A 57120-nucleotide genomic window follows, 5' to 3' on the forward strand; every position below is an offset into this window, starting at 1 on the left:
GGGTAATAGCGCACGCCGTGGCGTTCGAAGGCATCGGCCCAGGCGTGGTCGAAGACATATTCGCCGCGCGAGTGCGACTTGAGATAAAGCGGCATGGCGCCGGCGAAGACGCCGTTGCGTTTCAGAATGAGGTGATGCGCCCGCCAGCCGGTGCGCTTGACCGCGCAATGCGTGTCCTGCAACGCCGACAGGAAGCCGTGACTGACGAAGGGATTCGCGCCCGCGAGGCGGTTCCACTCCTCGGGCGAAATGTCCTCTAGCGTGTCGACTACCTGGATTTCGACTTCGCGATTCAACGGAAGACCTCGAATGATGAGTTTTGCCCTTGCGGGCATGAAGGGCTATTCTCGCGCAAGTTTTAATTCGTCGTTTAGTCGGGCGTGGCCGCTCTCGAAGGTTGCGCCGATTCGGCGATAATCCCGGCCATGCCCTGGTTCCTCTATCTCATCGAATGCGCCGATGGCAGCCTGTACACGGGCATCGCCACGGATGTAGAAGCGCGCTTCGTCGCGCATGCCGCTGGCAAGGGCGCGCGCTATACCCGCGCGCGCAAGCCGCTGCGCGTCGTGGCGTCGTTCGAACTGCAGGGAAGATCGGAGGCGTTGCGCGCCGAATATTGGGTGAAGCAGCTCACCGCGCGGCAAAAGCGCGCGTTGATCGCGGGCGAGCGCACGCTCGATTCCGTGCTGCCGCCGCCCGCTGTCGCCGTCGTGGATGACAACCTGGACGAAGCCCACGACGCGCCCGCAAATTGAAACGGCCGCGCATCGAGCGCGGCCGTGCGGACCACTCGCATCGCGTCTACGCAACGCGACGCGCGAAAGCCAGGCTTACTTCTTGAAGTTAGCCGCGCCTTCCGAGATTTCCTTGTGCGCGGCTTCGATGCCGTCCCAGCCTTCGACCTTCACCCACTTGCCCTTCTCCAGCGCCTTGTATTGTTCGAAGAAATGCTTGATCTGGTCTTTGAGGTACTCGGGCACGTCGTCGATCGACTTGAGATTTGCCGTCATCGGGCAGATCTTGTCGTGTGCAACGGCGATCAGCTTCGCATCGACGCCGGATTCGTCGGTCATCTTCAGCATGCCGAGCGCGCGCGAGCGGACCACCGAGCCTGCGAGCAGCGGGAACGGCGTGATGACCAGCACGTCGACCGGGTCGCCGTCGCCCGACAGCGTCTGCGGGATGAAGCCGTAATTCGCCGGATAGCGCATGCCGGTGCCGATGAAGCGGTCGACGACGAGCAGGCCCATGTCCTTGTCCGCTTCGTATTTCACCGGATCGCTCTGCGCGGGAATCTCGATGATGACGTTGAAGTCCTGCGGAAGATCCTTGCCGGAAGGTACGTTGTTGAAGCTCATGAGCGCTCTCTGATGAAGTTGAGTTCGGAAATCTGTCAGCGCCGCGCGCGCGAGGCATTCTTTTCGGCGCGGTGGCCGCGTTTCGGCGCATTCGCGCGGTCGCGCGAGGCGGCGTGGATGCAGCGAAGTGCAACCCGGGCATTATAGCCAAACGCGCCTGCGCGCCCTTTCGCTTGCCTTGGCGGGATGATCGCCGGACGTTGCACGCCACACGTTCATCCGTGTTTTCCCCGATCCGAAACCCTCGCCTCGGCTTGCCGCCTGGCAGCTAGAATCCTTACGCGTCTGTAATCATCGAACGAACCCGAACGCGCAAGAGAAAGAGGAGACGACATGGCCCGCACCGCCGATTCAGTGCAAAGCCCCGCCACGGGCACGCCTTCCGCATTCGAGGAAGCAACCTACAAGAAGGTCGCATGGCGGCTCTCGCCGCTTCTGCTCATTTGTTATGTGGTCGCGTATCTCGACCGCGTGAACGTCGGCTTCGCCAAGTTGCAGATGGCCGCCGATTTGAACCTCTCCGATGCCGTCTATGGCTTCGGCGCGGGCATTTTCTTTTTCGGCTATTTCATCTTCGAGATACCGAGCAACGTGATTCTTCATCGCGTCGGCGCGCGCGTGTGGATCGCGCGGATCATGATCTCGTGGGGCGTCATTTCCGCGCTCACCATGTTCATCACCACGCCGACCATGTTTTACGTCATGCGCTTTCTGCTGGGCGTGGCCGAAGCGGGCTTCTTTCCCGGCATCATTCTTTATTTGACGTACTGGTTTCCGGCGCAACGGCGCGGGCGCATGACGACGCTGTTCATGACGGCGATCGCGCTGTCGGGGTTGATCGGCGGGCCGGTGTCGGGCTGGATCATGAAGCGTTTCGATGGCACGAACGACTGGCATGGCTGGCAGTGGCTGCTATTGCTGGAAGGCATTCCGTCGATCGTCGTCGGACTCGTCGTGTTCTTCAAACTCGACGACCGCATCTCGAAAGCGAAGTGGCTCACGGCCGACGAGCGAGCGTTGCTCGAACGCAATATCGCCGCCGATAACGTCGAGAAAGAGGACATGCCCATCGGCAAGATTCTGTCGAGCCCGAAAGTCTGGCTGATGAGCCTGATCTACTTTTCCTTCGTGATGGGTCTTTATGGCGTGAGCTTCTGGCTGCCGACGATCATCAAGGCCACCGGCGTCTCCGATGCGCTCACGGTCGGCCTCCTCTCCGCGATTCCCTACGGCGCGGCGGTGATCGGCATGCTGCTGGTCGCGCGCAGCGCGGACAAGCGCGGCGAGCGGCGCTGGCATATCGCCATTCCGGCGTTCATCGGCGCATTGGGGCTGGTGCTCTCGGTCGTGTGGTCGGCGAACACGCCGCTTGCCATGCTCGGACTCACGCTTGCGACCATGGGCATTCTCACGACCTTGCCGTTGTTCTGGAGTCTGCCGACTGCGTTCCTCGCGGGCACGGGCGCGGCCGCCGGCATCGCGATGATCAATTCGCTCGGCAATCTCGCGGGCTTTCTGAGCCCGTATCTCGTGGGATGGCTCAAGCAAGCCACGGCATCGAACGCAAGCGGCATGTATATGCTGGCCGGCTGTCTGATCGTGGGGGCACTGCTCGTGCTGAGCGTGCCTGCGCGAATGGTCAATCGGTGAATCGAAGGAGAGCCGCCGTGGAAACGAGGCGGCGGCTTTATCCGCACACCAATCCGTCTGAAGCACCCGCGCACCACGACGACGCACACCTCGCCACTATGCACCAAAAGCAACCGCGCTAGACGCCTCCGTCACGCTGTAATTCCTTCCCGAAAACTCCGCAAACCCATAGCCATCGGTCAAAAGCCCCCGATTGGCATAGCACTTGCAGAACCCCCTTGCTGGTAGCGGGCGTCGACGCTCACACCACGTCAAGCAAATACACATCGGCAAGGGGAACACACAAATGAAACGACGCAGTCTGCTGAAGTTCGGCTCCATGTCGGGCGCGCTCGCCCTCGCAGGTCAGCTTCCGATCACCAAGGCGCAAGCCGCCGATACGGGTCCGATCAAAGTCGGCATCCTGCATTCGCTGTCGGGCACCATGGCCATCTCCGAGACGTCGCTCAAAGACACGGCGCTCATGACCATTGCCGATATCAACAAGAGCGGCGGCGTGAACGGCCGCCAGCTCGAACCGGTGGTCGTGGACCCGGCATCCAACTGGCCGCTCTTCGCCGAAAAAGCCCGTCAGCTTCTGACGCAGGACAAGGTCGCCGTCGTGTTCGGCTGCTGGACGTCCGTGTCGCGCAAGTCGGTGCTGCCGGTCTTCGAGGAACTCAACGGCCTGCTCTTCTACCCCGTGCAGTACGAAGGCGAAGAGATGTCGCGCAACGTGTTCTACACGGGCGCGGCGCCGAACCAGCAAGCGATTCCCGCCGTCGAATATCTGATGGGCGCGGAAGGCGGCAGTGCCAAGCGCTTCTTCCTGCTCGGCACGGACTATGTGTATCCGCGCACGACCAACAAGATCCTGCGCGCCTTCCTTCATTCGAAAGGAGTCAAGGATGAGGACATTCAAGAGGTCTACACACCGTTCGGACATAGCGACTATCAAACCATCGTCGCGAACATCAAGACCTTTTCCCAAGGGGGAAAGACAACTGTCGTCTCTACGATCAACGGCGACTCGAACGTACCGTTCTACAAGGAACTCGGCAATCAAGGCCTGAAGGCGACGGACGTGCCCGTGGTCGCGTTCTCGGTCGGTGAAGAAGAATTGCGCGGTATCGATACGAAGCCGCTCGTCGGCCACCTCGCCGCATGGAACTACTTCATGTCGGTGAAGAACCCGAACAACACGAAGTTCGAGAAGGAGTTCTTCGCGTACGCCAAGGCGCAGAATCTGCCGGGCGGCGACAAGCGCGTGACCAACGATCCGATGGAAGCGACCTTCGTCGGCATCCACATGTGGAAGCAGGCGGTCGAGAAAGCAAAGAGCGCCGATGTGGACAAGGTGCGCGTCGCGATGATCGGCCAGAGCTTCGCCGCGCCCTCGGGCTTCACCTTGACGATGGATGGCAACCACCATCTGCACAAGCCCGTGATGATCGGCGAAATTCGCGGCGACGGTCAGTTCAACGTCGTGTGGAAGACGAAGACCGCCATCCGCGCGCAGCCGTGGAGTCCGTATATCGCCGGCAATCAGGGCAAGCCGGACGTGGTCAGCTCGATTCCCTCGTTCCTGCGCCGCGCGCGCACGCGCACGGCCTGACGTATCGAGTCGAGGAAAGGGCCGCGCGTGTCATCGCGCGCGGCCATCACCATCAGAAAGGCCACCATGACCGGTTCGTTCGCCCGCCTCTTCCCGCGTATGCTGCTTGCGCTTTTCATCGCGCTCGCGCCGTTCTCCGCGCATGCGCTCACCAGCGACGATCTCGCGCCGCTTGCCGCCGACGACTTCGAGGCGAAGTCCGCGGCCATCGACAAGCTGATCGCCAACGCGGATGCGCCTTCGGTCGCCGTGCTCTCCGCGCTCGCGGACGGCTCGCTCGTCGCGACCGACAATGGCCACGTTTATCTGCAGACCGACGACGGCAACAAGGACCCGCTTACCGGCAAGGTCGTCGAAGCGCCCGACGCGCAGGCGATCACGCTCAACAACATCCTGCGCACGAAAGTGAACGGCGCATTGTCGGGCTTGCAGCTCGCTTCGCCGGATATCGCCAAGCGTCGCGATGCTGTGGCCGCGCTCCTGAAGAATCCCGATCCGTCGATGAAGCCGCTGATCGACCGCGCGCGCGCCGGCGAAACCGATCCCGAGCTCAAGAAGCGTCTCGACACGCTCTGGGCGATGACCGCCCTGCACGACGCCGACGTCGTCAAGCGACTGGACGCGGTCAAGCTCGTCGCCGCGCGGCACGATCTCGACATGTACGAATTGCTGCGTCCGCTCGTCGCGAAGAAAGCGGACGGCACCTTCAACGAACCCGACGACCGCGTGCGGGCCGCGGCGCAAGCGGGCATCGAAGACCTCGATTCGATTCAGCATCGCGGCGAAATCTTCGGCACGCTGTTCGCGGGCCTTTCGCTCGGCAGCGTGCTGTTGCTCGCGGCGCTCGGTCTTGCCATCACGTACGGTCTGATCGGCGTCATCAACATGGCGCACGGCGAGTTTTTGATGATCGGCGCCTACGCGACATATGTCGTGCAGAACCTCGTGCAGCATTACGCGCCTGCCGCGTTCAACTGGTATCCGCTCTTTGCCGTACCCGCGTCGTTTGCCGCGGCGGCGCTCGTCGGCATCGTGCTGGAGCGCCTCGTATTGAAGCATCTCTATGGACGTCCGCTCGAAACGCTGCTGACGACCTTCGGTATCAGCCTCATCCTCATTCAGGCGACGCGCACGCTCTTCGGTGCGCAGAACGTGCAGGTGACCAATCCTTCGTGGATGAGCGGCGGGATTGCCGTCATGCCGAATCTGATCCTGCCGTATAACCGGCTCACCATTCTCGCCTTCTCGCTCGCCGTCGTGGCGATTGCATGGGGCGTGCTCACGCGCACGCGGCTCGGGCTTTTCGTGCGCGCTGTCACGCAGAACCGCCGCATGGCCGCGTGCGTCGGCGTGAAGACTTCGCGTGTCGATTCGTATGCATTCGCGTTCGGCGCGGGCATCGCGGGACTCGGCGGCTGCGCGCTTTCGCAGATCGGCAACGTGGGACCGGATCTCGGGCAGAGCTACATCATCGATTCCTTCATGGCCGTGGTGCTCGGCGGCGTCGGTCAACTTGCAGGCACGGTGATCGGCGGCTTCGGACTCGGTCTCGTCAACAAGGCGATCGAGCCGTTCTGGGGCGCGGTGCTCGCGAAGATCGCGGTGCTCGTGCTGATCGTGCTGTTCATTCAGAAGCGTCCTCAAGGCATGTTCGCCCTGAAGGGCCGCAGCGCGGAGGCCTGATCCCATGACTGCCTCGACCAATCTCTCGGCCAATCTCGACGTCGCGCCGCAACCCGACGAGAACGCCGCCCGCGCGGGCTTCGCGCTCGGCCTGCCGCCGCGCGCCGCGCTCTTGCCGCGCAACGGCTGGATCGCGCTGATCGCGCTCATCATCGCGATGGGCATCGTCGTGCCGGTCTCCGCGCTCGTGCTGCCGGAAACGAGCACGTTCCATCTGTCCGCGTATGCGATGACGCTCATCGGCAAGCTGATGTGCTATGCCATCGGCGCGCTCGCGCTCGATCTCGTGTGGGGCTACTGCGGCATTCTGAGCCTGGGTCACGCGCTGTTCTTCGCGCTCGGCGGCTACGCAATGGGCATGTACCTGATGCGCTCGATCGGTCGCGAAGGCACGTATCAGAGCGACCTGCCCGACTTCATGGTGTTTCTCGACTGGCACAAGCTGCCGTGGTTTTGGGAAGGCACGGAGCATCTCTGGTATGCGCTTTTGCTCGTCGTCCTCGTGCCAGGCGTGCTCGCGTGGGTGTTCGGCTTCTTCACGTTCCGTTCGCGCGTGAAGGGCGTGTATCTGTCGATCATCACGCAAGCCATGACCTTCGCCGCGATGCTGCTCTTCTATCGCAATGAAACGGGCTTCGGCGGCAATAACGGCTTCACCGATTTCAAGCGCATCGCGGGCTTTCCGATCACGCATCCGGGCACACGCACCGGCCTCTTTCTCATCACGTTCGCGGTGCTGGTGCTCGCGTTTCTCGCGGCGCGCTGGATCGTCACCTCGAAGCTCGGACGTGTGGTGACCGGCGTGCGCGACGGCGAGACGCGGCTCATGTTCCTGGGCTACAGCCCGCTCGCATACAAGCTCTTCATCTGGACCGTGTCGGCGGTGCTGTGCGGCATTGCCGGCGCGCTCTATGTGCCGCAAGTCGGCATCATCAATCCGAGTGAGATGTCGCCCGCCAACTCCATTGAAATGGCGATCTGGGTTGCGGTAGGCGGACGCGGAACGCTCATCGGCCCGATCATCGGCGCGTTCGCCGTGAATGGCGCGAAGAGCTTCTTCACCGCTTATTTCGCGGAATACTGGCTGTTCTTTCTCGGCCTCATCTTCACGCTCGTGCCGCTGCTTCTGCCGAACGGCATCATGGGACTCATCGACATGGCGCGCCGCAAGAAGGCTCACGCAGGAGACGCCGCAGAATGACCGCACATAACGCACTGATCGTCGATCTGCCGCCGTTGCCGCAATCGGAGGAATCGAACGAACGCAACATGAACGGCATCACCGGGCTCGGCCATGTGCTCGCGCCCGGCGAGATCGACGTATCGCACGGCACCATTCTCTACCTCGAAGACGTGACCAAGAGCTTCGACGGTTTTCGGGCGCTCAACAAACTGACCTTGTCGATCGACGTGGGCGAACTGCGCTGCGTCATCGGCCCGAACGGCGCGGGCAAGACCACGATGATGGATGTCGTCACCGGCAAGACGCGTCCCGATACGGGCAAGGTCTTTCTCGGACAGACTCTCGACCTCACGCGAATGTCGGAGCCGGTGATTGCGCGTACTGGAATCGGCCGGAAGTTTCAGAAGCCCACGGTGTTCGAGAATCATCCCGTGTGGGAGAACCTCGAACTCGCGATGAAAACGGACAAGCGCTGGTTCGCGTCGCTGCGTTCGCGGCTCGACCGCGCGGCGCAGGCACGTATCGAAGAGACGCTGGAGCTGATTCGCCTTCATCATCAGGCCACGCGGCTCGCGGGCGAGTTGTCGCACGGGCAAAAGCAGCGGCTCGAGATCGGCATGTTGCTGATGCAGCAGCCTGCCCTCTTGCTGCTCGACGAACCCGCTGCCGGCATGACCGATCACGAGACCATGGAACTTGCCGAGCTGCTCAACAAACTGCGCGGCTCCTGTTCGATGATGGTCGTCGAACACGACATGGAGTTCGTCGCCGCGCTCGCGGGCGCCGATGGCAAGGTCACGGTCATGGCCGAAGGCAGCGTGCTCGCCGAGGGCACGCTAGAAGACGTTCAGCGCGATGAAGCGGTGATCGAGTCCTACCTCGGACGCTGATCTCACCGCCCGCACAGATCACCAGAGCGAAGCCCAAGGCACCCATGCTAGAAGTCGAATCCCTGAATCAGTACTACGGCGGCAGCCACATTCTTCGCGATGTGAAGATGACCGTCCCCGATGGCAAGCTGACCGTGCTGCTCGGCCGCAACGGCGTCGGCAAGACGACGCTCCTGCGCTGTTTGATGGGCGTCGTGCCGACGCGCAGCGGCACCATCACCTGGCGCGACAAGAAGATTTCGTCGATGCCCACGCATGCGCGCGTGACGAATGGCCTTGCCTATGTTCCGCAAGGCCGGGACATCTTCGGCCGCCTCACCGTGGAAGAGAACCTGCTGGTCGGCGCGGCGAGCCGCAAGTCGCCATCGAAGATTCCCGATCACATCTATCAGCTCTTTCCGGTGCTGAAGGACATGAAAAACCGGCGCGGCGGCGACCTTTCGGGCGGTCAGCAACAGCAACTGGCTATCGGCCGCGCGCTGATGAGCGAACCGCAGCTGCTGATTCTCGACGAACCGACCGAAGGCATCCAGCCGTCCATCATTCGCGACATCGGCAGGACGCTGCGCCAACTCGTCGATGAAATGGGCATGACGGTCTTGCTCGTCGAACAGTACTACGACTTCGCGCGCGAACTCGCCGACCGCTACTGGGTGATGAGCCGCGGCGAGATCATCGCGGGCGGCGCGGGCTCCGAGATGGATGAACAAGGTGTGCGAGAGTTGATCGCCGTCTGAATTTTCGGCTTAACATGGCGGCTCACCTCGTCTGCTCAGTTCACTAGTCACTGCTCGCTCATGCATCATGAATCGCACGCGGCGCTCGCTGCCGCGCAAATCGACGCCGATCCAAACGTCTGGCGCGGCCGGCTCGAACTCGGTTTCGAGCAGAAGCATGGGCGCACGGTCTTTTCGCATCGCAAACACGAAGGGCCGCTCAGGCTGCAACGTCCGCTCTATCCGGAAGACGGCATCTGCCACGCGGTGATCGTGCATCCGCCGGGCGGCGTCGCGGGAGGCGACCGGCTCTCCATCGACGTGAAGCTCGGCGAAGACACGCATGCCGTCGTCACGACGCCCGGTTCGACCAAGTGGTACAAGGCCAACGGCAAGCTCGCGACGCAGCGTATCGATATTGCGCTCGCCGCGCATGCGAAGCTCGACTGGCTGCCGCAGAACAACATCGTGTTCGAATCGTCGAACGTGAAGCTCGACTTCAGTCTGACGCTCGGCGAAGGCGCGAGCGCCATCGGCTGGGACGCAATGCTGCTTGGCCGCGCGGCGGCGGGCGAGCGCTGGACGCATGGACATATCGAAGCGGTATCGCGCATTGCGCATGCCGATGACAAGCCGCTCTGGTTCGAACGCAGCCTGCTCGATGCGACCGATCCTCTTTGCGATGCGGCGCAAGGACTCGCGCGCTTTCCCGCTTACGGCACGCTATGGGCGATAGGCCCGGCTTGCGACGATGCGCTCGCCGAAGCCCTCACCGCCGAACTGCCCTTCGACGATACGTTGCGCGCGGCTGCATCGTGCATTACGCCTGGCGTGTTGATCGTGCGCGCCATCAGCCACTCGATGGAGCCGCTGCAACGCACGATGACCGAATGCTGGTTGCGGCTGCGGCCTCTCGTGCATGGCGTGAAGGCGCAGCCGTTGCGGCTATGGACGACGTGAGGACGCAAGCGGCCGCTTCGTTGAAACACTGACTTAGCGCACTCGACGCCGAGCTCTTACGATCAGCACGACGGCAAACAGCGCGGCGAGAATCAATACGCCAAGCCCGATACGCGCAGCGCTCGCCATGGGCGAGACCGGACCACCGGCACGCAACGTCGCCACATCCTGCGCCGTCACCTGCACATTGTGGCGCCCGAACTGCTGCATCAGATAGCTCGATAACGTGGCGATCTGCGTATCGGACAGCCGGTCTGCAAAGGCGGGCATGTCGACGCTATCAGACGCGCGGTTTGCGGACTCCGGATGCGACACGCCCTGCAGAATCGACATCACGACATTGTTCGGCTGGCCGTTGCGAAACACAGAGTTATGCGACAACGGCGGCAGCGCGCCATCGGCCGTCCCTTGACCGCTCGCCTGATGGCAACTCGCGCAATTCGAATCGTAGAGTTGCGGGCCGTTCAACCGTTCGGGGTCGGCGGGCCACGGCGTCTGACGCACAGCATCCGGATCTTCGATAAGGCCGGACGACACGTCGAGCGCGAGCGTATCGGCGTCGTCGTGGACGGCGGGAACCGTCTTCAGGTACGTGGCGATCGCTCCGAGGTCCGCATCGGTCAGATACTGCAGGCTGTGATTCACGGCCTCCGCCATCGGGCCGGCTGCCTGCGCCTTGCCCCGCACGACGCCCGTTTTCAGGTACGCGACGATGTCCTGCTCGCTCCATCCGCCGATACCGCTCGTCGTGTCGGACGTGATATTGGGCGCGTACCACGCGCCGACCGCACCGCCCGCCAAGCCACGCGAGGTCTGCTCCGCCATCAGCAGATTGCGTGGCGTATGACAGACGCTGCAATGCGCAAGGCCTTCGACGAGATAAGCGCCGCGATTCCACTCCACGCTCTTTTGCGGGTCGGGCTTGAAGCGATCCTTGTCGACGAAGAGCAGATTCCACGGAATGAGCGATGCCCGAATGCTGAACGGGAACGGCAGATCGGTGTGCGGCACGGCGCTATCCACAGCGGGCACGGCCTTCATGAAGTACGTGTAAAGCGCGTGTACGTCGGGATCGGTGAGCTTCGCGAACGAGGTGTACGGCATCGCCGGATAAAGCTGTGCGCCGTCGGCACGCTTGCCGGCGCGCAGGGCATCGGCGAACTGCGCCTCGGTGTAGGAACCGATACCGTGCGTCTTCGATGCCGTGATGTTGGTCGACCAGATGGTGCCCATGGGAGAGGCAATCGCCAGTCCGCCCGCGAACGGCTTGCCGCCGGTCGCCGTGTGACAGGCCACGCAATCGCCCGCGCGCGCGAGATACTCGCCACGCTGAATCAACGCGGATTCATCGACGGCGGCTTCCGCGTGAGCGCTCGCCGGCATCCACCCGATGGCAAGCGAGGCGACAGCCACGCCAGCCGCCATTGCACGCTTGATGAAACTTCCGATGACGAACGCATGGCGTTCGACTGCGCTTGTTCGCGACATGATGTGTTCGTGCTTCATCGCGCTTCCTTCACGATGTGATCGACAGTGCGCAGCGCGAGCGCGGCACCCGTGAGCGTCGAGTTGACGGTGGCGGCAGTCGGCATGACGCCGGTACTCGCGAGGAAGAGGTTTTCGTGATCGTGCGTGCGGCCCCAGCCGTCGCACACGGAATCGCCCGGGTCCGCGCCCATCGAGAGCGTGCCGGTGATGTGCTGATTGTTGCTGTAGACGCCATCGGGACTGTGACGCAGGTTGGTGCCGCCCATGAGGTCGGCGACCTTCAGGTAGAAGGCTTTCGACGCCTGCATGCCCTTCTCGACGTAATCGCTCATGCGATATTCGACCGCCGGACGCGGCAGCCCGAGCGCGTCTTTCTGGTCGCTGAGATAAATTCTGTTGCGCCGGTCGGGCAAGATTTCGAGCACGTTCTTCAGGCTGACCTGATGCGCCGCGCGCTCGCGCAATTGCTTCTCGAGTTCCGGACCATAGACACCCTTGCCAATCAGGTCCTGCGTAATGGACAACACCTGCGACGAATTGCCGATGTCGACGCGAAACGCCGCGTGTTCACTGCGGAACGCGCCATCGCGCATCAACTGAATCGACGACGGGCTCATCGGCCCGCGACCGGCCCAGACCTCGTCTTGCGCGTCGAAGGTCAACGAGTTGCTCGGATGATCCATCAGGTTCTGGCCCAAGGTGCCCGAACTGTTCGCGAGACCATTCTTGAACTTGTCGCTTGCCGACATCAGCAAGAGGCGCGGACTTTCAACGCCGTTCGCCGCCAGAATGAAGGTCTTCGCCGTCACTCGAACCGATGCCTTCTCGGGCGTGTAGTAATGCACGGCGACGATCTTGCCGCTGGCATCGTGCTCGATCTTGTAGACCACCGCGTTCGGCAGCAGCTTCACGCCCGAGGCTTCGGCGGCATCGGCTGCAAGGCCACCGTGATATTGCGCATCGATCGGGCAAATCGGCATGCAGTTGTTGTTGCCGCAGCAGGCTGGCCGGCCATCGTATGTGCGGCTGTTGCGTGCAGTCGTGTTCGTGATCACCGCGATGCCCGCCGGTGCAAGCCGCTCGCGAAAGCGCTGCTCCAGATACGATTCGGTCACGGGTTGCATCGGGAACGGCTTGCTGCGCGGCGAACCGTTGTCGGGTGCGCCGGAGACGCCCATCTTCACTTCCGCTTCGAAATAGAACGGCTCCAGGTCTTCGTAGGCAATCGGCCAGTCGCGGCCCACGCCATACAGCGTCTTCAGACGCATGTCGTTGGGCAGGACGCGCCAAGCCTGCGCCGCCCAGTGCCACGTCGTGCCGCCCACGGCGCGGATATATTCCGGCTCGTACGGATACGGACCGTTCTGCACGATGTAGTTGTTCTTGGTCGGCTTGTAGACCGGATGCGGCGACCACGACGAGAACGGATACGGCGACATGAAGTCGTTCTTGCGAGGCGAGTTGCGAAAGCCCGCCACGATCTGTTCGCGCGTGATGCGTGGACCCGACTCGAGGATCAAGACGGATGCGCCGTGCTGCGCCATTTTTTGCGCGGCAAGCGACCCGATGATTCCCGAACCGATCACGACGACATCGGCGCTGTTCGGCACGTTGGTTTGAGAGGACATGTTCGAGGCAATGAAAAGTGCCGGCGCGCGTGCGCTGCGGGCCGGGGCATGGATGGGAAACGTTTGGAGTATGTTTGGCGCCGGAAAACCGGCAGTGCGGGTTCTGCTGGCTATACGCGCGCGGCAGCGGGAGCCACGAGCGGCGGCAGGCTCACCGTGCGGGGATCGACTCGCCAAGCGCCATAACCGCCGTAGGCATAACTCGGCGGACGCAGGCGGTCTTCGACGACGCGGTTCATCAGGCTGGTCGTGTAGGTGATGGCGCGCGCACGTTCGCCATCGCCGACCACGCCGACATACCAGGCCGTCACGATACGACGCGGCAAGGAGGCATAAGAAGCCTTGGCCGCATCCAGGTCCGCTTGCAGATGCAGCGGGTCGGGCTTGTTTGCCGTGAGATACGCCGCCAGTTGCTGGCACGCGGCGCCGAAGCCGGCATCGTCGTCGAGCAGCGCTTGCAGGAGTCGCGATGTCTGCGTCGGGTCGAGCGAGCGCTCGCCGATCAGATAGCGCGAGACATCGGCGAATGCACGAGTGGTCGCGGCGTCCGCACCCGAGCTTGCGCCCGCGGCAAAGACGGGACGCATGAACGTGACCGCGGGAACCAGGGTCAAAGAGGCGACGACACCACCGACGATCAACCTGCGCAACGGGTTTGGCGTATCGGGAAAGAGCGAGGCGGAAGTGTGCGGGAAGGATACGACGCTAGAGTCGTGCAGCGACTCCAGGCGTTTTTTATCGGCAGACATAGAGGTCAAACATGAGGCTTCGTTGAGCGGACACATGGCCGGCATTCGGCCTGTGGCGATACATTGAACGAGGCGCTTTGCGGCCATGACAGGCGAAGCTTCAAGCGCGGGTCGGCACGTTCGACGGGTGGCTCATTTTGCCAGACAGGTACTTACGATTAGTGCATCGAGGCGTCGGCACGACGTAAATTCACATTTTCAGCAAGCGGACACGTCCGAGTTTACGATCCAGCCGCACGAGTCATTTCGCGCGACTTTCACCGGGATGGCATGGCAGTGGAAACGAATCCGCATGTCGTTCAATAAGACAGTGCCGCCGCCCGAACTTTGCGCACCAAGAACAGGCACCCGCGCGCCCCGCGATTGTGCAAGCGCATACGGCCGCCGCGCCGGATCCTCCTGCCCACAAGCCGTGGGCCGCAATGGCATGACTTTCGCTTGAGACAACCTTCAGAAGCCGCGCTCTCCAACGCGGTCGATTCAAGAACGAAGGATCTTCGATGCACATCAAGCTTGCTCTCGCCCGCCGCCGCACGGCGCTCGCCGCGCTTCTCGCCGCCCCGCTCCTCGCACTGACACCGCTCGCCGCTCTTGCCGATGCGCTCGACAACATCGCGAAGAGCGGCACGCTGCGCGTTGCGGTGCCCGAGGACTATCCGCCTTTCGGTTTCGTGGGCGCCGACATGAAGCCGCAAGGCTACGACGTCGATACCGCCGCGCTGCTCGCCAAGGCGTTGAACGTGAAGCTCGAACTCGTGCCGGTGAACAGCGCGAACCGCATCCCTTATCTCACCACCAACAAGGTCGATCTCGTGATCTCGTCGCTCGGCAAGACGCCGGAGCGCGAGAAGGTCCTCGATTTTTCCGCGCCTTATGCGCCGTACTACCAGGGCGTGTTCGGCCCCGCCGACATCAAGGTGACCGGTCCCGCCGATCTCACCGGCAAGACCGTCGGCGCCACGCGCGGCGCGCTGGAAGAAATCGCGCTCTCGCAGATGGCGCCCAACGCCACCATCAAGCGCTTCGAGGACAACAACGCCACCATCTCCGCATTCCTCTCGGGTCAGGTGCAGTTGATCGCCGCGGGCAACATCGTGGCTGCCGCGATCATCGCGAAGAATCCGCCGCGCCGTCCGGAACCGAAGTTCGTCATCAAGGACTCGCCGTGCTTCGTCGGCCTGAACAAGAACGAGCCGAAGCTGCTCGCGAAGGTCAACGACGCCATCGCGCAGGCGAAGAAGGACGGCACGCTCGGCGCGATGTCGAAGAAATGGTTCGGCCAGCCGCTGCCCGCAAGCCTCTGATCGAGGACTGCCCAAGCGATGGCCTATGAACTCCAATTCGGCGATCTCACGAACTATGCGGGCATGTTCGCGAGCGGCGCGGCGACGACGCTTGCGCTCACGGCCGTCTCGACGGTGCTCGGCGTAACCGTCGGCGTGCTCGGCGCGGCCGGTCGCAACAGCACGCGGGCGTGGTTGCGCGCATCCGTCGGCGGCTATGTCGAAGCCATCCGCAACACGCCGTTCATCGTGCAACTGTTCTTCGTGTTCTTCGGCTTGCCGGCGCTCGGCATCCACTTGAGCGAATACGTCGCCGCGATTCTCGCGATGACCCTCAATCTCGGCGCGTACAGCATCGAGATCATTCGGTCGGGGATTGCCGCCGTGCCGAAGGGTCATCACGAAGCGGCCGCTTCGCTTGCCATGTCGCGCGGCGAGATCTTTCGTCACGTCGTGCTGCCGCAAGCGATCGCCAAGGTGTTCCCGGCGCTCACGAGTCAGATCGTCATCACCATGCTCGGCTCGGCGGTGGTGTCGCAAATCTCCGTGCCGGATTTGACCTACGCGGCGAGCTATATCCAGTCGCGCAACTTCCGCGCGTTCGAGACGTGCTTCCTGATCACGGCGGCTTATCTCGCGCTCGCGCTGATACTGCGCGCGGCGTTGAACGCGGCAGGCAAGCGCTTTTTCGTCAACAGCCGGAGTCCCGCGCGATGATCGAATTCACTTTCGCTCAGATCGTCGAGAACCTGTTGCTGGCCGCGCGCTGGACTATCGTGCTGTCGATCGTCTCGTTCGTGCTCGGCGGTGTCGTCGGCTTCGCGCTGCTCGTGATGCGCGTGTCGAAGTCGGAGTTTTTGCGCACCATCGTGAAGGGCTACATCCAGATTTTCCAGGGCACGCCCTTGCTGATGCAGCTTTTTCTCGTGTTCTTCGGCTTGCCGCTGATTGGTGTGGAAGTCTCGCCGTGGCTCGCGGCGACCGTGGGTCTCACGTTCTTCACGAGCGCCTATCTCGCAGAGATCTGGCGCGGCGCGGTGGAAGCCGTGCCGAAAGGTCAGTGGGAAGCGTCGTCCAGCCTGGCGATGAACTACTTCGAGCAATTGCGTCATGTGATCCTGCCGCAGGCGCTGCGTATCGCCATTGGACCGACGGTCGGCTTCGCGGTGCAGGCGGTGAAGGATACGGCGCTCGTTTCGATCATCGGCTTCACCGAACTCACGAAAGCCGGCACGATGATCTCGAACGCGACGTTCCGGCCGTTTCTCGTGTACGGCCTCGTTGCGATCATCTACTTCGTGCTTTGCTATCCGCTCACGCGCTATGCGCGGACGCTCGAAAGGAAATGGAATGCCGCTCGTTGAAACCCGCAATCTGCAAAAACAGTTCGGCTCGAATCAGGTTCTGAAGGGCATCGACTTTTCGGTCGAGCAAGGGCAAGTCGTGGCCATCATCGGGCGAAGCGGCTCGGGCAAGAGCACGCTCTTGCGGACCTTGAACGGACTGGAAAGTATCGACGAAGGTTCGATCGAGATCGATGGCGAACATATCGATGCGCGCCGCGCCGACCTCCGCGCGTTGCGTCTGAAAGTCGGCATGGTGTTTCAGCAGTACAACCTCTTTCCGCATCTGACGGCGGGACAAAACGTGATGCTCGCGCAGACGGTCGTCAAAAAGATCCACAAGGCGAAGGCGCGCGCCACGGCCCATAGCGTGCTCGAACGCGTGGGACTCGGCGACAAGTTCGACGCCTATCCCGAGCAGCTATCCGGAGGACAACAGCAGCGCGTGGCCATTGCACGCGCGCTTGCCATGAAGCCGACCGTGCTGCTGTGCGACGAAATCACCTCGGCGCTCGACCCCGAACTCGTCGGCGAAGTGCTGGCGGTCGTCGAAAGCCTGGCTCGCGACGGGATGACGCTCATCATGGTCACGCATGAGATGCGCTTCGCGCGCAAGGTTTCCGACAAGGTCGTCTTCATGCACCAGGGGCGAGTCTGGGAATCGGGCGCGCCCGAAGAGATTTTCGAGCGGCCTTCGACGGTGGAGCTGCAAAGGTTCATTCAGTGAGGCTCGTTTGCCGCGATGCATGGGCTCGATTCCCCATTCCACCCTTGAACCAGTGCTAGCATAGATCACCCGCCCCCAAGCGAAGTCAACGTCCCTGACCGATGAAACTCACCCCTCGCGAAAAAGACAAACTGCTGATTTTCACCGCGGCGCTCTTAGCCGAACGCCGCCGCGCTCGCGGCCTCAAGCTGAACTATCCGGAAGCCATCGCCTTCATTTCGGCGGCGCTCATGGAAGCGGCGCGCGACGGTCAGACCGTCGCCGAGGTCATGCATTACGGCACCACGCTGCTAAGCCGTGACGACGTCATGGAAGGCGTGCCCGAAATGATCCCCGACATCCAGATCGAAGCCACCTTCCCCGATGGCACGAAGCTGGTCACGGTCCACCATCCGATCCCTTAAGCACATGATTCCCGGCGAATACTTTATCGACGACGGCGAGCACGAACTCAACGTGGGCCGCGAAACCGTTACGGTCACCGTCGCGAATCACGGCGACCGCCCCGTGCAGGTCGGCTCGCACTATCACTTCTACGAAGTCAACACGGCACTCAAGTTCGAACGGGCGAAGGCGCGCGGCTTTCGTCTCAACATCGCGGCCGGCACCGCCGTGCGCTTCGAACCGGGACAGGAGCGCACCGTCGAACTCGTCGCGCTCGCGGGCGATCGCCATGTCTATGGCTTCAATGGCCTCGTGATGGGCCCTCTCTGACCAGGATACCTACGATATGACGTTACGCATCGGCCGCCGCGCTTACGCGGAAATGTTCGGCCCGACCACCGGCGACCGTGTGCGCCTCGCCGACACCGACCTCATCATCGAAGTCGAACGCGACTTCACCACGTACGGCGAGGAAGTGAAGTTCGGCGGCGGCAAGGTCATTCGCGACGGCATGGGCCAGTCGCAGCGCCCATCCGCCGAAGTGGTCGATACCGTCGTCACCAACGCGCTGATCCTCGATCACTGGGGCATCGTGAAAGCCGACATCGGCATCAAGGGCGGACGCGTCTTCGCTATCGGCAAGGCGGGCAATCCCGACATTCAGCCGAACGTGAACATCGCGATCGGCGCGGCCACCGAAGTCATTGCGGGCGAAGGCATGATCGTGACCGCGGGCGGCATCGACTCGCATATCCACTTCATCAGCCCGCAGCAGATCGACGAAGCGCTCGCAAGCGGCGTGACCACCATGCTTGGTGGCGGCACCGGTCCCGCGACCGGCACCAACGCCACGACCTGCACGCCGGGCCCGTGGCATCTCGAACGCATGCTGCAAGCCGCCGATGGTTGGCCGGTCAACCTGGGCTTTCTCGGCAAGGGCAACACGAGCTTGGCGGAACCGCTCGTCGAACAGATCAAGGCGGGCGCGATCGGCCTCAAGCTGCACGAAGACTGGGGCACGACGCCTGCGGCTATCGACAACTGCCTTTCCGTCGCCGACGACACCGACACGCAAGTCGCCATCCACACGGACACGCTGAACGAAGCCGGCTTCGTCGAAACCACCGTCGCCGCGTTCAAGGGCCGCACGATTCATACGTATCACACCGAAGGCGCGGGCGGCGGTCACGCACCCGACATCATCAAGGTGTGCGGCGAGTCCAACGTGCTGCCCTCTTCCACCAATCCCACGCGCCCTTACACCATCAACACGCTCGACGAGCATCTCGACATGCTGATGGTGTGCCATCACCTCGACCCGTCGATTGCGGAAGACATTGCATTCGCCGAATCGCGCATTCGGCGCGAGACCATTGCCGCCGAGGATATCCTCCACGATCTGGGCGCGCTTTCCATGCTTTCGTCGGATTCGCAGGCTATGGGCCGTGTCGGCGAAGTGATCATTCGCACCTGGCAGACGGCGCACAAGATGAAGGTGCAACGCGGCGCGCTGCCCGAGGACACCGGACGCAACGACAACTTCCGCGCGAAGCGTTATGTCGCGAAGTACACGATCAACCCGGCGATCACACATGGCATCGCGCATGAAGTGGGCTCCATCGAGCCGGGCAAGTGGGCCGACCTCGTCTTCTGGGAACCGGCGTTCTTCGGCGTGAAGCCCGCGATGATCGTCAAGGGCGGGATGATCGCGGTGGCGCAGATGGGCGATCCGAACGCATCGATTCCTACGCCGCAGCCGGTGCATTATCGCGAGATGTTCGCCACGCGCGGCGGCGCGCTCGGCAAGACGTCGCTGACGTTCGTCTCGCAGATGGCGGCGGAAGCGCGCATTGCGGATCGCTACGGTTTGAAGAAGCAGGTCGTCGCCGTGAAAAACTGCCGCAAGGTGACGAAGGCCGACATGATTCACAATGCATGGCAACCGTCCATCAGCGTCGATCCGCAGACCTATCAGGTGATCGCCGACGGACAACTGCTCACTTGCGACCCCGCCACCGTTCTGCCGATGGCGCAACGCTACTTCCTGTTCTGACGCACGCCATGCGCACTATCGATAAACGCCTTACCGCCAAGCTCGCACCTGTACTCGTCAAACGCGCGCCCACGCTCACGCTCGCCTTCGATGCGCGCTGCAAGAGCCGCCTTGCCGCCACGCTGGACCACGGCGAGGAAGTCGCGCTCGTGATGCCGCGCGGCACCGTGCTCGCGGACGGCGACATGCTCGTCGCGGACGATGGCGGTTTCGTGCGCGTGGTGGCCGCGCCGGAGGACGTGCTGATCGTGCGGGCGCCGAGCGTGCGTCTCTTGACACGCGCGGCTTATCACCTTGGCAACCGGCATACGCCGGTCGAAGTCGGCGCGGAGTATTTGAAGCTCGAAGCCGATCCGGTGCTCGAAGACATGCTCAGGCGTCTCGGTTGTATCGTCGGGCATGAGTCGCAGCCGTTTCAGCCTGAGACCGGCGCTTATGGCGGCGGGCACAAGCACGGCCACGATGAAACCTTCGGCGAGGACTATGCGCTCGCGCAGAAGGTTTATAGCGAGCATCACGGGCATTCGCACGACCATGACCACGAACACGAGCACAAGCACGCTCACGATGCCCATGATCACGATCACTCCCAATGCGGCCACGATCACTCGCATGATCATGGCCACGACCACAAGCACAAGCACGATCACTGATGCAAACCGCTGAACTCACCGCGCTGCTGCATCTGGCGTCGCCTGCGCTGCCTATCGGCGCGTTCAGCTATTCGCAAGGACTCGAAGCGGCCATCGAACACGGTTTCATCCACGATGCCGACAGTGCCCGCGACTGGATTGCAAGCGGGCTCGTCAACGTGCTCGCACGCGGCGAACTGCCGTTTCTCGCGCATCAGCTGCAACGCTGGCACGCGCACGACGAAGCCGCCTTGACCGCGGCGAACGACGAATACATCGCGAGCCGCGAGTCGTCGGAGTTGCGCCGCGAGACCGAGCAAATGGGCTGGTCGCTTGCGCAGTTGTGCGCGTCGCTCGAATGGGGCGATGCCGCGCGCCGCGCCACGCTTGCCGCGATCAAGCCGATTGCGCAACCGACGGCGTTTGCCTTTGCCGCCTTCGCGCACGATGCCGCGCCCGACGCGATGCTCGCCGCCTACGCGTTCAGTTGGGTCGAGAATCAGGCGGCCGCGGCGCTCAAGGCCGTGCCGCTCGGGCAACTTGCGGGGCAGCGCATCATCGTGGCGTTACGCGCGCCGATAGACGACGCCGTGCGCCGCGCGCTGGCGACATCGCCGAACCAGGTCAATACTTTCGCGCCGCAACTCGGCATTTTGTCGGCGCGGCACGAGTCGCAATATTCGCGGCTTTTCCGCTCCTGATCGCAGAAACCGAAGCACTTCAAACAACGCCCATGAACGCCCCTGCTTATTCTTCCGCCGCCCGTCGAACCAAGAAGCTGCCGCCGTTGCGCGTTGGCGTGGGCGGGCCGGTCGGCTCCGGCAAGACCACGCTGCTCGAAATGCTCTGCAAGGCGATGCGCGAGAATTACGATCTCGTCGCCATCACCAATGACATCTACACGAAGGAAGATCAGCGCCTCCTGACCGTTGCGGGCGCGCTGCCCGCCGAGCGCATCATGGGCGTGGAGACGGGCGGTTGCCCACACACGGCCATTCGCGAGGATGCGTCGATCAACCTCGAAGCCGTCGATCGCATGGTGTCGCGCTTTCCGGATGCGGACATCGTCTTCATCGAATCGGGCGGCGACAATCTCGCGGCGACCTTCAGCCCCGAGCTGTCGGACCTGACCATCTATGTGATCGATGTCGCGGGCGGCGAGAAGATCCCGCGTAAAGGCGGACCGGGCATCACGAAGTCGGATCTGCTCGTCATCAATAAAACGGATCTCGCGCCTTATGTCGGCGCGAATCTCAACGTGATGGCAAGCGACGCAAAGAAGATGCGCGGTGAACGTCCGTTCGTGATGTGCAACCTCAAGGCGCTCGATGGCGTGGATACGGTGATCGGCTTCATCGAGAAGAAGGGCTTGCTGGTTTAGGCGCTTCGAGCGCCGTCAATGACGGTGCCGATGATGAATATCCGGAAAATGTGCATGCGTGTGCGTGATCGGCAGATGCCGATGCTCATGCACATGCGGCTCGACGCCATCCCATTCGAAATCGTGTTCATGCCGATGATGCTCGTCATGTCGATGCCGGTGCGTATGCGCGAGCGGCTCGTGCGTGTGGGCATGTTCGTGACGTTCCCGCAAATGTAGCCATACGCCGAGCGTCATTAGCGCGGCGGCGCACCAGAAGAGCATCGAGGGCGATTCCGGCCATAGAAGCAGCGAGAGCGCGACGCCGAAAACCGGCGCAACCGAAAAATACGCGCCGGTGCGCGCCGTGCCCAGATTGCGCAGCGCGACCACGAAGAGAACGAGGCTCACACCGTATCCGGCAAATCCCGCAAGCATGGCCATGAGCATATGCGACGCATCGGGAAGCCGCGCGCCGAGCATGCAGGCGATGCCGAGATTGACCGTCCCCGCGACGAGCCCTTTCACGCACGCGATGACGAAGGCATCGTTCGTCGATACCTTGCGCGTCAGATTGTTGTCGATGGCCCAGCAAAAGCACGCGCCCGCGACCAACAGTGCACCGGACGTCATGCCGCCCGCGCCCGGCTGCCACGAAAGCACCGCGCCTCCGGCGACGATCGCGACCATGCCGAGGAACACCTGAAGGTCGACGTTTTCCCCAAAGACGACCCACGCGATGACGGCGGTGAACACGCCTTCGAGATTCAACAGCAGCGAACTGGTCGCGGCAGGCGTGGCGGCGAGTCCCAACATGAGCAGCGCGGGGCCCGCGACGCCGCCGGCCGCGATGGCGCCGACGAGCCAAAGCGTTTCGTTTCGCGGGATGCGGATGTCGCCACGCTCGACGCGTGTGGCGGAAAGCGTCTGCCGCACGACCAACACGATGGCAAGCCCGATGCCGCTGCCGAGATAGAACAATCCGGCAACCATGAAGGGTGCAAGCGTGCCCAGGAGCGCCTTGGCTATGGGTGTGGTCGCGCCGAATAACGCGGCGGCGAGCAAGGCGGTGAAGGCGGCGTTCGGGCGAGTGGTCATCGCTTCGATTTGCAGGTTGGAGCTTGCTTGTCCTATCGCATCATTCATGTCCGGGACGGCTCGCAAACGCCGCTCAACCTCGGACAAACGTCAGGTGACGATTTCGTCACTAATGCCTGGCAGAGAATCGACGAATATACGAAGACTTTCGTTGTGCCGGCAGCACAGTTCTCTCTTTTCCTTCTTCCGCATAGGCTTCGCAAGCCTCCGATAGTATGCGGCAGTTTTCTCGAATTTCTCTTCCTGCGCCGCCAGAGCCTTCCGAAGTCTGTCTTCACACGTCAGTGTCGCCGTAAAGTCGGCCTTGTTGATGGCGTGAAGCGGTAGAAGCCAGCATTCGAGCGAATGCACGCATATGGCGAATGCAATGCGCTTCTCATACTTCAGAAACTCTTCGACTCCTACCCTAGCAATCAGAGTTGCCCGCACGTCGAATATCAATCTCGCGATGGGCTTCTCTGCTCCGTCGACGAAGCGAGACACTGCAAAATGTTCATGCTCGCAAACGTCGGTATCAATCTGGATGACTAAGAAATCGTTCGTCGCGAAAATTTCGTCGAGCACACCACGGCGCTCCAGAAACGAAAACACATTTTCCCATCCGCCGAAGCTTCCTTGCCGATCTTTATCCGTTGCATCCAGTTCCGGCTGAATGGAGTTGAAAACCAAATCTCCGCCATAAAAGCCGTCCAACAAATATTCAAGGAAGCGCTGATCTGTCGCGCCTTCACAAACAAGGGCAATTTTCTTCATCTTAGAACGAACTTGAAATCCCACCGATCAACCCGCGCATGAAGGCTTCCGACATCTTGAGGTTAGGAAGATTTTCGAAATTCCTGGGCTTCAGCACGCGATCGACCATGGTCTTACCGTCGAGGTTTCTCCTAACCACGAAAAGACGTTGTTCGTCGTCGTCGAGGTTAAGGCCATCTAAAACAGCCGGGTTGTGAGTGGTGAATATGACCTGCTTCTGATTCTTCTTTGCCAGTTCCACCAACTCGCGCATCATGCTGCGACAAAGGCCCGGATTCAATGAAGCATCGATATTGTCGATAGCGAAAAACGGCGGAGTCAAATCGCTCGCAAACAAAAGAAAATAAAACAGCAGGAAGAAGAACCCCTCGTTCGCGCTGGAATACTCAAAGAAGCGTTCGGACTCGTCGACGAAGAAGTCGCGAATCTCCAGCGCCTCATCCTTGCTCTCGTTGGCAAGGCGAAGTCCGTCAAACCAGCCTAAGACGCGCAGCGATGAATCGAGCGATTCCAGAATTTCTTGAGCGCGCAGCATTGCATCGGGGTCGATTCCCTGACCTCCCTTGGCTTGATGAACATAGTACGCAAATAGGCGCGAAACGCCTTCGCCGCTTATTCCCAGAGGCTCTATTTGTCCCTCGCGCCGCGCAGTTCTCAGCGCTGAATTTTCTGGTGAGTAGGTGATGAAGCCGCTAAGATATTTGTGGGTCTTGTCGTGTATTACCGACATAAGCAGAGCTTCAGGCGAGTCTTCGTTGGATGATCTTGCCGATGCATTTAGACCTTTCTTTCCCTGCTCCAATTCCTTACCTAAAACTTCAACGAAGGCGCTGACGACTTTCAGCGTATCAGTTAGTTCACGCGGACTATGAGCGCTGACATTGACGGATTGCAGATATGCCGCTATTTTTCCGCCCTGTTCGGCCACGAACTCCACCTGATCCCCCGGCTGACTCAACGTCCATTTCGAATACGGCTCATTGTCGTTGACCATTGCGAACGACACGTTCTCGTCTTCATTAGAGGACACCGTAACCTTGATCGCCGAGAGAGGATCGACGCCCGCAAATGCCGGCCGCATATCTGCTGGTCTGACGACTCTTATTCCACGCGACACGAGGAATTCGTTATCGAGCTTGCGTGCAGCCGCTGCGCCGGCCAAAGCGATCGCTTCCAGAATGTTGCTTTTCCCCGCACCGTTCTCACCAATAAGAACGTTTACTCGTCCCAGTTCAAGGGGCAAGCTAGTGATTGATTTGTAGTTCTCGATACGAATGGTGGCTATCACTTTGCGGCGCAGTAGTAATGAATTTTGATCGGTCTGGTCCAGCGACGCAGGGTCAGATAAGCATACCATCGTAGATTGCGGGCGATGCAAGTCTCAAGAATGGTCTTCTGGACGACTTCCGTGTCAGCGGTTCTTGCTACTTTTCTTCGAATGCCAATGCTGCAATACTGCTCAACGGGAGCGGCTGGCTCGAAAGATCGACGCCCAAACCGCCCGTATCCGCCGCCCGCGATCCTCGAACAGATACCACCCGACGAGCGCCAGCACACCGGAAGTCAGCCCCGTCATCAAAGGTTCGAGAAACGGAACACCGTAGTGATTCGCATGCGAATATGCGTCGCCGATCATGGTGAGAACACCGACGACGAGCGCATTGCCATATCGATTCAAAAACAGCCTGCGCGCCGGCGTGAATGTGATCAGCACAGCGAGAATGCCCGTGGCGAGCCCTGTCTTGAAAGCCAGCGTCCAGTGCGCGAGGCTCATGACGTTCATCCAGCTTCCCGGCATGCAGGTCATGCACGCGCTCGTCGGTTGCCAGAAGCGTTTCACGAACACGATGATGCGCCGCTTCCATTCGCTCGCCATGACGTGCCTTCTTCGTCCGATGATGATCTTCAACGACGCGCGGCCAGTAACTTTGCCGCATTTTCCGGCGGCTTTCTGCATCGCCACACCCCGTGCGGTAGCATACCGGCTTCCTCGATCCTCACGTTCGCCTGCGCCGAAATTGCGAGCGTGATACATGATGCCCACTGCTGCTTTGTCCGAACAACCGTCCACGAACCCTTTTCCAGGCCAAACCGGAATCGATTCCACGCCCGTCCCCGTCCTCTTCCACATCGTGGACTTCGGCGATGGCGGTATCGAGTCCTCGCTGATTCAATGGCTGCGCGTCTTCGACCGCACGCGCTTCGCCGTCACATTGTCCGTCATGCACCCGTCGCCCGCGTTCGAAAACCGCTTTCGCGCGCTGGTGCCGCCGGACGTGAAGATCGAAATCCTCGCGGAAAAGCCGTGGCTCAACACCTTTCAGGCGCGGCGCTACGCGAAGCGCCTGGGCAAGCTCGGGCGCGTCGGCCGCGATGTCTTCAATACGCTCGTCGTGCGGCCCTATGTGAAGCGTCGTGTAGAAACGCTCGCGCGCCAGCATGCGCTGATCGTCGATTACGACATGTCGCTGCGCCGGCTTGCGGGTCAGTTCGACATAGCGTGGCTCGGCGTGAATCATTTCAGCTTCGACGCGAGGCTTGCCAGCCGTCCGCGCCGACAACGCCGGCTTGCCGAGCAGTTCGCGCGCTACGACGGCGTCGCGGCGCTCAACGATCACATGGCGGCGGAAGCGCGCGCCATGTTCGGCAGCGGGCTGAAGCGGATCTTCGTGTTGCCGAACGCCATCGATATCGAGCGCATTCGGCAGAACGGACAGATCAGCGAAGCAGCGCCGTGCGACGCGCCGTATATCGTCTCCGTCGCGCGGCTCGACGAAATTCAAAAGGACCATCGCACGCTGTTGCGCGCTTATGCCGAACTCGTGCGCGACGGGCAGATCATCGAACATCTCGTGATCGTCGGCGACGGCGCGTTTCGCCGCGAACTCGAAGGTCTCGCCAACGAACTGGGGATCGCGGCGCGCGTGCATTTCATGGGATATCGAAATAATCCGCATGCGCTCGTCGCACGCGCGCGCCTGCAGGTGCTGAGTTCGCGCTACGAAGGCATGCCGATGGTGCTGCTCGAAGCGCTCGCGCTCGGTAAGCCAGTGGTCGCGAGCGATTGCCCGACCGGCCCGCGCGAGATTCTCGGCGATGGGCGCTTCGGTCTGCTGGTTCCGGTGGAATCCGTGGATGAAATGGCGAATGCGCTGCGCCGCGTCTTGACCGACGACACGTTATGCGCCGACATGCAGGCGCGCGCGCTGGAACGCGCGGAGGAATACGGCATCGCGGCGAGCAACGAACGCTTCGCGCGATGCGTTGCGGCCTTGCTGGCACGCTGAGTCGTCGCCGCTGGCTCAACGCTCCGCGTCACTCTCCTCGTCCAGCAACGCACCCAGAATAGACACCGTGCGCTCCGTCGCCCCGCGATGCCGCGCCGCGAACGCCGCGGCCGCCGCGCTCATCGCGAGACGCTGCGGCTTGTCGGTGAACAACTCGCGCAGGCCGCGCGCGAGTTCCTGCGGGTCTTGCACGCGCAACGCCGCGCCCGCCGCGATGGCATCGTTGGTCGCCTGCGTGAAGTTGAAGGTATGCGGTCCGATCAGCACCGGCACGCCCGCCGCGCACGCCTCGATCAGATTCTGCCCGCCAAGCGGCAACAAACTCCCACCGATAAACGCCAGATCCGACGCCGCGTAGTACGCGCCGAGTTCGCCCATGGAATCGCCGAGCAAAACCTGCACGTTCGATGGCAACGGCTCCGGCACGTCCGCGCCCGATCCCGCCGCCACGGCCTTTGGCGCCCACACTGAACGGCGCGCGCTCTTCATGCCGGCGGCCGCGATCATCGCCGATACTTCATCGAACCGTTGCGGATGGCGCGGCACGAGAATCAGCAACGCATCGGGCACGTTCAGCGCGGCGAACGCGCGCAGCACCAAAGTTTCCTCGCCTTCGCGCGTGCTTGCCGCCACCCACACCGGCCGATTGCCGATGGCTGCGCGCCAGGCCTGTCCGCGTGCGACGAGTTCAGGCGGCGCGCTCATGTCGAACTTCAGGTTGCCGAGCACCGCGACATTGCGCGCGCCAAGCGCGATGAGCCGCTCGGCATCCGAAGGCGTCTGCGCCAGCACGCGAGAAAAGCCGCCGAACACTTCGCGCACCGCGCGCCCGAAACGCGCCGCGCGCTTGAACGAACGCTCCGACATGCGCGCGTTCGTCAGCACGAGCGGCACGTCCGCGTGCTTGCATTCGTCGATGAGCGTCGGCCACACTTCCGTCTCCATCACGATGCCGAGCGACGGCCGCCAGGCACGCAGAAAACGCCGCACGAAACGCGGCGAGTCGTAGGGAAGATAAGCGCGCATGACGCGATCGCCATAAAGCTGCTCGCCGGTCGCGCGGCCGCTTGGCGTCATGTGCGTAATGAGCAGCCGCGCTTCGGGATGCGTCTTGAGCAACGCTTCGATGAGCGGTTGCGCCGCGCGCGTCTCGCCCACGGACACCGCATGCACCCAGACGAGCGGCGCGAGATCGTCGGCGCGGCGCGCGGGACCGCGACCGAAGCGCTCGGCAATATGCTCGCGATAACCGCGCTCCTTGCGGGAACGAATCAACAGACGCAGCACCGCAAGCGGCGCAACGAGCCACCACGCCGCGCGATACACGAGCCTCATCAGCACCGCCGAGGCAGGCGGCGCGCCGGCTCCGATAGCTGCGCCGTTCAAACGAGCGCCCTGCCCTTGAGACGTTCGAGAATGCCGAGCGGCGCGCGCTCAGGCCGCGCCATCGACTTGACGGGCAGAAAGAACGTCTGCTCCATCATGAACTGGCCGGACATCACCGCGTGCGACGTCTGGTCGGAGAAACAGACCCATACCGAGCCGGGCGGAAACGGCATCGTCACTTGCGGCGAAACCTTTTGATAATCGAGATCGGCTTTCATCGCGTCGTGCAGATGCAGCATCAGGTGATCGTATTCGCTGCGCTTCGACTTCGTGATGTGCAGCAGATTCATGAGCCACGCCGCGCCCGGCGTCTGCGCCTTGATGTTCGGCAGGAAGCGCTTCGCCATGTCCTCGAACGGCTCGCCCACGCGCCACACGCGCGGCGCGCCTTGCGGGTTCACGTTGGTGAAGACGCGCAGAATGCGTTCGCCGTAATTCGGCCGCGACGGAAAGGCATCGACGTGAAGACGGCTGTCGTCCTTGCGCCAGGATGTCTCGCGCGTTTCCACCTGATGCAGCCGCAAGCTGGTTGGCGCGACGCGCAACTTGCCGTCGTATTCGGGGAAGAGGCCATCCACCAGGGAGCGCGCGTTCGTCTGATAGCGCGCGATGAGCGAGCGCACCGCCGACTGCATCACGTTGTCGCCGAGCACGCCAGCAAGCGCGCCGCCGTTGGGCGCGAGGCTGATGTTCTTGCGCTTCGGGTCTGCAATGCGCGGGTCGAGCAGCGCCTGTTCGCCGCCCGCAATCTCGAAGCGCAGATTGGGAAAATAGAGGACTTTGCCGTTTTCGACGCCGGCGAGCAGCGTTTCGCGCGGTACGGAAAGATTTTTGCCGTGCCAATCGCACGAAGCGACTTCGATGATTTGAGATTCCGTCATGTGCCTTCGACCTTGAGTTGCTTGGCGCCTGGAAACGTAATGCGCGACGGGCACGCTATCACGGCACGCTACAAGAGACCGAAGCCCGCGAGCGCTGCCTTGACTTCGGACAACGTGGGATGCCGGCTCGCGTCGCCAAGATTGACGACCTTCGGCGACCAGTAGCCGCCGGTGCGCCAGGCGGTCGAGAAATTGTACAACTCGACGGTCGGACGCTTCAGCGCCGCCGCGATATGAACCAGCCCGGTATCGACGCCAACGGTCGCGGCCGCGCCATCGATCAGCCCGACGACCGCGGGCAGCGAGAGTTTCGGCGGCACGATGGCAGCCGCGCCGAATTCCTTCGCGAGTTTCTCGCTCGTCGCGCGTTCGGCTTCGTTGCCCCACGGCAGCACGATCGATGCACCGCGCGTGACGAGCGCCTGTCCGAGCTCGATCCACGCGGCTTCGGGCCATTGTTTGTCGGCGCGGGAGGTCGCGTGCACGAACACGACATAAGGCACCGGCAGATTCAGCCCGAGCTCTGAAATGGCGAGCGTTGCACGGCGCGTATCGATGCCGAAGTCGATATCGTCGGTGGGCTGCGGGCGCGGCAGATCGAGCGCGGCGGCCACGAGCTGGCGCGTGCGTTCGACCACATGCGTGCGCGGCTCGATCGGCACGCGGCGGTCGTAGAAAAAGCGCACGGGCCATTCGAAGCCCGCGCCTTCCGTGCGATTCGCCAAGCCGACGAGCGGCCCGCGCGCCCAGCTCGCGACCCACGCGGTCTTGATGAGCCCTTGACAGTCGATCACGAGATCGTATTTCTCGGCGGCGAGCTGGCGCTTGAACTTGCCGATCTCGCGCCAGTTCGCGGGCGACGCGAAACTCTTGCGCCAGCGTCGCAGCGAAAACGGGATCGCGCGATGCACGCCATCGACGAGTTCGACGAGACTCGCGAAACTTTCCTCGACGAGCCAGTCGATCCGCGCATCGGGATAACGGCGGCGAATGTCGGCGACGACCGGCATGTTGTGAACGACGTCGCCAAGCGACGACACGCGAACGATCAGGATCTTTTGCACGCTGATTGGGACAGGCGCGGATTCGCGTTCGGGCGATTCTCGCGGTGAATTGGAGATGGGGAAACGGGATTTTAGCGCGGGTTGTGCGCGCGGCGGCGCTCGCTGTCTCCTGAAGCGATTTAAGGGCGCAAAAAAGCCGGTAACACGACGATCACCGGGCAAGCCGTACCGGATATCCGACCACAAAGGGAGCTGCGATGGAAACGCGTTACGAACAGGACGTGGTGGCGTGGGCGCGGGAACAAGCCGAGCTGCTGCGGGCCGGTAAGTTCTCGGCCATCGATGTGGAACCTATCGCAGAGGAAATCGAGGACGTCGGCAAGAGCGAACAACGCGAGCTTTCCAGCCGTATGGCCGTGCTGCTTGCGCATCTTCTCAAGTGGCAATACCAACCGGGACGTCGTGGCTCGAGTTGGCAGCGTACGATCAAGGAACAGCGCCGCGCCGTCGGCGTCGCGCTGCTAAAGACGCCGAGTCTGAACACTTCGTTGCGCGACTCGGGCTGGCTCACCGGAACGTGGACCGATGCCGTTTCGAAAGCCGCCGAAGAACAAGGACTAGATGCGTTCCCGGAAGAACTGTCCTGGTCGACCGACCAGATTCTTTCGGCAGAGTTTTATTCCCAATGAAAAACGGCGCGGTTTGCCCAACCGCGCCGCTTCCCAACCATCTAGACCCACTCCGTCCAAATCAGAACGGCAGCTTCGCGTCCGGCTTTTCCGCCAGAATCACGCGGCGGAAATCTTCCTGAATGCGCTTCAACGCCTCTTCGGTGTCCGCCTCGAAACGCATCACCACGACCGGCGTCGTGTTCGACGAACGCGCGAGACCGAAACCATCCGGATATTCGACACGCAATCCGTCGATGGTCAGCACATCGTCCGCGCCTTCGAACTTCGCCGACTTCTGCAAGCGTCCGATCAGTTCGAAGTTTTCGCCTTCTTCCAGTTTGATCTGCAATTCAGGCGTCGACAGCGAGTTCGGCAGGTCGTTGAGCAGCTTGCTCGGGTCGTCCACGCGCGAAAGGATTTCGAGGAGTCGCGCGCCCGTGTAAAGGCCGTCGTCGAAGCCGTACCAGCGGTCCTTGAAGAACACGTGACCGCTCATTTCGCCCGCGAGCGGCGCGCCGGTTTCGCGCAGCTTCGCCTTCACGAGCGAGTGGCCCGTCTTCCACATGACCGGCTCGCCGCCCTGCTCGCGCACCCACTTCGCGAGATTGCGCGTGCACTTCACGTCATAAATGATCTGGCCGCCCTTGTTGCGCGACAGCACTTCCTGCGCAAACAACATCAGCTGGCGGTCCGGATAGATCATCTGGCCGTCCTTCGTCACCACGCCGAGACGGTCGCCGTCGCCATCGAATGCGAAGCCGATCTCGGCATCCGTTTCCTTTAGCGCCTTCATGACGTCCTGCAGATTCTCGGCATGCGCCGGGTCCGGGTGATGGTTCGGGAAGTTGCCGTCGATGTCCGTAAAGAGTTCGACCAGCTCGCAACCGAGCGCCTTGAACAGACGCGGCGCAAGACCGCCCGCGACGCCGTTGCCTGCATCGATGACGATCTTCATGCCGCGCACCGGCTTCACATCGGAGAGGATTCGGTCGAGATAGATCTGCTGGACGTCGAACTCGGTGTAGCTGCCTTCGCCCGTTTCGAAGTCGTCGTTGACGATCCTCTGATACAGGCTCTGAATCTGCTCGCCGTAGATGGCCGCGCCGCGCAGCACCATCTTGAAGCCGTTGTAGTCGGGCGGATTGTGGCTGCCCGTCACGACGATGCACGAATCCACGCGCCGCTCGCCCTCGGGCAAGGGCAGCGGCACGCTCGCGGCGAAGTAGCCGACGGGCGTCGGCACCATGCCGATATCGATGACATCGACGCCCGCCGCGCGCAGGCCGTCCGCGAGCGCGCCGACGAGTTCCGGGCCGGACAGACGGCCATCGCGCGCAACGACGACGGAATCGCCGCCCTGCTTGCGGATCTCGCTGCCGAACGCTTGGCCGATGTTCTTCGCCACGTCCTTGTCGACCGTCTTGCCGACGATGCCGCGGATGTCGTAGGCCTTGAAAATGGATTGGGATACCTGGGTCATAAGATGGCTACCTCTTCTCGTTTGATTGATGGATTCTCGGCGATGCAGCCATGAGGGCGTGCAGGTCGAAACGTGATCGATGTAAAACGCGCCGGCATGCAAGCGCATGCCAGATGACGGTTCGAATTCTGCCTGCAAGTGTGCTTGCGCATCGCGACCGCGGCTTCGAGGATCGAGCTTCGGTTCGCACTTATAATCGCTGTCTTTCAGCGCTTTCCACGTTTTCATGCTGCGCGTCGCGGTAAAGCCTCGCGCGCTCATTCTAATCCAATGCCTAATCGCTCTTTCGCCTCGATGCCCGGGAATGAGGCGCCTTCGCGCGCCACCACACAAAAGTATTTTCCGTTGCGGCGAACGTTTGTCGCGAAGCTGGCGAAAATCGCGAAAGCGTCGGACCGTCAGGTTTTGCTAGCACACGGCATGCCCGACCACACCTCGGTACGCGCGGCATGAAGGCGTTGACGCGCTCGGGCAATCCGGACGTCGCGCGGGCGCTCGCCAACATCGTCTGGCTCGGGCTCGAAAGGCTGACGCAAATTGCAATCGCCATCGTCATTTCGGGGCTGCTCGCGCGCTATCTCGGCCCGGACGCGTTCGGCAAATGGCAGTACGCGAATACGCTTTTGCTCGTCATCGCGCCGATCACGTGGGTCTGCGGCGCGGAAATTCTGGTGCCGACCATCGTGAAGGAACCACCCGCGCGCACGGGCGTCGTGCTCGGCAGCGCCTTCGTGCTGCGCATCGCGGTATCGGCGATTGCGCTCGTCGTGACCTGGACATGGATCGCGGCGGGCTTCACCGACCCGCTCGTGGGTGCCATGCTCGCCGGTCTTGCGCTCACCATGTTGTTTCGCGAGCCGTTCATCGGCGTGATCAACGCGTGGCTGCAGAGCATGACCTACAGCAAGCCGCAATTGATTGCGAGCATGTTCACGGCCATCGTCAAGGCGGCGCTCGTCTATGCCTTCGTGCGCATGGCGATGAGCGCGGCGAGTTTCGGCTGGCTGTGGGCGCTGGAAGCGGCGGCGATAGGCGGCGTGCTTCTCGTGTATTACATGCGGCGGCACGGCGGCAGGCTCGGCTGGCACTTCGACCGCGCACTGTTCAGGCACTTCGCGAGCGCGGGTATGGTGTTCTGGATCGGCCTCATCTGCATGTATCTGTTCCTTAAACTCGACCGGCTGATGCTCGCGCATTGCGTATCGTTCGCGGAACTCGGGCTTTATTCCGCCGCGCAGCAATTGAACGAGAACTGGATTGCGCTTGCGCTGATGCTGGCGCAGACCATCGCGCCGGCGTTCGTTTATCGCGTGACGGACACCGCGCAACTGAAGCGCAATCTGTGGCGCCTCTTCGCGCTGACCGCCGTTTTGATGGTCGCCGGCGCCGCCGTGCTCGACGCCCTCGCGGGCTTCATCATCACGCGAGTCTTCGGGCCGAACTATGCGGGCGCCACGGAAATTTTCCGCTGGGCGGTGTGGCTTTCGGTGCCGGCGGGCATCGAGGCAATCGGCAATCTCGTGGTCCTGAAATTTCAGGCGAAGTACGTGCTGCTCGCGAAATGGCTGCTCGCGCTCGGCGTCGCGTTCGCGGTGAATGCGTTCGCCATTCCGCGCTTCGAAGGCTACGGCGCGTTGATCGGACTGGCTGCGGGTTATCTGGCGGCGGCGTCGGTGAATTTCTATTACATACGCTTGCGCCTGTCAGCATGAACGCTCTCTCCGATGTCGCCGTCCTCATTCCCGCGTACAACGGTCAGGCCGACCTGGAACGCACGCTCGCCTCGTTCGATGAAACGTCGCCCGTGCAAGTGCTGATCGTCGATGACGGCAGCACGCCACCCATCGTCGCGCCGGTCATCGACGGCATGCGGATCGCGATTCTGCGACTGCCCGAAAACGGCGGGATCGAGCGCGCGTTGCAGGCCGGCATCGAAGCGCTTGCCGCGCGCGGTTTGCGCTACGCGGCGCGTATCGACAGCGGCGATCTCGCGACGCCCGGGCGGCTCGCGATGCAGCGTGCGTATCTCGAGGCGCATCCGCGTGTAGCCGCGCTCGGCATGTGGACGCACGTGGTAGCCACCGGCGGCGCGCCGCTCTTCGATCTCACGCCGCCGACCGAACCGGACACGATCCGCCGCATGATGCTCGCCCGCTCGTGCTTCGCGCATCCCTCGCTGATGCTGCGTGTCGAGGCGGTGCGCGAGGTCGGCAACTATCGCGCGGACTATCGCGCGGCGGAAGACCTGGATCTGCTGCTGCGTCTGCTTGCACGCTACGACGGCGCGAATCTGCCGGCGTTCGGTCTTTACTACGAGTTGAACGAGAACGGCATCAGCGCCACGAAACGCCGCACGCAGACGCTGTCAACGCTGCGCCTGCAATGGCGTTACTTGCGGGCGGGCAACGTGTTCGACTGGGCGGGCATCGGCAAGAGCATTGCGCATCTGCTGCTGCCGTATCGCGCGCTCAAGGCGTTGAAGGCGAAACTGCTGCGGCCTTCCACGCCCACGAAATAGTTGCACCCTGAACTTATTGTCGAATTGCTTTCGATTGATTTTGCGCTACGGTTGGCCGTGCACAAGCGCAAGCGCGCGGCATGTTCCGCCTCGCACGGCGAACCGTAAAAGAACGACTCCCGGATGACGAAACCACCGCAGCGCCTTCGCATCGCCCTCGTGTGCAACACGGCATGGGCCATTTATACCTACCGGCGCGGCGTGCTGCGCATGCTGACGGACAACGGAGCCGAAGTGACGATCATCGCGCCGCGCGACCGCACGTTCGAACCGCTGGAGGCAATGGGCTGCCGCTGCGTTGAATTGCCGGTGGCGTCCAAAGGCACGGACCCGCGTCAGGACCTGAAGACGCTCGTCGCGCTGTATCGCGAATATCGCGCGACGCGTCCGCATCTCGTTTTCCACTACACGATCAAGCCGAATATCTACGGCTCGCTTGCGGCCATGCTGGCGCGCGTGCCGTCGATTGCGGTGACGACGGGACTCGGCTACGTGTTCATCCAGAAAAGCCGCACGGCGCAGATCGCCAAGCGGCTTTATCGCTTTGCGTTCCGTTTTCCGCGCGAAATCTGGTTTCTGAATCAGGACGATCTCGCCGCCTTCAACGATGAAAAACTGCTTGTGCACCCGGATCGCGCGCGCCGTCTGCATGGCGAGGGCGTCGATCTCGACGAGTTCGCCTTCGAGCCGTTGCCCGAACGCGAAGACTTCGTGTTCATCCTGATCGGGCGGCTCTTGTGGGACAAGGGCGTGGCCGAATACGTGGAAGCGGCGCGACGGCTTAAGCGCCGCTATCCGCATGCGCGTTTCCAGTTGCTGGGGCCCGTTGGCGTCGATAATCCCAGCGCGATCGGCCGCACGGACGTAGAAGCGTGGGAGCGTGAGAATATCGTCGAATATCTGGGCGAAGCGAACGACGTTCGGCCGCTCGTCGCGGCGGCGGATTGCGTCGTGCTGCCTTCGTATCGCGAAGGCGTGCCGCGCACCTTGATGGAAGCCTCCGCGATGGGCCGTCCGATCGTCGCGACCGACGTGCCCGGCTGCCGCGAAGTGGTCGCGCACGGCGAAAACGGCCTGCTTTGCGAAGTCAAGAGCGCGGACAGCCTTACTGCGCAACTCGAAAGCATGCTGACGCTGCCACGTAGCGCGCGCGAAGCAATGGCGCAACGCGGCCGCGAGAAAGTCACCCGCGAATTCGACGAAAAAAATGTCGTCGAACGATACAAGGGCACAATACACGCCATAACCGGCATTTCACTCTGATTTCGATTTCTGGGGAGCACACGATGAATGGCAACGGGGCGCATGAGAACGCGGCGCAGGACACGGCACAAACCACCTCGCGAGGCACGATTCTGGTGACAGGCGGCGCGGGCTTCATCGGTTCGCATACCTGCGTCGAACTGCTCGGCGCGGGCTACGGCGTGGTGGTCATCGACAATCTCGTCAACAGCCGCGCGGAGTCGCTCAAGCGCGTGGAGCGCATTGCGGGCAAGCCGGTGGCGTTTTATCAGGAAGACGCGCGCGACGAAGCCGCGCTTCGCCGAATTTTCGATGCGCACGAGATCACCGGCGCGATCCACTTCGCCGCGTTGAAGGCGGTGGGCGAATCGGTCGCGAAGCCGATCGAGTACTACAGCAACAACATCGGCAGCCTGCTTGCCGTGCTCAACGTGATGCGCGAGCGCAACGTGCGCAACTTCGTGTTCAGTTCGTCGGCAACGGTGTACGGCGTGCCGCGGAGCGTGCCGATCGACGAGAGTTTTCCGCTCTCCGCGACCAATCCGTACGGGCAATCGAAGCTCATCGCCGAGCAGATCTTGCGCGATCTCGAAGTGTCCGATCCGTCGTGGCGTATCGCGACGCTGCGCTATTTCAACCCGGTCGGCGCGCATGAAAGCGGGCTCATCGGCGAAGATCCGGCGGGCGTGCCGAACAATCTGATGCCTTACGTGGCGCAAGTGGCGGTCGGCAAGCTGGAACGCCTGCGCGTGTTCGGCAGCGACTACGAGACGCCCGACGGCACCGGCGTGCGCGATTACATTCACGTGGTCGATCTGGCGCGCGGGCATATTGCCGCAATCGATGCGCTGAAGTCGCTCGACCGAAGTTTCGTCGTCAATCTCGGCACGGGACAAGGCTATAGCGTGCTGGATGTGGTCAAGGCATTCGAAACGGCGTCGGGCAAGCCAGTGCCTTACGAACTCGTGCCGCGCCGTCCGGGCGATGTCGCCGCTTGCTACGCCGACCCGGCCGCGGCGCTCGCGCTGATCGGCTGGCGCGCGGAACATGGCATCGAGCGCATGTGCGCGGATCACTGGCGCTGGCAGTCGCAAAATCCGCGAGGCTTTGCCTGAGGCGTCGCGGCGCCTTGCTTCACTCGTATCAACCGGTCCTATTTCATGCTTAGTTTCGCGCTCGCTTTTCTGGTGTCGCTGCTGGTGACGTTGTTGATCGTGCGGTTCGCGCACCTGCATGAAGGCGTGCTGGGCGACACCGATCTTGCCGGCGTGCAGAAGTTTCATGCGCGACCGGTGCCGCGCATCGGCGGCGTCGGCATTTTATGCGGACTGACGGTATCGGCCGTGCAATTGCGATGGAGTTACCCGCTCGTTTCGGGCGGGATACTCGGCATCATCGCGTGCGGCATGCCGGCGTTTCTCTCCGGCTTGATCGAAGACATGACCAAGCGCGTCACGCCGCTCATCCGGCTTGTCTGCACCATGGCGGCGGCCGGGCTCGCGTATGCGGTTCTCAATATCGCGGTGACGCGCATCAGCGTGCCGCCGCTCGACTTTCTGCTTTCCTACGCGGTCATTTCCTGCGCGGTCACGGTGATCGCGGTGGCGGCGCTCGCCAACGCGGTGAATATCATCGACGGCTTCAACGGCCTCGCTTCGATGGTCACGTTCATGATGTTCGCCTCGCTCGCCTACGTGGCGTTTCAGGTGCACGATCCGGTCGTGCTGTCGGGCTCGCTCATCATGATGGGCGCGGTGATGGGCTTCTTCATCTGGAATTTTCCGGCGGGACTGATCTTTCTCGGCGATGGCGGCGCGTACTTCGTCGGTTTCATGCTCGGCGAACTGTCAATCCTGCTCGTGATGCGCAACCGCGATGTCTCGGCATGGTATCCCGTGCTGCTTTTCATGTACCCGATCTTCGAGACGTGTTTCTCGATCTACCGCAAGAAGTTCATTCGCGGCATGTCGCCGGGCATTCCGGATGGCGTGCATCTGCATATGCTGGTTTACAAGCGGCTGATGCGCTGGGCGGTCGGCGTGCAGAATGCGCGTGAACTCACGCGACGCAATTCGCTGACTTCGCCCTATCTCTGGCTGCTATGCCTGATTGCGGTGATTCCCGCGACGTTGTTCTGGCGGCACACGCTGCATTTGTTCTGTTTCGTGATGGTGTTTGCGGCGACTTACGTGTGGCTGTACATCAGCATCGTGCGATTCAAGGTTCCACGATGGATGGTGTTTCGACGGCCGCACGTGGTGCGCAAGTGAATCATGTTTTCTAAACCGCCCGTGTCTTGCCCGGGCGGTTTTGGTTTCAGGCGGGGGATTTGGGGCTGCGACCCAGATACTCCTTTAGAGCATCGCCGATTTCGCTGATGACCGTTTGCCAGATGGTGATGCTGTTCTTGTTGTCGTCTTTGTCTCCGAGTTGCCGGAATACCAGGCGGACGATGGGCAGCATGGACACGGCGACCAATGAAGCCAGCACCACAAGCGGCGCCAGCAACAACTCGACATGCGATGAATAGTTTTGGGCTGAAGAACTGAAAATGCGCCAGCCGCACGTGATAATCCAGGTCGCCAGCATTGCCACGAGCGTCGCGATCAGGGCCGCCATGCCGAAGAACGCGTAGTGCCTGAACATCCGATATTGCCGGCGGTCAGCGATATGTTCCACGATCAAGGAACTCTGTTCAGCCGTCGTTCGCGTGGTATCAAGCTCGCCAAGCGAAGCATCGCTATCGGCTTGCAACGTCCTGACATCGATGTCTGCGTTCATGGGGCCCACCCCATTTTTTTGAGCTTGGTTCGCATCGCCATCGTTCCAACACCAAACGATTCCGCGAGCTTGATGTAGCTCGTGATATTGCGCTTTTCGATCAGGATATCGACTGCAAAATGCGGAATTAGCAGTTCCAGCGCGAAGTCATTGGCTTGCTGTTCCCGAAATTTGAATTGCACGTATTTCAGTTGGCGATGCGTATCGACGAATCGCTTGCCGTGCTTGAGCACGAAATGACCCAGCTCATGCGCCACGACGAATCGCTGGCAAATCTTGGTCTCGTTCGGATTGATATAAATCTTGGGATGCCCCTCCACGATCTCGAACCTTCCGCACGCGTCCCCCAGCGCCGGGTCGTACTCGACCGTGACGCCCGCCTTGCGGGCAATCACAGCCGGGTCGACTGGTAGAAAACCGTTCCAATATTTCGAATGTAAAAAGTGTGCCTGCATCTCCGGCATAATTCCTGCCCTCCATCAACAAAATAACCCTCGCGTCAATTACTTCGTCATCCTTCGCGATCCTGTCGTTCGGAGTCTATCATCCACGATACATCTATCCTGCGCACCTCATCCGAATGGCCAACGCGTAACGCGTGACTCGCCCGCAAGAACGAGTCACGCAAAGCCTGTTTAACTCTCGATGAAAGCCAGCAAGTCCGCATTCACCTTATCCGCCTCGACCGTGCACATGCCGTGCGCGCCGCCCGGATACACCTTCAACGTCGCATTCTTCACGATCTTCGACGCCTTCTCCGCCGCCGCGCCGATGGGCACGATCTGGTCGTCGTCGCCATGCAGAAAGAGCGTGGGCACGTCGAACTTTTCGAGGTCGGCCGTGTAGTCCACTTCCGAGAACTGCTTGATGCACTCGTAATGCCCCTTGATGCCGCCGCGCATGCCCTGCAGCCAGAACAGGTCGCGCACGCCCTGCGAAATCGTCGCGCCTTCGCGGTTGTAGCCGTAGAACGGCATCGTCAGATCCTGATAGAACTGCGAGCGATCCGCCGCCACACCCTGGCGTATGCCGTCGAAAACGTCGATCGGCAAGCCGTCCGGATTTGCCTCGGTCTTGAGCATGAGCGGCGGCACCGCACCGATCAGCACGGCCTTGGCCACGCGCTTCGTGCCATGTCGGCCGATGTAATGCGCGACCTCCCCGCCGCCCGTCGAGTGGCCGACGAGCGTGGCGCCCGTGATATCGAGCGTGTCGAGCAGCGCGGCGAGATCGTCGGCATAAGTGTCCATGTCGTTGCCTTCCGACGGTTGATCCGAACGACCGTGTCCGCGACGGTCGTGCGCGATCACGCGGTATCCCTTGCCCGCGAGGAAAAGCATTTGAGCGTCCCAGGCATCGGCGTCGAGCGGCCAGCCGTGCGAGAACACCACCGGCTTGCCGCTGCCCCAGTCCTTGTAATAGATGGAGGTGCCGTCTTTCGTCTTGATCGTGCTCATCGTGTGGAACTCCTCGAAAATCCAACAATTGGGAGAAGCGCGGTTTCCGCGCTGCAGCCTGCGCCAATGGCGATGCCTATCACGCACGCGCGCGATGTCTGCAGTGAAGTGTGAAGCGATTGTGTGACCGGCGGACGTGATACGAACGGCAAAGCGCCGCATCCGAAGCGCGTGCTTGCCGAAGCCTGGAAGGGATCGAGGCGATGGCGGTCCGGACAGCGACCGTGGCGCAAGCCCTCAATTGATACGCGAAAAATTATGAGTGCGCCAGTGTTGAATCGACGGGAGTGGATATGGACCGGCTTTACGCCATCGCGCGCGCCCACAAGCCGCGCGTGATCGAAGACGCGGCGCAGGCGTTCGGTTCGAGCATAAACGGCAAGCGGTCGCGTCTTCCGGATTCGGGAGGGAAGGACAGCGGCGCAATGGCCGCTTGCACGCAGAAGATGTGAAAAAACCTCGGCGCGGCGCCAGGTCGAACATCACGCCGGCGCAATGCTCGACAAACGCCCGCCGCGTCAAGCCATCAACGATGAAACCTCAAGCCGGCGCGGCCCCACGCGGCAGCGCCTGCGTGACCTGACGCGCCACCGCGAGATATCGCGCGGCGGTATCGGCGAGCGTGAGCCCACCAAGCGGACGATGCGAGCGAGGCTCGGTCAGCGCACGCACGAGCGCGTCCGCATAAGCGTCGATATCGTCGGGATCGCAGAGATGCACGCCCGGAAAATCCGCCGCGAAGCTGAACGGCCGAATGGTGCTCGCCACCACCGGCACGCCGGACGCGAGCGCCTCCAGAAACGCGATGCTATGCCCTTCCGAACGCGACGGCATGGCGAACACGTTCGACGAGAACAGCAGTTCCGCGACATCCGAACGCGGACCTTGCAGACTCACGCGATCCGACAATCCGAGCTTGGCGATGAGATCGCCGACCGCCGCGTGATACGCCGGATCTTCGATCACGCCGCACAACAAGAGCCGCGCGGACGGCACTTTCTCGACGACGCGCTGAAACGCATGCACCGTGGAAAGCTGGTTCTTCACCGACGTATAGCGGCCGATCTGCACGATCTGCGCTTCCTTTGTCACGCTGCCGGCCGGGCGCTTGCCGAAGCGCGCCATGTCGACGCCATTCGGAATCAGCGTCATCGAAGGATGACGGCCCACCGCGTCCACATAATCGTCGATATTGGTCGGCGACACCGCGATCACCGCGCGCGCCCGCCGCGACAACAGACGTTCGACGCGCCTGAAGGCTTCGCTCTCGAAGTCGTTGGTGGCCGAGTGCATCACATAGACGATCGGCACGTTGAGCGGCAGCATGCGCGCGTAGAACGCGGGAATGGTCGCGTGCGCGAAGAGCACGTCGGCGCGCGCGTCCTTGATCGTGCGATACAGATTCCACAGCTTGCCGAAGCGCCCGTACATGCGCTCCGGGAACAGACACTCCACGCCATTCGCGACGAGTTCCGCCTTGAGCGCCGTGAAATCGTCGTGCGCCGGCACGAGTGAGGCCACCGCCACCGACTCGCCGCCCTTCTGCTGATGAATCGCCAGATCTTTCGCGAGCACTTCGGCGCCGGACAGACGCGGTGCAAGTACGAGGTGAACTATGCGCATTCAAGCCTCCCTGACGATACGAAACAGCATCCATGACGCCGCGGCGCCGAGACCGAGCGTCATGGCCCAGGCAATACCCGTCACGCCCCACAGGTGCGTCGCGATGGGCACGGTCACGCACAGCACGATGGCCTGCACGATCGACGCGTGCGTCGCCACCTTGGGCATGCCGACCGCGCGCAGCCACGACACCAGCACCGCGATGATCGCGCCGATCGCCATGTTGATCACGAAAATACGGAAGAGCGGCACGGCCGAAAGCCATGCCGGTCCGAGCACGAGATTGAAGAGCGGCTCGGCGGCCAGACGCAGCACGATCACGAGCACCGTGAGCCCGACGCCCGCGATCAGCAGATAACGCGTGAAGAGCTTGCGCGCGCCTTGCGTATCGCGCCGGTGATGCTCGGAGAATGTCGGAAACAGATACTGCGACATGGCGATGGCGGCATCGGCGAGGAGCATCTGCGCGAGCTTCGACGACATCTGATACGCGCCCAGTTGCATCGGCCCGAGCAGCTTGGCGACGACCACCTTGTCGAACTGATTGAGCAGCAGATTGACCACGCTGCCCGCCCAGATCCAGCGGCTGAAACCCACGTAATGCGAGATGCCCGCAACCGACAAGCGCAGCGGCGGACGCGGCGACATGCTGCTCCAGGTGAGCGTGGTCTTGAGTATCTCGCCGGCGACGAGGCCGATCAGCACCGAGTAGGCGCCCGCGCCCGAGAGCGCGCAGATGAGGCCGACGGCGCAATCCGTGAAACTCGCGGAACACTCGACGCCCGCGAGCTTCTGGAAGCCGCGCTGCCGCGTCACGATGAAATACGCGGGCGATGCCACGCCACGCACGATCGGCAACACGGCTGCAAGCAGGATCAGCCCGATCGAGCCGCTCATATGGAACTGGCTGCTCATGAACGGCGCGAGCACCGCGAGCAAGAGACCGATGAGCACGCCGCGCATCGCGAGCGTGGACCACACCGCGCCGAGCTCGTTATGCGTGGGCGCATCGCGGCCTTGCACGACGGCTTGCGCGAGCCCGGTATCGGACAAGGATTCGGCGATAGCCACCGCGAGCAGCGCGATGCTGACCGCGCCGATTGCCTCGGGTCCGAGAATCCGGCCGATGGCGAGAAACTTGACGGCGACGAAGCCGCGCACGACCACTTGCTGCAGAAGCACCCAGAATGCGGCGTCCTGCTGGAAACGCCCGCGCGCCGGTATGAAAGGTAGCCGGACAGATCTCACTCGAATTCCCCGCGCTGCTGTTATTTCGTTGGCGTGGCGTTCGCGCTTGAGGCCTGGCGCGCTCGACCACCTTGCGCGTCGCGCAACGCTCCCATTCCGGACGACGGGTGCGCGCGTGACGCCGCTTCTTCTTCAGGCGACTGTGCCAAAAGTATCGTGGCAGCGGTTGCGGCGGACGACAACGCGTAGTTGAAATCGGCCCGAAATGGGTGTCAATGCGGGTTGACGAATTTCAAAGCGTGTCCCCGCACACAGGGCGTACGCGGAAAAACGCTGAAATTTGGCCGTTGCGTACGCAGTGGCGATGCTAACGTCGGTTTCGTCGGCGTTATGGCGTGGCGCGAGCCATCTCGCGCTCAATGTGCGTTCACATCTGCCGGATGCAACGGTGAAATCAATGGCGAAAGATCAAGTCCTCATCATCGAGCCCAATTTCAGCGGGCATCGCTGGCGTTATGCCGAATGGGCCGCGAACGCTTACATGGAAGCGGGGTATCGCTGCATCATCGTGACCGAGCCTGGCAACGCGGCGCATCCGCTCGTGAAGAAGATTCAGGAGCAAGGCGGCGACGCGCTCGAAGTCATGATGGTCGCGCCGCCCGTGCGTCATGGGCGCGGCCTGCACTCGGTCAGCTACGTGCGCGCGCATCAGGACTTCAAGCATTTCTTCGATACCGCGAGCCGTGGGCGTTCCATCGCGCTCGTCGTGGTGCCTTACGTCGATTACTTCCTGCTCGCTTTGCCGTTCCTGCGCTCGCCGTTCGGAAAGACGCCGTGGGTCGGCATCACGATGCGTTCGAATTTTCATCATCATCTCGTGGGTGTGCGCGCGCCGCGCCGGCCGCTCGTGAATGCGGTGAAGGGAAGACTCTTTGCGCGCGCCATTCGCGTGGGCGGCATGAAGACGCTGCTGACCATCGACCCGACCTTGCCGGACTGGTGGAAGCGCAACGTATCCACCGCGCGCTACACGACCTCGATCGAATATCTCGCCGATCCGTTTCCCGACGCACGCGCCGCCGAGCCCTCAGCGGCTCGTGAGCGCCTCGGCCTGTCCGATGGGCTGCATGTGCTCGTCTACGGTGCGATCAACGAACGCAAGGGCCTTTTCGAACTCATCGAAGCGCTCGCGCAACGCCCGAGTGCGCAGTCGCCGACGCTCGTCATTGCCGGCGCTCAGGACGAAGACGTGCGCGCTCGGCTCGCAACGGCAATCGCAAAGTTGAAGGCGCCCGTGCCCGTGGTGTTCAACCGCTTCATTCCCGCCGAGATGGAGCTGGATCTCTTCTCGGCCTGCGATGCCGTCTGGCTCGGATACAAAGGGCACTACGGCATGAGCGGCGTGCTCGTGCAGGCGTTCCGCTTCGGCAAGCCGGTGATTGCCACGGCGGATGGCTTGATCGGATGGTTCTGCCGCACGGGAGAGCTTGGGCCTGTGGTCGACGAGCTTTCGCCCGCTGCGATCAATCAGGCGCTCGACGATGTGCTCGCACGACGCGTGGCGCCGTTCGCTTCGGGGCATCTGCTGGAGCGCAACACGCTTCTGCAATTCAAGGAGACGTTGCGGCAGGCGGTTTGATGGCGTTTTGCGGTGCATCAACGAGAGAAGCCGCCTTTCCTCACGAAAGGCGGCTTCTTTTTTCTTGCTCCCGTAAGCCAATCAAGCCTGCGGCTCAACCGCCGAAACCGGCACCTCCGCCTTCCGCTTCGCCGGAAAGAGCGCGTCCCGAATCCTCAAGAACGGAAACTCGACAGCGCGCGTGGTCACGTATCCTACGACGATGGCAATAGCGAACTGCGCGCCCATGATTGCGAACCAAGCGGGAATGGCCGGCACATGCAGCGCCGCGGCCCGGCGAATGAGCATGTCGCCCGGAGCCAGCGCCAGCGAATGCCAAAGATAGATGCCGTATGAATACACCCCGATCCATCCGATCACGCGATAAATCATGCTCTGCCTGGTCGACTTCGAATATTCGAGCGTCAGCACGATGAGCGCGCAGAATCCGATCGCCTGGATCGTATAGCCGATGCTCTGATCGAGCGCCACGTTGCGCGTTCCGAAGACGAGCCATAACACGACGCCGACGACCATCGCGATCAGCAAGTGCTTTTGCGCCGCAATCGAACGATAGATATTCGGCTTGAGCCAACGAACGGTCGCGAGCATCACGCCGAACAGCAAGCTGTCGATGCGGTACTGCGTATAGAAGAAGGTCTCCTCGAGATGCCCGTTATAAACCGCGATACTTCGTGCAACCAACACCACCACGCAGATCGATCCCAGTACGGCAAGAATAGTCTTGAAATCCGCACGCCACCGCGCCAGCACGATCAGAAGCAACGGCAGGAACAGATAGAAATGCTCTTCGACGGCAAGACTCCAGGTCTGTGCAATCGACGAACCAAAGAAGTTCTGCATGTGCGTGAGGTTCTGCACGAGGAAGGTATCGGTCGGATGCCGTCCCGCCACCACATGAAACAGAATCAGCGCGTAATAAGCAGGCCAGATCTTGAAGATCCGACGCACGATGAAGCGCCCCGCATCGATACGTTCCTCTTGCGCGTATTGCCTGAGCAGCAATCCGCCGACGAGATAGCCGCTCAGCGTGAAGAACAGATTCACGCCTTCGTGCCCGAAGCTCTTGAGCGGATACTCGATCGCCGCGATAAACGCGCTACCCGTGGGATACGAATGGAAGTGATATCCCATCACCGCGATGATCGCGAGACCCCGGATGAAGTCGAGCTCGATCGAGCGACTCGCTCCCTGAATGCGCGGCACGCCGAACAGGCTCATGTCTTCCCCCTTCTGCGAAGGTCTTTCTGTTGTAGTTGACGCCGCATTTGACTGTCCCGTCGACGGCGCGCGCACGCACGCTCGTGCACGAAGAACGAGCATCGCGGCTGTCCAATAATCGGTCCAGACTATCGTTGCGATCCGCCAGAATCGCGCAGTTAGCCGACATCGGCGAATCTCGTATGCGCGCTCGGCAACAATGTCTTTAAGCGCTCACGGCGAGCGTGGTGCGGCGCACATGGGCGTCCGTCGTTTCGCGCCTAACGCTAGTCGCAAAACGCCGCCGCGACGGCATGCTCGAAAACCCGCTGATATATTCGACCCACAAATACGGGGCTCCCGGAACCGTCGCATCCATCAACAGCATCACGAAACGAAACGCGACTCAGGCTTTCCGGGTATGCAGCGGCAGACGCCGCGAGGATATGAAGCTCGAAGAGCTTTGCGATCTAAAGAGAACGCCATGCGCAACAAGTTCGCCGTCGTCTGGATCTGGCTCTTCCTGCTGCCGCTCGCTTTCGACTTCAAGGCCGCCGAGACAGCCAGCAAGGCCATCCAGATTCTTCTCACCGTGCCTTCCATCGGCGCCGCCATCGCGCTTATGCTGATCGGACCGCGCTTTGCTTATCGCTCGCGGCTGCGCACGGTCATCACGTCGCTCTTCATGCTCACCATGGTCGGCAGTATCGCCACGCAGGTGTTGCAGGGCAACGACTCCGGCAACTACATGCGCGTGATTCTGCCGTTCCTCCTGATGCTGCTCGGCTATTTCGTCGCATGCCGTCCGTGGGACTCTCAGCGTCTCGAACAGATCGAACGCGCAATGTACTGGTCGATGATCGCCTCGCTCGTCTTCAGCTTCGCCTACGGCATGGCAACCGGCGGCGGCCTCGACAGCGTGCGCTTTCGCATCGTCTCCGTGACGTTCCTCTGCTTGCAAGGACTGTTGCTGCATGAGTTCGTCATCGCGCGGCGCGTCACTAAGTTCACCGCGTTGCTGTTTCTCGGCACCGTCGTGATCGAACTGCTCAGCGTGACGCGCAGTCTGCTCGTCGGCACCATCCTGCTGTTCATTTATGCGACCTGGCTTGCCGCGCCGTCCATCCGCCATCTCTTCACGGCCGGCTTGCGCGCGGTCATGATCGCGGCGCTTCTCGGCGCGATGGTGGCCGCGTCTGCCGCGTTCTTCCCCAGTGTTGCCGAGCACTGGGCGCAGCGCATGTCGTTCTCGAAAGACACGGAGTCCGGCCGCGATCCGACCACCATCACGCGCCTTGCCGAGATGAAGGATCAATACGATCAGACGATGGCCTCGCCACTCTCCGTCGCGGTCGGTCTCGGATACGGTCACGACTATCGCTATTCGCCGACGTATCTGCCGGACCTCGCCGGTCAGATGACCAAGAAGGATTTCTACGCGATCAAGGAATGGGCGGCCGGCCACAACTTCTGGGTCTATCAGTTCTTCGCGGGCGGCATCATGTTCGGTATTGCGTTGCCGATCGCGTTGCTGTGGGCGCTCTATCGCGGCTCCATGGCGTATCGCGCATGGAAGCATCGCGCGCCGGATGTGATGTATCTGCCGGTGCTCGGACGCGCGTTGCTCGTGGTCGCCTCGCTGCCCGCGACGTCGGTGGGCGGCAATCCACTCGGCAACCGTTTCTCGGGCATCGTGTTCGGCGTCGCGCTCGGTCTGCTGGTCGCCGCCTATGCGCGCATCGCTCATGCATTGCGCACGCGTGCGGCTGAGACGGCGGCGCCGCGGCCATCGTTCAGAAGTCCCTTCGGTCCCGTGCATCCCGACATGCAGCCGTTTTTCGAGCCCACGCCCGATGCCTTGCCGACGCACGCATCGCACGCACCGGGCCTCACGCATGGTCATCATGACGACGGCCGGCGCGATTCGCCGCCGGGCGCGAGCACCTTCGCGCCGTCCGCCTGACACGAGCCATTTCATACGCCATGAAGATTCTGCATCTGCTTTCCACTGTCGATCCACGCGCGGGCGGTCCCATCGAAGGCGTGCTGCAAAGCGGCATCAGCATGCAGACGATGGGCCATGAGATCGAAGTGGTCTCACTCGACGCACCCGATGCACCGTGGCTCGCGAGTTTTCCCCTGCGTCTTCATGCGTTGGGTCCGGTGCGCGGCTTCTACGGACTCACGCCGAAGCTCGTGCCGTGGCTCAAGGAACACGCAACGCGCTTCGATGCCGTGATCGTCAACGGTCTCTGGCAGTATCACGGCTACGGCACGTGGAATGCTCTGCGCGACAGCAGCGTGCCCTATTACGTGTTTCCGCACGGCATGCTCGATCCGTGGTTCAAGCGCACGTATCCGCTCAAGCATCTGAAGAAAAGCCTCTATTGGCCGTGGGCCGAATATCGCGTCCTGCGCGATGCGCGCCGCGTGCTGTTCACGACGCAGGAAGAGCGACTGCTTGCACGCGAGTCGTTCAAACTGTATCGCGCGAATGAGGAAGTGGTCGCGTTCGGCACGCGCCCGCCGCCCGCCGATTCCACCGCGTTGCGCGAAGCGTTCCTGGCGAAGTTTCCGCAACTCGCGGGCAAGCGCACCATTCTGTTTCTCGGCCGTATTCACGAGAAAAAAGGCTGCGACTTGCTGCTGAAGGCGTTCGCCAACGTGCGCGATATCGACACGAACGCGCATCTCGTGATGGCCGGTCCCGACGACGGCGAGTTCGCCGCCAATCTGCGTACGCTCGCCAAGGAACTTGGCATCGAGACTCGCATGACGTGGACCGGCATGCTAAGTGGTGACTTGAAGTGGGGCGCGTTTCGCACGAGCGATGTCTTCGCGCTGCCTTCGCATCAGGAGAACTTCGGCATTGCGGTTGCGGAAGCGCTGGGTTCGCGCTTGCCGGTGCTGATCTCCGACAAGGTCAACATCTGGCGCGAAGTGAAAGAAGACGGCGCGGGAATCGTGACGACCGATACCGTCGAGGGCGCCGCCGATGCGTTATCGACCTGGCTGCGCATGGATACCGCCAAGGTCGAAGCCATGCGCGAGCAAGCGCTCAAGACCTTCATGCAACGCTTTCATGTCGACGCCATGTCGAAGGATCTCGTCCGCGTGCTGCGCGAAACGGCGGGACCGCGCGGCGGCAGGACCGATGCCTTGCGTTTGAAGCGGCAAGCCGGTTGATGCGTGCTTATTTCGCGACCAGATTGGCCTTCAGGTAATCGACGAAGCCGTTCTGCGTGGCGATGATCTTTTCCGCGCAGCCGTTGTAGTCCGAGCCCACGGTGCGCTCTTCGCCGTACATGTCGCGGCATTGCGCATATAGCACGATGGTTGCGCCACTGCCCTTCGCCGTGCGCGTCGCCGAATAGACCGGCTTGCCTGAGCCTGAAGGCATGTCGGTGTCGATCGCGACATCGTCCGCGCGCAACAGACGTTCCTTCGAACTTTTTTCCACATACGTCTTCGTCAGCTTCCAGGCCGCGTCGCATTGCGCCGCGTCGTTGCATTCGACGGTCGCGTTGCGCTGCGCCTCTTCGAGCGATTGCTCGGTGCGCGTGAAGCGCCCAGCCTTCTGCGCTTCGGTTTCGGAGAACGAGCAGGCTACGAGCAAGAGCTGGGCAAGTGTCAGGGCGATAAGCAGTTTCACGAGCGATATACCTAAAAAAGCCGGGTGTGGACGGCGATTATAGCGATGCCCGCTCGCACGCATCAAAACGAAACGCCGCCGGTCCTCGACGACCGGCGGCGTTTTGCGCTTCAGGTGCTGCTGCCCTGCCTCACGCCTTGCTCAGATCACCCGGCATATGCATGGCCGATGCGGCCATCGGCATTTCCTCGGTGACGATACCCTTGAGCGGCGTGCCGGACGAAGAGACGAGCGTCGCTGCCGGCGTGCTTTCATCGTTCTTCAGCATGCGGCCGAGATGGCTACCGAGACGCAGGGTCATCGCGGCGATCGTGATGGTCGGGAAGTTTGCGCCAACCGTCGGGAACACCGAGCTGCCCGCCACATACAGGTTGCTCATGCCGTGAATCTTCAGGTTGCGATCGACCACGCCTTCCTTTTCCGAGTCGTGCATGCGCGTCGTGCCCATGTGATGCCATGTGCCTTCGAGCTGCGCGGGCCACGGCTTGCCTTCGAGCGGCTCGTCGAGCTCCACGTCGGCCACGCCGCCGCGCTTCAGTTCCTCGGCAAGAAGCGTCACCGTGCGATCGAAGGTGCGCTTCACGAGCTCGGTCACTTGCCAGTCCACCGACACGCGATTCATTCCGAGCGCGTCTTTCTGCGCCGAGAGCGTCACGCGGCTGTCGCGATTCGGCTCCGCTTCCACGATCGTCTGAATCTTCACTTCGGTGATGAGCGAACGCGGTTGCAACAGACGCGCAAGACCGAAGCACGCGGTATCGACGGGATGCGCCATCATGGTCATGAGGTCGCCCGCCATGCTGTAGCCCGGCTGATCCTTCTTGAGCATGGCCTGTTTCGCGCGGATCAACGCTTCGGAACCCTCGGTGTTCTCACCACGGAACACCGAATAGAACCACGAGCGCGCGTTCAGGAGCTTCTCGCGTTCCAGCACGGACTGCGTGAGCGCGAATTGCGAAGAGATGAACGTACCGTGCGCCGAGACCGCCTTGTTCTGATAGTGATACTTGATGTCGTAGAGCTTGTTGCGCGCCCATTCCTTCTTGAAGTTCACCTTCGCCGACATGATGCGCGGATGGTCCATGAAGTAACGGCCCACCAGATCGTTGCCGTTGCCGAGACCCGCCTTCTGCACCTTGTTCGACGACAACAACAGACGCGCGTTTTCGATACCGCCTGTCGCGAGCACGAAGACCTTCGCGCGAATCGCAAAGCGCCGGCCGCTGATGGTGCCGATATCGATCTTCGTGACGGTGCGTGCGTCGGTGTCGGTGTCGATGTTCATCGCGTTCGCGTACAGCATCACGCGCACGTTCTTCGCATCGAGCAGATGCTTGCGATACACCTTGCCGAAGCGCACCGGCGGGCTGAACTGCGAGATCGTGTCGCGCACCTTGCCCGTCGGGAATGGATGACGCTTGACATCCGAACGATGAATCGCCGCTTCCCAGTAGGCCGGATCGAAATTATTCTCGCCGAGCTGCAGCAGTTGATGCGTGCGCGCATAGTAAGGGCGCAACTCGTCCAGGCTGAAAGGCCAGCCGCTGTCTTTCACCCAGTCGCGCTTTTCGAAATCCCACGGATCGAGCGGACGGCACCAGCCGCCCCAGCAATTGCTGCTGCCGCCGAGAAAGCGGCTGCGGCAACCATCGGCGAACTCGTACGGCACGCCGACGTTCTCGCCGCGATACAGATCGCGCGTTTCGTCGTCCGCTTTGTACCCGCCGCTTTCCAGGAGGCACGCGTCGATGCCCTGCCTTTCGAGTTCGAGCGCCAGCGTGATGCCGGCCACCCCCGCCCCGACGATGCAGACCGTGGTATCGATTACCGCGCCTTGCTCTACGCTTCGGCTGTCAATGAACATGCCCCGTGCTCCTTCTTACTCGTGCTTAAGCGGTGTGCCATGTTGCCGGCAATGCACCGCGCCCCTGACCCGTTGTCCAAACGCCGCATCCGGTTGCGAGGCGTCGCTCGTCTTGGCGACGCATCTTCTTGCCGGATTCGAACGATCCCGACGGCGCCCTGTACGCCATATACGCGCTATTCGCGCTTGTTCGCGTGTGCTGCCGCAGGGCTCCGCATGAGCTTGCAAGTCTCCTTCGCTGTCGGTTCACGAAAGCCCGCCGTGATACGCGGCATCACATGCCCGCATCACGCCGCGCGCGCTTTGTCTCCGTGCCTCAGATGTCTTGTGCTTTCAAAAACGACCGGGCCGCGTCGATCACGAAGCGCGCGACCGCGATAAAACTCATGCAGGGAAGCGTTTTTTGATGAAGCGCACTGGGTTGCCGCCATACACGCCTTCCGCATCGAGCGAACGATGTACGACGGAAAGCGGTGTGACGACTGCCGAGCGCCCGATGGTCACGCCCATCTGCACCACGCATTTCGAAGTGATCCAGACGCCGTCTTCGATCACGATCGGTGCGACCTGCAAGTCCATGTTGCCGCCCACGTCGTGCGAGCCGGTAGTGAGAAACGCGCCCTGCGAGATGCAGACGTTGGAGCCGATGCGAATCGTGGTCTGGTTGTAGATCCAGGCATCGACGCCGAACCAGCAGTTGTCGCCGACCTCGAGATTCCACGGCGCCTTCACGCGAATGGGATGCGGCATGCGGCAGTTGCTGCCGATACGCGCGCCGAATGCGCGTAGAAGCGCCACGCGCACAAACGAGACCGGAATGAGCTTGTTATTGATGAAGCATGCTTCGATGAAGAACCACACGAGCTCGGTCAGAAAGCCGCGCTTCGCAACGAAGTTGCCGGGACCCGCGAGCGACAGGTCGATGACCTTGCCCGACGCCGTCGCGCGCCGTGTGGCAGTCTCGCCAGCGTTGCCATTTCTGGCCGCGCCGATGCCACGCTCTTCGATCGCTCTGTCCATTAGGAACCCCCGCCCCAGTCACTCCGCTTCACTACTCGCCCAGCTGCCCGCATACTGCCGATTCATTGCTGTGCAGCGCTTGTCGCACGGTGCCTGTCATCGAGCGCGCTTTTGTTTTCTGGCGACTCGTGTTTGGCCTTGTCCTTAGGTACGCTTCAAGGCGTACTCGTCTTACCTTTTCTGATAAGCATGATTGCTCGAGATGCCTGCATGCCGCCCGCCCGTTGCCAGGGAAAGCATGCCTATGCAGCGCGGCTCAGGCGCATACGGTAGGTTGATTATCGGCGAAGGGTGCACGAGCCCGCGTGCGCTAATACACGAATGGCCGCATCTGCAGGGCTTTTGGCGGTAGTGATCGGTTCCGCGCCATATCCTGTTTTCATGTCCGATTTATTCGTTGCATGCGTTGTATCCGGGTTCACCGAATCGATGCAGGAAGCGCACCGAATGAGGTCTTGCGACCAGACAATCACCTGCCGACTTGCGGAAACTTCGCACTACCGTTTTGGAGATTTCGATGAAAAACGCGCTACGTGTAGTGCTATTCCCGCTCATCGCCGCGACCGCGTTCGCCGCGGCGCCCTTTGCACATGCAGGCAATTTCGCCGATGCCGCCATGAGCAACGGTCAGGCCGCGGGCGGCGCGGGTGAGATGGACTTGCTCGGAAGTCCATCGACGTATTCGGACCCGTATGGCGCGCCGACCAACGGCAAAGGTGGTAAGCGCGGACCCATCACGAACGGGCAGACCACTGAGGGCATCTCGCCCACCGACAAGTTGCTGGCCCAGCAGAACGGCTATGTCGGCAATCCCGGTGCGGGTGCGCAGTTGCGGGCAACGGGTCGAAGAAACGATGCAGCCACCGCCAAGGCCATGTTGATGCCGCAAGGCGCGGCGGCCACGCTCTATCCCACGCCGGCGGGACTCAAGCCTCCGGCCAATCCCGCGCGCGCCAGAGACATCTACAAGTCGCCCTACTAAAAACACAAGGGTTCGTCTTCGATGAAAGACGAACCCTTGCAAGTCACGTGAAACAGCCAGCGCGATGCTCTGCTATTCGATCTTCTCGACGACAGGTGCACGCTCGATAAACATATCCGTATCCGCCGGCCGCGCAGCCGCTTCCTTGATCCGCACCGGCGCCGCATGCGGAACCGGCTTGCCGATGAGCGAGATCAAGCGGTCTTCGAGGCGTGCAAACACGGAAGCCGGCGACAGACGTTCTTGTGCGAAGAGCCGTCCTTGCTCGCCATGCGAAGCCCGTAACTCCGGGTCGCCGATCAGCATTTCTATCGCATCGGTCAGGTCCTTCGCGCTCTCCGGCTTGATCACGACGCCACGTCCATTGACGGCTTCGTAGAGTTCCGTGCCGCCATGCGCCATGGCAATCACGGCGCGTGAACTGGCGAACATGCCGGTGAGCTTCGAAGGCATCACGAGATCGGCGACATCGCCGCGTTGCGGAAGCACGTGAACATCGGCGAGATTGAGCAGTTCGTTCAGACGCTCAACCGGCTGAAGGCACATGAAGCGCGTGTTCTTGAGACCCGCGCAACGCTTCTGCAATTCCGCCTTGGTCGCGCCGTTACCGCAAAACACGAAGACGATGTCATCGCGCGATGCTAGTGCGGCGGCGGCATCGGCCAATACTTCGAGGCCTTGCTTCGCGCCCATGTTGCCCGAATAGAGCACCACGCCCGTATGTTCTCCGATCCCGAGTTCACGACGAAACTCGCTCGGACGATCGAGCGGAAAGATCGCGCCGGTATCGACCCAGTTGGGCAGATGGAACACGCGCGTCAGCTCCACGCCCTTCCTCACCGCGCGATCGACCATCTTGTCGGAAATCGACGAGACCACGTCGAAGTGCTTCATCAGCCAGCGTTCGAAGCCGAGCGCCATGCGGCTGGCGCGCGCGTTCTTGAGCAGGCCGAGATCGAAGGCGGCATCGACCTCGAAATCCTGGATATGCAGCCATGAACGCGCGCCGGTCAGACGTGCCAACGCAAGTGCGCCAGGCGCGTTGGCGAGGCTCGGTGCAATGCTCATTACGATATGCGGACGCCACGCCACGTGCGCCGCGAGCGCGGGCATGGACGCCAGCGCGAACGACGCAAGATGCAACATGCGCTTTGCGCCGCTAGGCTTCTTGGGCACCCATAGCGGCGCGCGCCATACACGCACGCCCTTGCGTGACTCGATACGATGAAGCCAGCTTCGATACCCCTCGCCGACCTTCCACTCCGGGTAGTATGGCGGCGCGCAGACGACGCGCACTTCGTGGCCGCCCGCGGCCAGTGCTTCTGCCATCTCTGCCGTGTACTTGCCGGTTCCCGTCAGCTCGGGCGCGTAATTCAGCCCGTAGATCAGTATTCTCATTTGGTCCCTCGCCCGACTAACGCGCCTTTCGCTCCGAACGGCTTTCGCGTCCGGCAAGGCGCCAGCCACCAGGCGCGCAGGACCGCGCGTCTGGCAGCGTCTCTTCACTACCTGTGTGCGTCTTCCTCCATCTACCGTCCCGCTTTTGCCACCCGCTTAGTTGGTCAGCAAGAGCGCGCAGCCTCGCGCGATATTGGCAGCCGCCGTGGGCGGATCGAAGCGCTGAATCACATCGGTGCAACGGCTCGCCGTGCCCGCCGTATCGGCGAACGCTTCCAACGACTTGAGCATCGTGCGATGCAAGGCCGCCACATCGCCCGCAGGGAAGGAGTAACCCGATACCCCTTCCACCACGAGTTCCGGAACGCAGCCGCAGCTTTCGCTGACGATGACCGGACAACCATGACTCAATGCTTCGTTCGTGACGAGACCCCACGGTTCACGCCGGCTCGGCAACACCATGCACGTCGCGCTGAAATACTCGCGCGACAGTGGCGCGTCTTGCAGACTGCCGAGAAACTGCACGGATTCCTCGAGACCAGCCTCTTTCACTTGCTGCTTCAACGCGTCCCCGAGCGGGCCCGTACCCACGATACGCAGCTGGGCATCCGGCACGCTCTTCTTGAGCGTACTGAACGCTTCGACCAGCGTATCGATGCCCTTCTCGGCAGACAGACGTCCGACATAGAGGAACACCGGCTTGTTGCCTTGCCGATGTAGAAGCCGGTCATCACCCACCGTCTTCGGTGAAAACGAACGCGGCAGCGCGGCAGCCTGACAAGGGATGAAAATGTTCTCCTGCTTCGCACCGAGCGACATCAGATACTCGCGGCTGCGCGTACCGAAAGCGAAGTAACCGTCGCACAGCGCGAAGAACACGCGCTTCGGAATGGAGGTCAACATGCGGCGCGGATTGTCACGTGCAGTCGAATCGCAGAACACGGCGCGGCGCTTTCCGGTGAGGATGCACGCGGCCATCATCGCCCAATATTCCGGACGGTGATACCCCGGCAAAACCACGAGATCGGACTTCGCCTTGAGCACTTCCCAAGTGAGACGCATGGTCATGCGCCAGGTCGGCACGTCTTCATAGCAGCCGCTGTATAGCTTTCTCATCGGGTAGCGGTGGAACGAATAGTCGACATCGGAAAAGCCGATGCGATCGTGCTCCGTATCCGCGATCTGCACCATCGAATAACGAATAGAGCCGGACCCCGAGATGTTATGCAACGCGGACAAAACTTCGCCTTTATGCCGCGACCACACGACGTTATGAAAAATGGTCACTGATGCTGACATTTCTTTTGCGTCCTTTGGAAAGGATTCGATATGTTCGCGGCTGGCTATGCGGCGACCGGCGTTTGCATCGATTCGTCACGCGAGAGGAAGTCCCCGTACGTCGCGCGGATGCCTTCTTCCAGTGCGATCGACGCCTTCCATCCCATGCCTTCGAGCTTTGAAACATCGAGCAGCTTGCGCGGCGTGCCGTCGGGCTTGCTGGCATCGAACTCGAGTTGACCGTCGAAGCCGACCACTCGACAAATCGTATGCGCGAGTTCGCGGATGGTCAGGTCTTCACCTGTCCCGACGTTGAATACGCCTTCGCTGATGTCGCTTTCCATGAGGAAGGTCGCGGCATCGGCGAGATCGTCGACATGCAGGAACTCGCGACGCGGCGTGCCCGATCCCCAGACCGGCAATGTCGCATCCCCTCGTTGCTTCGCTTCGTGCGCCTTGCGAATCAGCGCGGGCAGCACGTGACTGCTCTTCAGGTCGTAGTTGTCGTTCGGGCCGTAGAGATTCGTCGGCATGACCGAGACGAACTTCGTGCCGTACTGACGGTTGTACGCCTCGCACATCTTGAGGCCCGCGATCTTCGCAATCGCATAGGCTTCGTTGGTCGGCTCAAGCGCCGATTGCAGGAGATATTCTTCCTTGATCGGCTGCGGGCAGGCCTTCGGGTAGATGCACGACGAACCGAAGAACACGAGCTTGCTCACGTTCCAGCGGCAGGCCGCGTGGATCACGTTGGTCTGGATCGCTAGGTTCTCGTAGATGAACGAGGCGGGCATCGTCGAATTCGCGAGGATGCCCCCTACGCGCGCCGCCGCGAGAAACACCACGTCGATATGCTCTTCCTCGAAGAACAGGTTCACCGCGCCCTGGTCGGTGAGATCGAGATGCGCCTTCGTGCGCGTCACGATGTTGCGGTAGCCGGCCTTATTGAGCCGGCGCACCAGCGCCGAGCCCACCATGCCGCGATGTCCCGCCACGAAAATGCGTGCGTGCTTGTCCATGCGCTTTACTCGTGATGT

Annotated in this window: 55 protein-coding genes and 1 pseudogene (2 of these 56 running past the window's edge); 30 read left to right on the forward strand and 26 right to left on the reverse strand. The window is 61.9% G+C overall.

Translation table 11 applies throughout. The features are described 5' to 3' along the window. A protein-coding gene (locus tag NCT04_RS10920; RefSeq protein WP_250465347.1) for a GNAT family N-acetyltransferase crosses the window boundary here: on the reverse strand, window positions 1-296 show its 5' end (the start). Its footprint begins 853 nt before the window's first position; only the first 296 of its 1149 coding nucleotides appear in the window; the start codon lies at window positions 294-296; its stop codon lies off the left edge, out of view. A gap of 129 nt (window positions 297-425) precedes the next feature. On the opposite strand from NCT04_RS10920, the gene NCT04_RS10925 reads away from it, so the two are divergent. Then, on the forward strand, window positions 426-755 hold the full coding sequence (locus tag NCT04_RS10925; RefSeq protein ID WP_244825961.1) for a GIY-YIG nuclease family protein: 330 nt from the start codon (window positions 426-428) through the stop codon (window positions 753-755). Window positions 756-830: 75 nt separating this feature from the next. Here the strand turns inward: NCT04_RS10925 and ppa are convergent, their stop codons facing one another. Continuing rightward, complete coding sequence (ppa, locus tag NCT04_RS10930; RefSeq protein WP_244825962.1) at window positions 831-1358, reverse strand: inorganic diphosphatase; 528 nt, start codon at window positions 1356-1358, stop codon at window positions 831-833. A gap of 333 nt (window positions 1359-1691) precedes the next feature. Here ppa and NCT04_RS10935 point away from each other — a divergent pair, with 333 nt between their 5' ends. From NCT04_RS10935 to NCT04_RS10965, 7 genes are all read left to right on the forward strand, one after another. Continuing rightward, window positions 1692-3008: an MFS transporter gene (locus NCT04_RS10935; RefSeq protein ID WP_244825964.1), complete on the forward strand. Its 1317-nt coding sequence runs from the start codon at window positions 1692-1694 to the stop codon at window positions 3006-3008. Window positions 3009-3294: 286 nt separating this feature from the next. After that, window positions 3295-4602 (forward strand): urea ABC transporter substrate-binding protein, encoded by a 1308-nt coding sequence (urtA, locus tag NCT04_RS10940; RefSeq protein WP_244825971.1) that lies wholly within the window; start codon window positions 3295-3297, stop codon window positions 4600-4602. Between the two features lie 66 nt (window positions 4603-4668). After that, the gene (gene urtB / locus NCT04_RS10945; RefSeq protein ID WP_250465349.1) at window positions 4669-6285 is read left to right on the forward strand and encodes an urea ABC transporter permease subunit UrtB; all 1617 of its coding nucleotides are present in this window, start codon (window positions 4669-4671) and stop codon (window positions 6283-6285) included. Between the two features lie 4 nt (window positions 6286-6289). Continuing rightward, the gene (gene urtC, locus NCT04_RS10950; RefSeq protein WP_250465351.1) at window positions 6290-7486 is read left to right on the forward strand and encodes an urea ABC transporter permease subunit UrtC; all 1197 of its coding nucleotides are present in this window, start codon (window positions 6290-6292) and stop codon (window positions 7484-7486) included. A 68-nt stretch (window positions 7487-7554) separates the two neighbouring features. Next, window positions 7555-8358 carry an urea ABC transporter ATP-binding protein UrtD gene (urtD, locus tag NCT04_RS10955; RefSeq protein ID WP_244828098.1) on the forward strand — a complete coding sequence of 268 codons (804 nt, stop codon included), beginning with the start codon at window positions 7555-7557 and terminating at the stop codon, window positions 8356-8358. A gap of 44 nt (window positions 8359-8402) precedes the next feature. Further along, window positions 8403-9095, forward strand: coding sequence for an urea ABC transporter ATP-binding subunit UrtE (urtE, locus tag NCT04_RS10960; protein WP_250465353.1), 693 nt, complete (start codon window positions 8403-8405; stop codon window positions 9093-9095). A gap of 60 nt (window positions 9096-9155) precedes the next feature. After that, entirely contained in the window at window positions 9156-10034 is an 879-nt protein-coding gene (locus NCT04_RS10965; protein WP_250465354.1) for an urease accessory protein UreD, read from the forward strand. Between the two features lie 33 nt (window positions 10035-10067). Here NCT04_RS10965 and NCT04_RS10970 read toward each other — a convergent pair whose 3' ends face one another. The 3 genes from NCT04_RS10970 to NCT04_RS10980 form a co-directional block, all read right to left on the reverse strand. Next, window positions 10068-11540 carry a c-type cytochrome gene (locus tag NCT04_RS10970; RefSeq protein ID WP_250465355.1) on the reverse strand — a complete coding sequence of 491 codons (1473 nt, stop codon included), beginning with the start codon at window positions 11538-11540 and terminating at the stop codon, window positions 10068-10070. Continuing rightward, window positions 11537-13150, reverse strand: coding sequence for a GMC family oxidoreductase (locus NCT04_RS10975; protein ID WP_250465357.1), 1614 nt, complete (start codon window positions 13148-13150; stop codon window positions 11537-11539). The genes NCT04_RS10970 and NCT04_RS10975 overlap by 4 nt, the downstream gene beginning before the upstream one ends. A 110-nt stretch (window positions 13151-13260) precedes the next feature. After that, window positions 13261-13986: a sugar dehydrogenase complex small subunit gene (locus NCT04_RS10980; protein ID WP_350030007.1), complete on the reverse strand. Its 726-nt coding sequence runs from the start codon at window positions 13984-13986 to the stop codon at window positions 13261-13263. Between the two features lie 413 nt (window positions 13987-14399). Between NCT04_RS10980 and NCT04_RS10985 the strand changes: the two genes are divergently transcribed. The 10 genes from NCT04_RS10985 to ureG all read left to right on the forward strand — a co-directional run bounded on the left by NCT04_RS10985 (window position 14400) and on the right by ureG (window position 21702). Continuing rightward, complete coding sequence (locus NCT04_RS10985) at window positions 14400-15203, forward strand: transporter substrate-binding domain-containing protein (RefSeq protein ID WP_250465359.1); 804 nt, start codon at window positions 14400-14402, stop codon at window positions 15201-15203. An 18-nt stretch (window positions 15204-15221) separates the two neighbouring features. Further along, window positions 15222-15899: an amino acid ABC transporter permease gene (locus tag NCT04_RS10990; protein WP_244825988.1), complete on the forward strand. Its 678-nt coding sequence runs from the start codon at window positions 15222-15224 to the stop codon at window positions 15897-15899. Beyond that, a complete protein-coding gene (locus tag NCT04_RS10995) occupies window positions 15896-16546 on the forward strand; it encodes an amino acid ABC transporter permease (RefSeq protein ID WP_244825990.1) in 651 nt (216 codons plus the stop codon). The genes NCT04_RS10990 and NCT04_RS10995 overlap by 4 nt, the downstream gene beginning before the upstream one ends. Beyond that, complete coding sequence (locus tag NCT04_RS11000) at window positions 16533-17252, forward strand: amino acid ABC transporter ATP-binding protein (protein ID WP_244825991.1); 720 nt, start codon at window positions 16533-16535, stop codon at window positions 17250-17252. Before NCT04_RS10995 ends, NCT04_RS11000 begins: the two co-directional genes overlap by 14 nt. Before the next feature lie 101 nt (window positions 17253-17353). Continuing rightward, a complete protein-coding gene (gene ureA / locus NCT04_RS11005; protein WP_244825992.1) occupies window positions 17354-17656 on the forward strand; it encodes an urease subunit gamma in 303 nt (100 codons plus the stop codon). 4 nt (window positions 17657-17660) lie between these two features. Next, the gene (locus tag NCT04_RS11010) at window positions 17661-17966 is read left to right on the forward strand and encodes an urease subunit beta (RefSeq protein WP_244825994.1); all 306 of its coding nucleotides are present in this window, start codon (window positions 17661-17663) and stop codon (window positions 17964-17966) included. Between the two features lie 16 nt (window positions 17967-17982). After that, complete coding sequence (gene ureC, locus NCT04_RS11015) at window positions 17983-19689, forward strand: urease subunit alpha (protein ID WP_250465361.1); 1707 nt, start codon at window positions 17983-17985, stop codon at window positions 19687-19689. Between the two features lie 8 nt (window positions 19690-19697). Beyond that, window positions 19698-20342: an urease accessory protein UreE gene (gene ureE / locus NCT04_RS11020; RefSeq protein ID WP_250465362.1), complete on the forward strand. Its 645-nt coding sequence runs from the start codon at window positions 19698-19700 to the stop codon at window positions 20340-20342. Further along, window positions 20342-21022 (forward strand): urease accessory protein UreF, encoded by a 681-nt coding sequence (locus NCT04_RS11025; protein WP_250465363.1) that lies wholly within the window; start codon window positions 20342-20344, stop codon window positions 21020-21022. The genes ureE and NCT04_RS11025 overlap by 1 nt, the downstream gene beginning before the upstream one ends. Before the next feature lie 32 nt (window positions 21023-21054). Beyond that, window positions 21055-21702, forward strand: coding sequence for an urease accessory protein UreG (gene ureG, locus NCT04_RS11030; protein WP_250465365.1), 648 nt, complete (start codon window positions 21055-21057; stop codon window positions 21700-21702). Between the two features lie 15 nt (window positions 21703-21717). Here the strand turns inward: ureG and NCT04_RS11035 are convergent, their stop codons facing one another. The 4 genes from NCT04_RS11035 to NCT04_RS11050 all read right to left on the reverse strand — a co-directional run bounded on the left by NCT04_RS11035 (window position 21718) and on the right by NCT04_RS11050 (window position 25408). After that, on the reverse strand, window positions 21718-22779 hold the full coding sequence (locus NCT04_RS11035) for a DMT family transporter (RefSeq protein ID WP_250465495.1): 1062 nt from the start codon (window positions 22777-22779) through the stop codon (window positions 21718-21720). Window positions 22780-22869: 90 nt separating this feature from the next. Then, window positions 22870-23532, reverse strand: a complete 663-nt coding sequence (locus NCT04_RS11040) for a hypothetical protein (protein ID WP_250465368.1) — start codon at window positions 23530-23532, stop codon at window positions 22870-22872. 1 nt (window position 23533) lies between these two features. Beyond that, window positions 23534-24910, reverse strand: coding sequence for an AAA family ATPase (locus NCT04_RS11045; RefSeq protein WP_250465369.1), 1377 nt, complete (start codon window positions 24908-24910; stop codon window positions 23534-23536). An 81-nt stretch (window positions 24911-24991) separates the two neighbouring features. After that, on the reverse strand, window positions 24992-25408 hold the full coding sequence (locus tag NCT04_RS11050; protein ID WP_250465370.1) for a hypothetical protein: 417 nt from the start codon (window positions 25406-25408) through the stop codon (window positions 24992-24994). A 160-nt stretch (window positions 25409-25568) separates the two neighbouring features. Here NCT04_RS11050 and NCT04_RS11055 point away from each other — a divergent pair, with 160 nt between their 5' ends. Next, a complete protein-coding gene (locus tag NCT04_RS11055) occupies window positions 25569-26819 on the forward strand; it encodes a glycosyltransferase (protein ID WP_502800366.1) in 1251 nt (416 codons plus the stop codon). Window positions 26820-26834: 15 nt separating this feature from the next. Here NCT04_RS11055 and waaA read toward each other — a convergent pair whose 3' ends face one another. The 3 genes from waaA to waaC all read right to left on the reverse strand — a co-directional run bounded on the left by waaA (window position 26835) and on the right by waaC (window position 30150). Continuing rightward, window positions 26835-28157 (reverse strand): lipid IV(A) 3-deoxy-D-manno-octulosonic acid transferase, encoded by a 1323-nt coding sequence (gene waaA / locus NCT04_RS11060; protein WP_250465496.1) that lies wholly within the window; start codon window positions 28155-28157, stop codon window positions 26835-26837. Between the two features lie 44 nt (window positions 28158-28201). Then, window positions 28202-29086 (reverse strand): Kdo hydroxylase KdoO, encoded by an 885-nt coding sequence (gene kdoO, locus NCT04_RS11065; RefSeq protein ID WP_250465374.1) that lies wholly within the window; start codon window positions 29084-29086, stop codon window positions 28202-28204. Window positions 29087-29154: 68 nt separating this feature from the next. After that, window positions 29155-30150, reverse strand: coding sequence for a lipopolysaccharide heptosyltransferase I (gene waaC, locus NCT04_RS11070; protein WP_250465375.1), 996 nt, complete (start codon window positions 30148-30150; stop codon window positions 29155-29157). Between the two features lie 197 nt (window positions 30151-30347). On the opposite strand from waaC, the gene NCT04_RS11075 reads away from it, so the two are divergent. Then, window positions 30348-30779: a DUF29 domain-containing protein gene (locus NCT04_RS11075; RefSeq protein WP_250465376.1), complete on the forward strand. Its 432-nt coding sequence runs from the start codon at window positions 30348-30350 to the stop codon at window positions 30777-30779. 61 nt (window positions 30780-30840) lie between these two features. On the opposite strand, the gene NCT04_RS11080 is transcribed toward NCT04_RS11075, so the two are convergent. Further along, window positions 30841-32241 carry a phosphomannomutase/phosphoglucomutase gene (locus tag NCT04_RS11080; RefSeq protein ID WP_244826013.1) on the reverse strand — a complete coding sequence of 467 codons (1401 nt, stop codon included), beginning with the start codon at window positions 32239-32241 and terminating at the stop codon, window positions 30841-30843. Window positions 32242-32690: 449 nt separating this feature from the next. On the opposite strand from NCT04_RS11080, the gene NCT04_RS11085 reads away from it, so the two are divergent. The 5 genes from NCT04_RS11085 to NCT04_RS11105 all read left to right on the forward strand — a co-directional run bounded on the left by NCT04_RS11085 (window position 32691) and on the right by NCT04_RS11105 (window position 38271). After that, window positions 32691-33953 carry an oligosaccharide flippase family protein gene (locus NCT04_RS11085; RefSeq protein WP_250465378.1) on the forward strand — a complete coding sequence of 421 codons (1263 nt, stop codon included), beginning with the start codon at window positions 32691-32693 and terminating at the stop codon, window positions 33951-33953. After that, the gene (locus NCT04_RS11090) at window positions 33950-34759 is read left to right on the forward strand and encodes a glycosyltransferase (protein ID WP_250465379.1); all 810 of its coding nucleotides are present in this window, start codon (window positions 33950-33952) and stop codon (window positions 34757-34759) included. The genes NCT04_RS11085 and NCT04_RS11090 overlap by 4 nt, the downstream gene beginning before the upstream one ends. Window positions 34760-34882: 123 nt before the next feature. Continuing rightward, window positions 34883-36022, forward strand: coding sequence for a glycosyltransferase family 4 protein (locus NCT04_RS11095; RefSeq protein ID WP_250465381.1), 1140 nt, complete (start codon window positions 34883-34885; stop codon window positions 36020-36022). Window positions 36023-36045: 23 nt separating this feature from the next. Then, entirely contained in the window at window positions 36046-37116 is a 1071-nt protein-coding gene (gene galE / locus NCT04_RS11100; protein WP_250465382.1) for a UDP-glucose 4-epimerase GalE, read from the forward strand. A gap of 45 nt (window positions 37117-37161) precedes the next feature. Continuing rightward, window positions 37162-38271 carry an MraY family glycosyltransferase gene (locus tag NCT04_RS11105; protein WP_244826018.1) on the forward strand — a complete coding sequence of 370 codons (1110 nt, stop codon included), beginning with the start codon at window positions 37162-37164 and terminating at the stop codon, window positions 38269-38271. Window positions 38272-38317: 46 nt separating this feature from the next. On the opposite strand, the gene NCT04_RS11110 is transcribed toward NCT04_RS11105, so the two are convergent. The 3 genes from NCT04_RS11110 to NCT04_RS11120 form a co-directional block, all read right to left on the reverse strand. Continuing rightward, the gene (locus tag NCT04_RS11110; RefSeq protein ID WP_250465384.1) at window positions 38318-38782 is read right to left on the reverse strand and encodes a hypothetical protein; all 465 of its coding nucleotides are present in this window, start codon (window positions 38780-38782) and stop codon (window positions 38318-38320) included. Then, entirely contained in the window at window positions 38779-39246 is a 468-nt protein-coding gene (locus tag NCT04_RS11115) for an ImmA/IrrE family metallo-endopeptidase (protein WP_250465386.1), read from the reverse strand. Before NCT04_RS11115 ends, NCT04_RS11110 begins: the two co-directional genes overlap by 4 nt. 171 nt (window positions 39247-39417) lie before the next feature. Continuing rightward, a complete protein-coding gene (locus NCT04_RS11120; RefSeq protein WP_250465388.1) occupies window positions 39418-40239 on the reverse strand; it encodes an alpha/beta fold hydrolase in 822 nt (273 codons plus the stop codon). 287 nt (window positions 40240-40526) lie between these two features. Here NCT04_RS11120 and NCT04_RS34685 point away from each other — a divergent pair. Then, a pseudogene (locus tag NCT04_RS34685) lies at window positions 40527-40625 on the forward strand (DegT/DnrJ/EryC1/StrS family aminotransferase); the annotation flags it as partial. 154 nt (window positions 40626-40779) lie between these two features. Here NCT04_RS34685 and NCT04_RS11130 read toward each other — a convergent pair. Both NCT04_RS11130 and NCT04_RS11135 read right to left on the reverse strand, forming a co-directional pair. Then, a complete protein-coding gene (locus tag NCT04_RS11130) occupies window positions 40780-41862 on the reverse strand; it encodes a glycosyltransferase family 4 protein (protein WP_244826025.1) in 1083 nt (360 codons plus the stop codon). Further along, the gene (locus NCT04_RS11135) at window positions 41863-43110 is read right to left on the reverse strand and encodes an oligosaccharide flippase family protein (RefSeq protein ID WP_250465390.1); all 1248 of its coding nucleotides are present in this window, start codon (window positions 43108-43110) and stop codon (window positions 41863-41865) included. Window positions 43111-43507: 397 nt separating this feature from the next. Here NCT04_RS11135 and NCT04_RS11140 point away from each other — a divergent pair, with 397 nt between their 5' ends. After that, window positions 43508-44689 (forward strand): glycosyltransferase, encoded by a 1182-nt coding sequence (locus NCT04_RS11140; protein ID WP_250465392.1) that lies wholly within the window; start codon window positions 43508-43510, stop codon window positions 44687-44689. A gap of 81 nt (window positions 44690-44770) precedes the next feature. Here NCT04_RS11140 and NCT04_RS11145 read toward each other — a convergent pair whose 3' ends face one another. Beyond that, on the reverse strand, window positions 44771-45910 hold the full coding sequence (locus NCT04_RS11145; protein ID WP_250465395.1) for an acyltransferase family protein: 1140 nt from the start codon (window positions 45908-45910) through the stop codon (window positions 44771-44773). A gap of 463 nt (window positions 45911-46373) precedes the next feature. Between NCT04_RS11145 and NCT04_RS11150 the strand changes: the two genes are divergently transcribed. Both NCT04_RS11150 and NCT04_RS11155 read left to right on the forward strand, forming a co-directional pair. Further along, complete coding sequence (locus NCT04_RS11150) at window positions 46374-47852, forward strand: O-antigen ligase family protein (protein ID WP_250465396.1); 1479 nt, start codon at window positions 46374-46376, stop codon at window positions 47850-47852. 20 nt (window positions 47853-47872) lie between these two features. Then, complete coding sequence (locus NCT04_RS11155) at window positions 47873-49075, forward strand: glycosyltransferase (RefSeq protein ID WP_250465398.1); 1203 nt, start codon at window positions 47873-47875, stop codon at window positions 49073-49075. A 7-nt stretch (window positions 49076-49082) separates the two neighbouring features. Here NCT04_RS11155 and NCT04_RS11160 read toward each other — a convergent pair whose 3' ends face one another. From NCT04_RS11160 to NCT04_RS11170, 3 genes are all read right to left on the reverse strand, one after another. Further along, window positions 49083-49541, reverse strand: a complete 459-nt coding sequence (locus NCT04_RS11160; protein WP_244826034.1) for a hypothetical protein — start codon at window positions 49539-49541, stop codon at window positions 49083-49085. A 130-nt stretch (window positions 49542-49671) separates the two neighbouring features. Next, a complete protein-coding gene (locus NCT04_RS11165) occupies window positions 49672-51405 on the reverse strand; it encodes an FAD-dependent oxidoreductase (RefSeq protein ID WP_244826035.1) in 1734 nt (577 codons plus the stop codon). 384 nt (window positions 51406-51789) lie between these two features. Then, entirely contained in the window at window positions 51790-52425 is a 636-nt protein-coding gene (locus NCT04_RS11170) for a DapH/DapD/GlmU-related protein (protein ID WP_250465400.1), read from the reverse strand. Window positions 52426-52942: 517 nt separating this feature from the next. Between NCT04_RS11170 and NCT04_RS11175 the strand changes: the two genes are divergently transcribed. After that, complete coding sequence (locus tag NCT04_RS11175; protein WP_250465401.1) at window positions 52943-53407, forward strand: hypothetical protein; 465 nt, start codon at window positions 52943-52945, stop codon at window positions 53405-53407. Window positions 53408-53479: 72 nt separating this feature from the next. On the opposite strand, the gene NCT04_RS11180 is transcribed toward NCT04_RS11175, so the two are convergent. The 4 genes from NCT04_RS11180 to gmd all read right to left on the reverse strand — a co-directional run. Then, on the reverse strand, window positions 53480-54805 hold the full coding sequence (locus NCT04_RS11180; RefSeq protein ID WP_250465403.1) for a glycosyltransferase WbuB: 1326 nt from the start codon (window positions 54803-54805) through the stop codon (window positions 53480-53482). Between the two features lie 156 nt (window positions 54806-54961). Then, window positions 54962-56104: a glycosyltransferase family 4 protein gene (locus tag NCT04_RS11185; protein WP_250465405.1), complete on the reverse strand. Its 1143-nt coding sequence runs from the start codon at window positions 56102-56104 to the stop codon at window positions 54962-54964. A gap of 44 nt (window positions 56105-56148) precedes the next feature. Beyond that, a complete protein-coding gene (locus NCT04_RS11190) occupies window positions 56149-57102 on the reverse strand; it encodes a GDP-L-fucose synthase family protein (RefSeq protein WP_244826040.1) in 954 nt (317 codons plus the stop codon). A 5-nt stretch (window positions 57103-57107) separates the two neighbouring features. After that, window positions 57108-57120, reverse strand: the 3' end of a protein-coding gene (gene gmd / locus NCT04_RS11195) for a GDP-mannose 4,6-dehydratase (RefSeq protein WP_244826041.1). Its footprint extends 1106 nt past the window's final position; 13 of the gene's 1119 nt are visible here — the last part of the coding sequence; its start codon lies off the right edge, out of view; it ends in the stop codon at window positions 57108-57110.

It is taken from the genome of Caballeronia sp. GAFFF2, from assembly GCF_023631485.1.
Classification (GTDB): domain Bacteria; phylum Pseudomonadota; class Gammaproteobacteria; order Burkholderiales; family Burkholderiaceae; genus Caballeronia.

Bases quoted from the DNA above. Each gene is read 5' to 3' on its own strand.
- NCT04_RS11150 (WP_250465396.1), top strand. From the start codon at position 46,374: ATGCGCAACAAGTTCGCCGTCGTCTGGATCTGGCTCTTCCTGCTGCCG.
- NCT04_RS11105 (WP_244826018.1), top strand. From the start codon at position 37,162: ATGCTTAGTTTCGCGCTCGCTTTTCTGGTGTCGCTGCTGGTGACGTTG.
- NCT04_RS11035 (WP_250465495.1), bottom strand. From the start codon at position 22,779: ATGACCACTCGCCCGAACGCCGCCTTCACCGCCTTGCTCGCCGCCGCG.
- urtE (WP_250465353.1), top strand. From the start codon at position 8,403: ATGCTAGAAGTCGAATCCCTGAATCAGTACTACGGCGGCAGCCACATT.
- NCT04_RS11085 (WP_250465378.1), top strand. From the start codon at position 32,691: ATGAAGGCGTTGACGCGCTCGGGCAATCCGGACGTCGCGCGGGCGCTC.
- urtA (WP_244825971.1), top strand. From the start codon at position 3,295: ATGAAACGACGCAGTCTGCTGAAGTTCGGCTCCATGTCGGGCGCGCTC.
- NCT04_RS11080 (WP_244826013.1), bottom strand. From the start codon at position 32,241: ATGACCCAGGTATCCCAATCCATTTTCAAGGCCTACGACATCCGCGGC.
- NCT04_RS11000 (WP_244825991.1), top strand. From the start codon at position 16,533: ATGCCGCTCGTTGAAACCCGCAATCTGCAAAAACAGTTCGGCTCGAAT.
- NCT04_RS11145 (WP_250465395.1), bottom strand. From the start codon at position 45,910: ATGAGCCTGTTCGGCGTGCCGCGCATTCAGGGAGCGAGTCGCTCGATC.
- NCT04_RS11180 (WP_250465403.1), bottom strand. From the start codon at position 54,805: ATGAGAATACTGATCTACGGGCTGAATTACGCGCCCGAGCTGACGGGA.
- NCT04_RS11050 (WP_250465370.1), bottom strand. From the start codon at position 25,408: ATGGCGAGCGAATGGAAGCGGCGCATCATCGTGTTCGTGAAACGCTTC.
- NCT04_RS11075 (WP_250465376.1), top strand. From the start codon at position 30,348: ATGGAAACGCGTTACGAACAGGACGTGGTGGCGTGGGCGCGGGAACAA.
- NCT04_RS10935 (WP_244825964.1), top strand. From the start codon at position 1,692: ATGGCCCGCACCGCCGATTCAGTGCAAAGCCCCGCCACGGGCACGCCT.
- NCT04_RS11185 (WP_250465405.1), bottom strand. From the start codon at position 56,104: ATGTCAGCATCAGTGACCATTTTTCATAACGTCGTGTGGTCGCGGCAT.
- ureC (WP_250465361.1), top strand. From the start codon at position 17,983: ATGACGTTACGCATCGGCCGCCGCGCTTACGCGGAAATGTTCGGCCCG.
- NCT04_RS11010 (WP_244825994.1), top strand. From the start codon at position 17,661: ATGATTCCCGGCGAATACTTTATCGACGACGGCGAGCACGAACTCAAC.
- ureA (WP_244825992.1), top strand. From the start codon at position 17,354: ATGAAACTCACCCCTCGCGAAAAAGACAAACTGCTGATTTTCACCGCG.
- NCT04_RS10985 (WP_250465359.1), top strand. From the start codon at position 14,400: ATGCACATCAAGCTTGCTCTCGCCCGCCGCCGCACGGCGCTCGCCGCG.
- NCT04_RS11175 (WP_250465401.1), top strand. From the start codon at position 52,943: ATGAAAAACGCGCTACGTGTAGTGCTATTCCCGCTCATCGCCGCGACC.
- NCT04_RS10980 (WP_350030007.1), bottom strand. From the start codon at position 13,986: ATGGCCGCAAAGCGCCTCGTTCAATGTATCGCCACAGGCCGAATGCCG.
- NCT04_RS11025 (WP_250465363.1), top strand. From the start codon at position 20,342: ATGCAAACCGCTGAACTCACCGCGCTGCTGCATCTGGCGTCGCCTGCG.
- NCT04_RS11090 (WP_250465379.1), top strand. From the start codon at position 33,950: ATGAACGCTCTCTCCGATGTCGCCGTCCTCATTCCCGCGTACAACGGT.
- NCT04_RS11140 (WP_250465392.1), top strand. From the start codon at position 43,508: ATGGCGAAAGATCAAGTCCTCATCATCGAGCCCAATTTCAGCGGGCAT.
- NCT04_RS10995 (WP_244825990.1), top strand. From the start codon at position 15,896: ATGATCGAATTCACTTTCGCTCAGATCGTCGAGAACCTGTTGCTGGCC.
- kdoO (WP_250465374.1), bottom strand. From the start codon at position 29,086: ATGACGGAATCTCAAATCATCGAAGTCGCTTCGTGCGATTGGCACGGC.
- ppa (WP_244825962.1), bottom strand. From the start codon at position 1,358: ATGAGCTTCAACAACGTACCTTCCGGCAAGGATCTTCCGCAGGACTTC.
- NCT04_RS11165 (WP_244826035.1), bottom strand. From the start codon at position 51,405: ATGTTCATTGACAGCCGAAGCGTAGAGCAAGGCGCGGTAATCGATACC.
- NCT04_RS10965 (WP_250465354.1), top strand. From the start codon at position 9,156: ATGCATCATGAATCGCACGCGGCGCTCGCTGCCGCGCAAATCGACGCC.
- urtD (WP_244828098.1), top strand. From the start codon at position 7,555: ATGAACGGCATCACCGGGCTCGGCCATGTGCTCGCGCCCGGCGAGATC.
- NCT04_RS11115 (WP_250465386.1), bottom strand. From the start codon at position 39,246: ATGCCGGAGATGCAGGCACACTTTTTACATTCGAAATATTGGAACGGT.
- NCT04_RS10925 (WP_244825961.1), top strand. From the start codon at position 426: ATGCCCTGGTTCCTCTATCTCATCGAATGCGCCGATGGCAGCCTGTAC.
- ureE (WP_250465362.1), top strand. From the start codon at position 19,698: ATGCGCACTATCGATAAACGCCTTACCGCCAAGCTCGCACCTGTACTC.
- NCT04_RS11120 (WP_250465388.1), bottom strand. From the start codon at position 40,239: ATGAGCACGATCAAGACGAAAGACGGCACCTCCATCTATTACAAGGAC.
- NCT04_RS11040 (WP_250465368.1), bottom strand. From the start codon at position 23,532: ATGAAGAAAATTGCCCTTGTTTGTGAAGGCGCGACAGATCAGCGCTTC.
- NCT04_RS11190 (WP_244826040.1), bottom strand. From the start codon at position 57,102: ATGGACAAGCACGCACGCATTTTCGTGGCGGGACATCGCGGCATGGTG.
- NCT04_RS11155 (WP_250465398.1), top strand. From the start codon at position 47,873: ATGAAGATTCTGCATCTGCTTTCCACTGTCGATCCACGCGCGGGCGGT.
- urtB (WP_250465349.1), top strand. From the start codon at position 4,669: ATGACCGGTTCGTTCGCCCGCCTCTTCCCGCGTATGCTGCTTGCGCTT.
- NCT04_RS11170 (WP_250465400.1), bottom strand. From the start codon at position 52,425: ATGGACAGAGCGATCGAAGAGCGTGGCATCGGCGCGGCCAGAAATGGC.
- NCT04_RS11130 (WP_244826025.1), bottom strand. From the start codon at position 41,862: ATGCGCATAGTTCACCTCGTACTTGCACCGCGTCTGTCCGGCGCCGAA.
- NCT04_RS10990 (WP_244825988.1), top strand. From the start codon at position 15,222: ATGGCCTATGAACTCCAATTCGGCGATCTCACGAACTATGCGGGCATG.
- NCT04_RS11110 (WP_250465384.1), bottom strand. From the start codon at position 38,782: ATGAACGCAGACATCGATGTCAGGACGTTGCAAGCCGATAGCGATGCT.
- NCT04_RS10970 (WP_250465355.1), bottom strand. From the start codon at position 11,540: ATGAAGCACGAACACATCATGTCGCGAACAAGCGCAGTCGAACGCCAT.
- galE (WP_250465382.1), top strand. From the start codon at position 36,046: ATGAATGGCAACGGGGCGCATGAGAACGCGGCGCAGGACACGGCACAA.
- NCT04_RS11095 (WP_250465381.1), top strand. From the start codon at position 34,883: ATGACGAAACCACCGCAGCGCCTTCGCATCGCCCTCGTGTGCAACACG.
- urtC (WP_250465351.1), top strand. From the start codon at position 6,290: ATGACTGCCTCGACCAATCTCTCGGCCAATCTCGACGTCGCGCCGCAA.
- NCT04_RS10975 (WP_250465357.1), bottom strand. From the start codon at position 13,150: ATGTCCTCTCAAACCAACGTGCCGAACAGCGCCGATGTCGTCGTGATC.
- ureG (WP_250465365.1), top strand. From the start codon at position 21,055: ATGAACGCCCCTGCTTATTCTTCCGCCGCCCGTCGAACCAAGAAGCTG.
- NCT04_RS11055 (WP_502800366.1), top strand. From the start codon at position 25,569: ATGCCCACTGCTGCTTTGTCCGAACAACCGTCCACGAACCCTTTTCCA.